The organism is Streptomyces sp. NPDC016640, assembly GCF_043076215.1.
Lineage (GTDB): Bacteria > Actinomycetota > Actinomycetes > Streptomycetales > Streptomycetaceae > Streptomyces.
This window is the reverse complement of sequence record NZ_JBIBRG010000020.1, coordinates 1-56907: the sequence shown is the minus strand read 5'-3', so window position 1 is coordinate 56907 and position 56907 is coordinate 1. Positions and strand designations below refer to the sequence as shown.

The following is a 56907-nucleotide window of genomic DNA, read 5'->3' as shown; positions in this document are numbered from 1 at the left end:
GGTCGCCCTCGGGTCGACCTCCCGCACCTCCGTACGCCTCGCGCAGCTCCTCCTCGCCGAGCGGTACGGCGTACAGCCCGACTACTACACCTGTCCGCCCGACCTGAGCCTGATGATGCAGGAGGCCGAGGCGGCCGTCCTCATCGGGGACGCGGCGCTGCGGGCCAACATGCTCGACGGGCCCCGCTACGGCCTGGACGTGCACGACCTGGGCGCGCTGTGGAAGGAGTGGACGGGCCTGCCGTTCGTCTTCGCGGTGTGGGCGGCGCGACGGGACTACCTGGAGCGCGAGCCGGTCATCACCCGCAAGGTGCACGAGGCCTTCCTCGCCTCCCGCAACCTCTCCCTGGAGGAGGTCGGCAAGGTCGCCGAGCAGGCGGCCCGCTGGGAGGCCTTCGACGAGCGGACGCTGGCCCAGTACTTCACCACCCTCGACTTCAGCTTCGGCGCCCCGCAGCTGGCGGCGGTCGCGGAGTTCGCCCGCCGGGTGGGGCCGACGACGGGGTTCGCGGCGGACGTGAAGGTCGATCTGCTGCGTCCATGAGGCGGCGGGCGGCCCGCGCACCACCCTGCTGGAAGGTCCGCCGAAGGCCCGGCTGTCGAAGACCGGGTAAGTGCCTTCGGTTCCTCCCGGCCGCTGTCCGTCTCCCGCTCCTCACTGATGTGCCCGCGTCGGCGAACGACACCGGGCGCAGCACATGCCGCACGGGCATCACGACGGGGAAGGCCACCCGGGGACTCCGCAGCCGGACGGCCCTCGCGAGCTGGGCAGTCACCGCCTGCTGCGAAGACCGGGCGCCGGCGGCATGGGACGTGTGCACCCGGCGCGTTCGCCCGGTGGCCCTGCTGGTCACCCGTGGACCCGGGGTCCGCGCGTTGCCGGCCGTCCGACCCCGGGCGCATGCCCCACGGTTGCGTCCGCCTCGAGACATCCCCCGGACCTGCACACCGTTCACCCGGAGACCGTACGGAACGCGAGGGAACCGGGAGAACCGGGAGCCGAGGGTGAGGAGCCACGCGGAAATCCGGTTCACGTCGGCCCGGTCGGCGGGTGAACCGGCGGATGATGTGAAGGCGTCGGTTCATTCCGTGACGTCACTGCCACACTGGTGAATTCGGTGACGCAGGGAGGCCGTCCGCCAACAGCGTGACGGTGGTCGGCCGTTCGCCGGCGTGCTTTGATCGGTGCGCACGGCTCGCCGGTGATCGGCCCCGATTCCGGGCCTCCGGTGAATTCCCCGCCGTTGCGCTTCCTGATACGAACGGAAAGGCCAGCCATGACTTTCGTCCCGCAGGTAGAAACGGCCGAGATCTCCGACGCGGAACTGGACGACCTCTCCGGTGGTCAGGCCGTCTCCGCCGGCATCGACGCCGGTGTGGCCGTCGTCCTGGACCACGGTGCCGTCGGTGTGGGTGTGTGCGCCGAGGCGGGCTCCCTCAGCGTCTCCGCCGGTCTCGGCGGCTCGGTGAGCCCCACGGGTGAGGTGCGCGCCACGATGCTCTGAGCACGTGTACGGAGCCCCGGCCTGTTCGCGGGCCGGGGCCCGGCTCGTTTGTCGCAGGCCCCGTCCTCGTACGACCTGGAGAACCTCCCTTCACCCCTGCCGGTGCACCGCCTGACTCGAGGGCTTCGGTGAATGTGCTGAAAGCGGGGGCCGGGAAGGAGCGGGGGCCGCGGGCGGGGTGCCTTAAGGCGCGCAGGGCTGTGCGGGTGGAAGAACGCGCTGTTCCCACGCAGTTGTTGCCGTCGCCGCTTTCCGAGCAGAAGGCAGGGAAGAGGACCGGGCCGAGGATCGTGCCGCGATGACGCTGCGCATTCCGGAGCGGCGGGGAATTCCGGTGCCCGACGTCGTACGGGAGCGGGTCCAGGCCTGCACCGACCTCGATCAGCTCGAACGCCGGCCCAGCGGGCCGTTCACGCCACCCGGGCCGAGGACCCGTCCGGCGGTCGACCGGCCGGTCCGCCGTTGCCGTCGGGGAAGCCGCGGCGGGAGGGGGCCTTCGACCGTGGCCGTTCGAGTCCATAGGATCTCCGGAGGCTCAGCAGGCCCTCCTCCCCCACCCCCAGGAGACCCGTCATGCCGCGACGCCGCAGTCCCAGCCCGTCCGGCCCGACGGCTCCGGGGAACAGGACGCCGCCGCAGACGCGGCGCCACGCGGTCGCGGCGGCGGGATGAGCGACCACCTGAACGCCGTGCTGATCGTCTCCGCCGCGCTGTGGGGCGCGGCGGCCGGCGCGGTGCTGCCCCGCGCGGCCTACCGGTTCTCCGCCCCGTCGGGGGAGGAGTGGCGGACGGCGTGCCCGGCGGGGCACCCGGTCGGCGGCTGGCTCGGGCGGGCCCGGTGCGGGCCGTGCGCGGGACCGCCGTACGGGCCCGGCGCCGCTCCCGCCGCCGTCACCGCCCTCGTCTGCGCCGCCCTCGCCGCCGCCACCGGGGCCCGGCCCGAGCTGTTCGTCTGGCTGCTGCTCGCGCCCGCCGGCGTGCTGCTGGCGGTGGTCGACTTCCGGGTGCAGCGGCTGCCCGACCCGCTCACCCTGCCCTTCGCCGGGGCCGCCCTGCTGCTGCTCGGCCTGGCCGCCCTGGTCCCCGGGCACGCGGGCGAGTGGACCACCGCCCTGCTGGGCGCGCTCGCGCTGGGGGCCGGCTACTTCGTGCTGTTCCTCATCCACCCGAACGGCATGGGCTTCGGCGATGTGAAGCTCGCCCTGGGCGCGGGCGCCGTCCTCGGCTGGTACGGCTGGCCGACGGTGATGCTCGGCACCTTCGCCGGGTTCCTGTCCGGGGCGCTGTACGGGGGCGCGCTGGTCGTCGCGCGGCGGGCGGGGCGCAGGACGGCCATCCCGTTCGGACCGTTCCTGATCAGCGGCGCCCTCGCCGGGCTGCTGATCGGCGCCTTCGCGGCCTGACGTGAACCGCGCAATCCGGCTGACGTACGCTGGATCGGTCCGCCCACAACCCTTCCGAAAGGGACGCCGGTGACCGAGAAGGCCGACCTTCAGACCGTCCTCGACCGTGCCGCCGCCGGTGGACGGATCACCCCCGAAGAGGCTCTCGACCTCTACCGCGACGCCCCGCTGCACGCGCTGGGCGCCGCCGCCGACGCCGTACGCAGACGGAAGTACGCCGGTACGGAGCACATCGCGACGTACATCATCGAGCGGAACATCAACTACACCAACGTGTGCGTCACGGCGTGCAAGTTCTGCGCGTTCTACGCTGCGCCCAAGGACACCGCCAAGGGCTGGACCCGCGACCTCGACGACATCCTGCGGCGCTGCGCCGAGACCGTCGAGCTCGGCGGCACGCAGATCATGTTCCAGGGCGGCCACCACCCGGACTACGGCGTCGAGTACTACGAGAAGCACTTCGCCGCCATCAAGAAGGAGTTCCCGCAGCTCGTCATCCACAGCCTGGGGGCGAGCGAGGTCGAGCACATGGCCCGGATCTCCGAGGTGCCGGTCGAGGAGGCCATCACCCGGATCCACGCGGCGGGCCTCGACTCCTTCGCCGGCGCGGGCGCGGAACTGCTCCCCGCGCGTCCCCGCAAGGCCATCGCGCCGCTGAAGGAGTCCGGCGAGCGCTGGCTGGAGATCATGGAGATCGCCCACGGCCTGGGGGTCGAGTCCACGTCGACCATGCTGATGGGCACCGGCGAGACCAACGCCGAGCGGATCGAGCACCTGCGGATGATCCGCGACGTGCAGGACCGCACGGGCGGCTTCCGGGCCTTCATCCCGTACACCTACCAGCCCGAGAACAACCACCTGAAGGGCCGCACCCAGGCCACGGTCTTCGAGTACCTGCGGATGATCGCCGTCGCCCGCCTCTTCCTCGACAACGTGGCCCACATCCAGGGCTCCTGGCTGACCACCGGCAAGGAGGTCGGCCAGCTCTCCCTGCACTACGGGGCGGACGACCTCGGCTCGATCATGCTGGAGGAGAACGTGGTCTCCTCCGCCGGTGCCAGGCACCGCTCCAACCGGCTGGAGATCATCGACCTGATCAGGCGGGCGGGACGGGTTCCGGCCCAGCGGTCGACGACGTACGAGCACCTCGTCGTGCACGACGACCCGGCGAACGACCCCGTCGACGACCGCGTGGTCTCCCACCTCTCCTCCACGGCCATCGAGGGCGGCACGGCCCACCCGGAGCTGACGCTCCTCGCCTCCAACTGATCCGGCGGCGGACCGGGTTGGAGACCATCCACACGGCGGGCGAGCTCCGGGTCAGCTGGAGCTCGGAGCCGATCAGGGACGGTGCCGTCGTGGTGGGGCGGGACCGGATCGGGGACGTCGGGACGTTCGAGGAACTGCGCGAGCGGTTCCCGGGGGCGCGCGTGCGCCGATGGCCGGGCGTCCTGGGCCCCGCACGCGTCCACGAGGGCCCGCTGCCGGCCGCGCCGACGCCTCGCGAGCGCATCCACGCGGTGCTGAAGCTGGGTGCCGTGGTGGTGGTGGAGGAGCACGCCGGCACACCCGGACTGCGCGCGGCCGCCGAGCGGAACGGCGTCGTGGTGTGGCCCGAGAGGCCCTCACCGTCCTGGGAGCCCCGCATCCGCCGCACCGGCCGCGCGGACCTGGCGGTCTTCGACGACACGGGTGCGTGCGTGGCGACGGTGTGCGCGGGCCGCCTGGTGCACCGCCGGCGCTGAACGCGCCCCGGAGGGAGCGCGGGCCGTGGAGGCCTCGCGGGGCCGGTCCCGGAACGCCGGCCCCATCGGCACCCACGCGATGCCCGCGCTCCTGCTGCAGCGGGGCGATCGCCTCCGAACGCGGGTCCACGGACGCGGAGTCGTGGGTCCGCCGCCCTCGGCGTCGAAGTCGGCGCGGGTGCGCGGGCCGCGTCCAGCGCCGTGCCGTACGCCTCGCCCGCGCGCGGGAAGCCGGCGCTCCTGCCGTGGGAGCGGGCTGCAAGAATGGGCCCGTGACCCGCGCATCCCTGGACAAGCAGCCGCACGAAGTCGCCTCGATGTTCGACGACGTCGCGGAACGGTACGACCTGACCAACGACGTGCTGTCCCTCGGCCAGGACCGGCGATGGCGCAAGGAGGTCGCGAAGGCGGTCGACGCGCGGCCCGCGCAGAAGGTGCTGGACCTGGCCGCCGGCACGGGCACGTCGTCGCTGCCCTTCGCCCGCACCGGCGCCTACGTCGTCCCCTGCGACTTCTCCCTCGGCATGCTCCGGGTCGGCAAGCGGAACCGCGCCTGGCTGCCGTACACCGCCGGCGACGCGACCCGGCTGCCGTTCCGGGACGACGTGTTCGACGCCGTCACCATCTCCTTCGGGCTGCGCAACGTGCAGGACACGGACGCCGCGCTGCGCGAGATGCACCGGGTGACCCGGCCCGGCGGGCGCATCGTGATCTGCGAGTTCTCGCACCCGACGTGGGCGCCGTTCCGCACCGTCTACACCGAGTACCTGATGCGCGCGCTGCCGCCGGTCGCCCGGGCGGTGTCGTCCAGCCCGGACGCGTACGTCTACCTCGCCGAGTCGATCCGCGCCTGGCCCGACCAGCCCGCGCTGGCCCAACGGCTGCGGGGCGCCGGCTGGTCGAAGGTGGCCTGGCGCGATCTGACGGGCGGCGTGGTGGCGCTGCACCGGGGCTTCAAGGAGAGCTGAGCAGCAGGACGGCGGAGGGGGCGGTGCCCGGTTCCGCCCGTTGCCGCGCGGACCCGCCCGCCGGCGGCGCGGGTCCACGCGGCTCACGCACCCCGCCGCCGCCCTCGCCCTCGCCGAAGTCGAACCACACGTGGACCACGGAGTCCCGCGGCACCTCGGTACCGGGCTGCGGGTACTGGCGTACGACGTAGTCGACGACGGCGAGAGCGAAGTCCGGCCGGTCCGGAGCGTCCACGGACAGGCCCCGCGCCCGGGCCGACTCGCGCGCGTCCACGGCCATCAGGCCGACCAGGCGCGGCACGCGCACCTCGGGTGTCCTGGGTGTCATGCGCACGGACGTCACCCCCCAGCGGTACCGGCAGAGTAGACCCGGGGCGGGGCCGCCGGAAGCATCCCGTGGCGTTCCGTGACAATCTATTACCGTGAGTGACTCAAATGGAAGTCAGAGTTCCAGTCGGTAGCAGTGGCTCTCGCGGCCCGAGACCGGCGTCGTGTACGTCTCGGCGAGGCGCATCCCCAGCCGCCGGGCGACCGCCGCCGAGCGGGAGTTGCGGGCGTCCACCATCGCCACCACGCTCTTCGGGCCCGCCGCGCGCAGCCGTTCCAGCGTCTCCAGGGCCGCCGCGGTGACGAACCCGTTGCCCCAGCGCGCGCGGGCCAGCCGCCAGCCGATCTCGATCTCGCCGGCCGGACCCCAGTCGCGCTCCCACGGCTGGGCTCCGGTGAAGCCGAAGACCTCGCCGGACTCGTCCAGCATGCTCCACAGGCAGAAGCCGAGCTCGGCGTCGTGCCGCCGCTGGCGCGCGGTGAGCTCCTCGTAGACCGACAGCTCCGCCGACGCGCCTCCGTGGAACTCCATGACGTCGGGGTCGTCGAAGATCCGGTGCCAGGCGACGGCGTCCTCGTGGGTGGGTACACGCAGCCGTACAGCGGGGAGAGCGCGGTTCACGGGGGCAGCCCTTCAGCCGGGTGATCAATTCTGCTGAATAGACTGCCCGTGTCCAGTGCCGGTCGGCACGCACATTCCGAACCTTGGGGAGATCCCGCCGTGACCGAGCCCCTCTCCGACAACACCGCCGATGTGATCGTCGTGGGCGCGGGGCCAGCCGGCTCCACCACCGCTTACCACCTGGCCCGGTCAGGACTCGATGTGCTCCTGCTGGAGAAGACCGAGTTCCCGCGGGAGAAGGTCTGCGGCGACGGCCTCACCCCGCGCGCCGTGAAGCAGCTGGTGTCGATGGGCATCGACATCTCCGAGGAGGCCGGCTGGCTGCGCAACAAGGGCCTGCGCATCATCGGCGGCGGCGTCCGCCTCCAGCTGGACTGGCCGGATCTCGCCTCCTTCCCCGACTACGGCCTGGTGCGCAAGCGGGACGACTTCGACGAGCAGCTCGCCCGGCAGGCGCAGAAGGCCGGCGCCCGGCTGTACGAGCGCTGCAACGTCGGCGCGCCGATCGTCGACGACCGCACCGGGCGCATCACGGGCGTGCAGGCCAAGCTCGGCGAGGAGAAGCGGGAGGTCACCTTCCACGCCCCGCTGGTGGTGGCCGCCGACGGCAACTCCACCCGGCTGTCCCTGGCGATGGGCCTGCACCGCCGCGAGGACCGCCCGATGGGCGTCGCGGTGCGCACGTACTTCACCTCGCCGCGGCACGAGGACGACTACCTGGAGTCCTGGCTGGAACTGTGGGACCGCCGAGGCCCCCAGGACCGGCTGCTGCCCGGTTACGGCTGGATCTTCGGCATGGGCGACGGGACGAGCAACGTCGGCCTCGGCGTGCTCAACACCTCCGACTCCTTCAAGGAGCTGGACTGGCGCGAGGTCCTCAAGGCGTGGTGCGCCTCGATGCCGGAGGACTGGGGCTACACCCCGGACAACATGACCGGCCCGATCCGCGGCGCCGCGCTCCCCATGGCCTTCAACCGCCAGCCGCACTACACGCGCGGGCTGCTGCTGGTCGGTGACGCGGGCGGCCTGGTGAACCCGTTCAACGGCGAGGGCATCGCCTACGCCATGGAGTCCGGGCAGATGGCCGCCGACGTGATCGTCCAGGCCCACGCGCGGGCGACGCCGGCCCAGCGGGAGATCGCCCTGCGGCGCTACCCGCGGATCCTGAAGGACGCCTACGGCGGTTACTACACGCTCGGCCGCGCCTTCGTGAAGCTCATCGGCAACCCGAAGATCATGCAGATCGCCGCCCAGCGCGGGCTGACGCACCCGATGCTGATGAAGTTCACCCTGAAGCTGCTCGCCAACCTGACGGACCCGACGGGCGGCGACGCGATGGACCGCATCATCAACGGCCTGAGCAAGGTGGCGCCGAAGGCGTGACGTCACCGGCGTCCACCGGGCACGGCGGGACGCCGCCGACCGGCGGGGCGGTGCTGCCGGGTCCCGGCGCGGGCCCGGTCGTGGTTCCGGGGCCCGCGAGGGGCGGTCCGGCGGTGCCGGCGCCCGGCGCCCGCCACCTCGCGGTGACCGGCGCTGCGGACGGCGCTGTGGACGGCCGGGGCCCTGAGGGCGGGCACCCGGGCGTCGGGCGTCCGCGGCGGGAGCCGTGAGCGGCCGTCAGGGGGCCGTACGGGGCTCCGCCGGCGCATGCCGGCACCGCCAACCCGCCCCGGGAGGGGGATGATCCGGGCAATCGGGCGATCTCACCCCGGACCGAGGCGGTGAAAGAGGGAGGGCCGCTGCCCGAGCGGCAGCGGCCCTTCGGCCCGTGAGGGAGCGCGGCTCAGAGCACGCGCACGGCACCCGACGCCGGGTAGCCGGAGAGGTCCTGGATGACGACGCCCTTGGCCGAGTTGGCGGCGTCCAGGTACTGGCCGCCGCCGATGTAGACACCCACGTGGTACGCGGAGCCCTTGCCGCCCCAGTAGAGGATGTCGCCGACCTGGATCTGGGACAGCGGGATGTCGGTGCCCACCATCGACTGGTCCTGCGAGACGCGCGGCAGGTCGACGCCGACCTGGCGGAACGCGGCCTGGACCAGGCTGGAGCAGTCCCAGGCGTTGGGACCCGTGGCGCCCATGACGTAGGCGTCGCCCACCTGTGCCCTGAGGAAGGCGACGACCGACGCGACGCTGCCGCCGGCCGGAGCGGAGGCGGTCGTGGTGGTGGTGGCCGCGGCCGTGGCCGTCGTCGCGGCGGAGAGGGTGGTGCGCTCGGCGTCGCGGGCGGCGCGCTCGGCGGCGGCCTTGCGGGCCTCCTCGGCGGCCTTCTTCTTCGCCTCGGCCTTCTTCTTGGCCTCGGCGAGGTCCGCCTTGGCCTCCTTGGCGGCCTGGGTGGCGGCCGCGTCACGCTCGGCCTGCAGCTGGTAGTTCGCGGCGGCCTGCTGGGTGGCGTCCGCGGACTGGGCGACCTGAGCGGCCAGGTCTGCCGTCAGGGTGGGCAGTTCGAGGGTCTGCGTCACCGGCTCGGCGGCGTTCGCCGAACCGGACGCCCCGGCCACTGCCAGGGTGCTGAGGACGCCACCGGCAACTCCGGCCCGCATCGCGATCGTGGACGGCGCGGTGCGGCGGGGCTTCCGGTGGCTGCGTATGGGAGCGGTGTGGGACATGGGAACAACCGGTACCAGGGGGTGCTTCATATCTTCAAGAAACGTGGGCTGCGCCACAGTTGTTCAATCGAGGCTCAGAATCCCGGGCGTGTCGTTCTTTACCGACGCCGTAAGGGACATTGCGGGCGCCCGTGATCGGCCCTTGATCACGCACTTTCATCGTTACGCCCTAATTGCCCCGCGCTTACCACCGGTTGAGGTGCTTGGCCAACCCCCCTTCTCCCGCGCCCCTCATGGATGTGGCGGAGGTCACGGAACGATCACCCCCGGAGCCGCGTCGGGCCGGCCGTCCGCGCTCCGGTCGACGGGGGTGCCGGTGGCCGGAACGCGACGCCGGGACTTCGTGAACGCGCGCACACGTCCACATTCCGCCTCGCGACCCCCCTGACGTGTGAACGCTCCTCTATCAAGAGATCCGGTCCAGCACCAATTTGCATGCGGAGGAACCTTCTTGATATTGAGGCAACCTCTCTGAGCTGCACCGACGAGATAAAATGTCACCATTGGTGATCGCACGAACGCTTCGCGTGCGAAGATCGCCGCTCATCCGACTTCATGATCGTTCGTCAGGTGGTGGAGATCACAAAGGTTGTGCGATACCCCGTGTCGCAGATCACAGACCCACGGGCATAAGATGCGGAGCGGTTGGGCTTGTGACCTGCTTCACATGTTCTCGATCTTCGCCGGGGCGGGCGTGGTTCGTGGGGCAGCAGGGGCGGTCGTGGGCCCGAGCCATCCGCCAGCAGTCAGTGCCGACTGAGAGGAGCGAGGAGCGGTGAACGCCTATGCGCCCATCCTCGTACTGGGAGCCCTCGGGGCAGGCTTTGCGATCTTCTCCGTGGTCATGGCCACGCTGATCGGTCCGAAGCGGTACAACCGCGCCAAGCTCGAAGCCTACGAGTGCGGTATCGAGCCGACCCCCACGCCGGCCGGCGGCGGGCGCTTCCCCATCAAGTACTACCTGACGGCGATGCTCTTCATCGTCTTCGACATCGAGATCGTCTTCCTCTACCCCTGGGCCGTCACCTTCGACGCCCTGGGGCTTTTCGGGCTCGTGGAGATGCTGCTCTTCGTGCTCACCGTCTTCGTCGCGTACGCGTACGTATGGCGGCGCGGCGGCCTGGAATGGGACTGAGGGGCCTTTAGCCATGGGACTCGAAGAAAAGCTGCCGAGCGGATTCCTGCTGACCACCGTCGAGCAGGCCGCGGGCTGGGTGCGCAAGTCGTCCGTCTTCCCCGCCACGTTCGGCCTCGCCTGCTGTGCCATCGAGATGATGACCACCGGCGCCGGCCGCTACGACCTGGCGCGCTTCGGCATGGAGGTCTTCCGCGGCTCACCGCGGCAGGCGGACCTCATGATCGTGGCCGGGCGGGTCAGCCAGAAGATGGCGCCGGTGCTGCGACAGGTCTACGACCAGATGCCGAACCCCAAGTGGGTGATCTCGATGGGAGTTTGTGCCTCCTCGGGCGGCATGTTCAACAACTACGCGATCGTCCAGGGCGTCGACCACGTCGTCCCGGTCGACATCTACCTCCCCGGCTGTCCGCCCCGGCCCGAGATGCTGATGGACGCCATCCTCAAGCTCCACCAGAAGATCCAGGGCTCCAAGCTCGGCGTGAACGCCGAGGAGGCGGCCCGCGAGGCCGAGGAGGCGGCGCTCAAGGCCCTGCCCACGATCGAGATGAAGGGGCTGCTGCGATGAGCGACGCGAACGGCAACGGGGTCAATCCGGAGAAGGACCTCTCCGCCGAGAACCTCCCGGGCCAGCGCGGCAGGGGCGGCGAGGAGATCCGCGTCCAGCGCGGCATGTTCGGCGCCGACAACGGCGGCGACACCTCCGGATACGGCGGACTGGTCCGCTCGGTCCGCCTCCCGGGACCGGCGGCCCGCCCCTACGGCGGGTGGTTCGACGAGGTCGCCGACGAGCTGGAGGGCGCGCTGGAGGAGCAGGGCCTGCTCCCCGCCCACGCCATCGAGAAGACGGTCGTCGACCGCGGCGAGCTCACCTTCCACATCGAACGCGAGCACCTGGTCCGGGTCGCCCGCACCCTGCGCGACGACCCCGCCCTGCGCTTCGAGCTGTGCACCGGCGTCAGCGGTGTGCACTACCCGAACGACAGGGGCCGCGAGCTGCACGCCGTCTACCACCTGCGCTCGATCACCCACAACCGGGTGATCCGGCTCGAGGTCGGCGCCCCCGACAGCGACCCGCACATCCCGTCGCTGTTCTCCGTCTATCCGACGAACGACTGGCACGAGCGCGAGACCTACGACTTCTTCGGCATCGTCTTCGACGGCCACCCGGCCCTGACGCGGATCATGATGCCGGACGACTGGCAGGGCTTCCCGCAGCGCAAGGACTATCCCCTCGGCGGCATCCCCGTCGAATACAAGGGCGCCCAGATCCCGGCTCCGGACCAGCGGAGGTCGTACTCATGAGCACTCCCCACCCGTCGCCCGGCGACCACCCCTCGTCGAGTCCCTCCGGGACCGCCTCCTCGACGGCCTTCCCCCGGGAGACCACCGAGGGCACCGTGTACACGGTCACCGGTGGCGACTGGGACGAGGTCGTCGAGACCGCGGCCCGGGCCGACGACGAGCGCATCGTCGTCAACATGGGCCCCCAGCACCCCTCCACCCACGGCGTGCTCCGCCTGATCCTGGAGATCGACGGCGAGACGGTCACCGAGGCCCGCTGCGGCATCGGCTACCTCCACACCGGCATCGAGAAGAACCTCGAGTACCGGACGTGGACCCAGGGCACCACGTTCGTGACGCGCATGGACTACCTGACGCCGTTCTTCAACGAGACGGCGTACTGCCTGGGGGTCGAGAAGCTCCTCGGCATCGAGGACCGGATCCCCGACCGCGCCTCGGTCATCCGGGTGCTCCTGATGGAGCTGAACCGGCTCTCCTCGCACCTGGTGTGCATCGCCACCGGCGGCATGGAGCTCGGCGCCACCACGATCATGATCTACGGATTCCGTGACCGTGAACTCATTCTCGACATCTACGAGCTCATCACGGGCCTCAGGATGAACCACGCGTACATCCGCCCCGGCGGACTCGCGCAGGACCTGCCGCCCGGCGCGGTGGACCGGATCCGCGAGTTCGTGAAGAAGATGAAGAAGAACCTCCCGGAGTACGACAAGCTCGCCACCGGGAACCCCATCTTCAAGGCCCGGATGCAGGACGTCGGCTACCTCGACCTGGCCGGCTGCATGGCCCTCGGCGCCACCGGCCCGATCCTGCGCTCCACCGGCCTGCCGCACGACCTGCGCAAGGCGCAGCCGTACTGCGGATACGAGACCTACGACTTCGACGTCCCGACCGCCGACACCTGCGACTCCTACGGCCGCTTCCTGATCCGGCTGGAGGAGATGCGCCAGTCGCTGCGCATCGTCGAGCAGTGCCTGGACCGGCTCCGGCCCGGGCCGGTCATGGTCGCCGACAAGAAGATCGCCTGGCCCGCCCAGCTCGCCCTGGGACCGGACGGACTGGGCAACTCCCTCGACCACATCAAGAAGATCATGGGCACCTCCATGGAGGCGCTGATCCACCACTTCAAGCTGGTCACCGAGGGTTTCCGCGTCCCGCCGGGACAGGCGTACGCGGCGGTCGAGTCGCCCAAGGGCGAACTCGGGGCGCACGTCGTCTCCGACGGCGGCACCCGCCCCTACCGGGTCCACTTCCGTGACCCGTCGTTCACCAACCTGCAGGCCATGGCGGCGATGTGCGAGGGCGGCCAGATCGCCGACGTCATCGTCGCCGTCGCGTCCATCGACCCCGTGATGGGAGGCGTCGACCGGTGACCACCTCTTCTTCGGAGCGGGGCGTCAGCCTGGGCATGCCCGAACTGCCCGCACCCGCCTACCCGGACGACGTCCGGGCCCGGCTGGAGACCGACGCGCGCGAGGTCATCGCCCGCTACCCGGACTCCCGGTCCGCCCTCCTGCCGCTGCTGCACCTGGTGCAGTCGGAGGAGGGCCACGTCACGCGCACCGGCATGCGGTTCTGCGCGGACATGCTCGGCCTCACCTCGGCCGAGGTGACCGCGGTCGCCACCTTCTACTCCATGTACCGGCGCCGGCCGAGCGGTGACTACCAGGTCGGGGTGTGCACCAACACCCTGTGCGCCGTCATGGGCGGCGACGCGATCTTCGAGGAGCTCCAGGAGCACCTGGGCGTCGGCAACGGCGGGACCACCGACGACGGCAAGGTCACCCTGGAGCACATCGAGTGCAACGCGGCCTGCGACTTCGCGCCCGTGGTGATGGTCAACTGGGAGTTCTTCGACAACCAGACCCCCCAGAGCGCCAAGCGCCTCGTCGACGACCTGCGCGCCGGCCGCCCGGTCGCGCCCACGCGCGGCGCGCCCCTGTGCACCTTCAGGGAGACCGCGCGGATCCTGGCCGGTTTCCCCGACGAGCGGGAGGGCGCCGTCGACGCCACGGGGAGCGCGGGCCCCGCGTCGCTGGCCGGCCTGAAACTGGCCAAGGGAGAGGCGCCCGCCCGTGTGGTGCACCCGCGCGGCGCGGCACCGCGGGACACCCCGCCGCACGAGCCGTCGCCCACGGAGCACCTCAGCTCACACGACGCGCCGCAGGACACATCGGCCTCCGATCCCTCCCACCCGGCGGGACCTGTCGCCGAGGAGGGGGAGTGATGACCTTGGCACCCGAACTCAAGGACACCGGCCCGGAGAAGCTGCTCGCACCCGTGCTGTCGGCCTTCTGGGACGAGGAGGAGTCCTGGACGCTGGACGTCTACCGCAGGCACGACGGATACCAGGGGCTGCGCAAGGCGCTCGCCATGTCGCCGGACGACGTCATCGCGTACGTCAAGGACTCCGGTCTGCGCGGGCGCGGCGGCGCCGGCTTCCCGACGGGGATGAAGTGGCAGTTCATTCCCCAGGGGGACGGCAAGCCCCACTACCTCGTCGTCAACGCCGACGAGTCGGAGCCGGGGACCTGCAAGGACATCCCGCTCCTCTTCGCCAACCCGCACAGCCTCATCGAGGGCATCGTCATCGCCTGTTACGCGATCAGGTCGTCGCACGCCTTCATCTACCTGCGGGGTGAAGTCGTCCCCGTCCTGCGGCGGTTGCACGAGGCCGTGCGCGAGGCCCGTGAAGCCGGCTTCCTCGGCGAGAACATCCTGGGCAGCGGACTCGACCTCGAACTCACCGTGCACGCGGGCGCGGGCGCGTACATCTGCGGTGAGGAGACCGCACTGCTCGACTCGCTCGAAGGCCGCCGGGGCCAACCGCGGCTCCGTCCCCCCTTCCCCGCCGTCGCGGGCCTCTACGCGTGCCCCACCGTGGTGAACAACGTCGAGTCCATCGCCTCGGTTCCCGCCATCATGAGCCGGGGCAAGGAATGGTTCCGCTCCATGGGCAGCGAGAAGTCCCCCGGCTTCACGCTCTACTCCCTCAGCGGCCATGTCGCGAGCCCCGGCCAGTACGAGGCGCCCCTCGGCATCACGCTGCGCCAGCTGCTGCAGATGAGCGGCGGGATGCGCCCGGGCCACCGGCTGAAGTTCTGGACGCCGGGCGGCTCCTCGACGCCGATGTTCACCGACGAGCACCTCGACGTCCCCCTGGACTACGAGGGAGTGGGCGCCGCGGGTTCCATGCTCGGCACCAAGGCCCTGCAGTGCTTCGACGAGACGACCTGCGTCGTGCGCGCCGTCACCCGCTGGACCGAGTTCTACGCCCACGAGTCCTGCGGCAAGTGCACGCCCTGCCGCGAGGGGACGTACTGGCTGGTGCAGCTGCTGCGCGACATCGAGGCCGGCAAGGGCCGGATGTCCGACCTCGACAAGCTGAACGACATCGCCGACAACATCAACGGCAAGTCCTTCTGCGCCCTCGGCGACGGCGCCGCCTCGCCGATCTTCTCCTCGCTCAAGTACTTCCGCGAGGAGTACGAGGAGCACATCACGGGCCGCGGCTGCCCCTTCGACCCGGCCAGGTCGACGGCCTGGGCCGACCACCGTACGGAGGTGAACGCATGACCGTCACCACGAGCGCCTCCTCCGGCGGAGGAGAGGCGGCGGTGCCGCCCGAGGACCTCGTCACGCTGACGATCGACGGCGCGGAGATCAGCGTGCCCAAGGGCACCCTGGTCATCCGGGCCGCCGAGCAGCTCGGCATCGAGATCCCCCGGTTCTGCGACCACCCGCTGCTCGCCCCGGCCGGGGCCTGCCGCCAGTGCATCGTCGAGGTCGAGGGACAGCGCAAGCCCATGGCCTCCTGCACCATCACCTGCACCGACGGGATGGTGGTGAAGACCCATCTGTCCTCGCCGGCCGCGGAGAAGGCCCAGCAGGGTGTGATGGAGCTGCTGCTCATCAACCACCCGCTGGACTGCCCGGTCTGCGACAAGGGCGGCGAGTGCCCGCTGCAGAACCAGGCGATGTCGCACGGCCACGCCGAGTCCCGCTTCGAGGGCAAGAAGCGCACCTACGAAAAGCCCGTCCCGATCTCCCCCCAGGTGCTGCTGGATCGCGAGCGGTGCGTGCTGTGCGCCCGCTGCACCCGGTTCTCCCAGCAGATCGCGGGCGACCCGATGATCGAGCTGATCGAGCGGGGCGCGCTCCAGCAGGTCGGCACCGGCGAGGGCGACCCCTTCGAGTCGTACTTCTCCGGCAACACCATCCAGATCTGCCCGGTCGGCGCGCTCACCTCGGCCGCCTACCGGTTCCGCTCCCGCCCCTTCGACCTCATCTCCTCGCCGTCGGTGTGCGAGCACTGCTCCGGCGGCTGCGCCACCCGCACCGACCACCGGCGCGGCAAGGTCATGCGGCGCCTCGCCGCCCACGACCCCGAGGTCAACGAGGAGTGGATCTGCGACAAGGGACGCTTCGCCTTCCGGTACGCCCAGCAGCGCAACCGGCTCGAGACGCCGCTGGTGCGCAACGCCGAGGGCGACCTGCGGCCGGCGTCCTGGCCCGACGCGCTGCAGATCGCGGCCCAGGGGCTGCTGGCCTCGCGGGGCCGCACCGGTGTCCTGACCGGCGGCCGGCTCACCGTCGAGGACGCCTACGCCTACAGCAAGTTCGCGCGCGTCGCGCTCGACACCAACGACGTCGACTTCCGCGCGCGCGTGCACAGCGGTGAGGAGGCCGACTTCCTCGCCGCACGGGTCGCGGGCCGCGGCCGCGACCTCGACGGCACGGGCGTCACGTACACCTCCCTGGAGCAGGCGCCCGCCGTCCTGCTGGTCGGGTTCGAGTCCGAGGAGGAGGCGCCCGGCGTCTTCCTGCGGCTGCGCAAGGCCTGGCGGGGGCACGGGCAGCGGACCTTCGCCCTCGCCACGCACGCCACGCCCGGTCTGCTCAAGGCCGGCGGCACGCTGCTGCCGGCCGCCCCCGGCACCGAGACCGAATGGCTGGACGCGCTGTCGAGCGGCGTCGGCCTGGAGGGCGACGGGGCCAGGGCCGCCGAGGCGCTGCGGACCGAGGACGCGGTCATCGTCGTCGGCGAGCGGCTGGCGGCCGTACGGGGCGGCCTGACCGCGGCCGTGCGGACGGCCGCCGCGACCGGCGCCCGGCTGGTGTGGATCCCGCGCCGGGCCGGGGAGCGGGGCGCCGTCGAGGCGGGCGCGCTGCCGTCGCTGCTGCCGGGCGGCCGCCCGGCGACCGACCCCCGTGCGCGCGAGGAGGTCGCCGCCGTCTGGGGCGTCGCCGAACTGCCGCACCGCTACGGCCGGGACACCGGCCGGATCGTCGAGGCGGCGGCACGCGGTGAACTCCAGGCGCTGCTGGTCGCGGGTGTGGAGGTGACCGACCTGCCCGACCCGGCCCGCGCGCGTGCGGCACTCGCCGAGGCCGGGTTCGTGGTCTCCCTGGAGCTGCGGCCCGGTGAGGTCACCGAGCTCGCCGATGTGGTGCTGCCCGTCGCCGCGGTCGCCGAGAAGGCCGGCACCTTCCTCAACTGGGAGGGCAGGGTCCGCATGTTCGAGGCGGCGCTCAAGCCCGACCAGATGACCCGGCGGCTCGCGCCCACCGACGCGCGCGTGCTGCAGATGCTGGCCGACGCCATGGACGTCCACCTGGGGCTGCCGGATCTGCGCACGATCCGCGCGGAGCTCGACCGGCTCGGCGCCTGGGCCGGCCCCCGCGCGAGCGACCCGCTGGAGACCGCGGGCGCGCTGCCCCGGCCGGCCGCCGGGGAGGCGGTGCTCGCCGGGCACCGGCTGCTGCTCGACCAGGGCCTGCTGCAGCTGGGCGACGAGGCGCTCGCCGGCACCCGGCACGCCGCCCGCGCGCGCGTGTCGGCCGCCACGGCCGCCGAGGTCGGTGTCAGGGCCGGTGACGTGCTGGCCGTGACCGGCACCGCCGGAACGGTCGAACTGCCCCTGGAGGTGACCGAGATGCCCGACCGCGTGGTGTGGCTCCCGTTGAACTCCGCCGGCCGCGGCGTCGCCTCCGACACCGGGGAACGGCCCGGTTCCCTCGTCCGCATCGGACCGGCGACGCCCGCCGGCGAGGCCCCCAAGGAGGTGGAGGCATGAGCCCGTACCTCGCCGCTGAAGACCTCTCGATGTTCGGCCGCGACCCCTGGTGGCTGGTCGTCGTCAAGGCGGTGTTCTGCTTCGCCTTCCTGATGGTGACCGTGCTGATCTCCATCGTCATGGAGCGCAAGGTCGTCGCCTGGATGCAGCTGCGCATCGGCCCCAACCGGCACGGGCCCTGGGGCATGCTCCAGTCGCTCGCCGACGGCGTGAAGCTGATGCTCAAGGAAGACGTCATCGTCACGCGCGCGGACAAGGCGGTGTACGTCCTCGCGCCGGTCGTCGCCGCCGTCCCGGCCTTCATGGCGATCGCGGTGATCCCCTTCGGGCCGGCCGGCAACGAGATCTCGGTCTTCGGCCACCGCACCACGATGCAGCTCACCGACCTGCCGATCGCCGTGCTCTACATCCTCGCGGTCGCCTCGGTCGGCATCTACGGCATCGTCCTGGCGGGCTGGAGCTCCGGCTCCACCTATCCGCTGCTGGGCGGCCTGCGCTCCTGCGCGCAGATGATCTCCTACGAGATCGCCATGGGCGCCGCGTTCGCCTCGGTGTTCCTCTACTCCGGGTCGATGTCGACGTCGACGATCGTCGAACAGCAGGCCGACCGCTGGTACATCCTGCTGCTGCCGGTCTCCTTCATCATCTACGTCGTCACCATGGTCGGCGAGACCAACCGCGCCCCGTTCGACATGCCCGAGTCCGAGGGCGACCTGGTCGGCGGCTTCAACACCGAGTACTCGTCGATCAAGTTCGCGATGTTCATGCTCGCCGAGTACATCAACATGGTGACCGTCTCGGCCGTCGCGGTGACCCTCTTCCTGGGCGGCTGGCGGGCCCCGTACCCGGTCAGCACCTTCTGGGAGGGCGCCAACCACGGCTGGTGGCCGCTGCTGTGGTTCACGGCCAAGGTGGTGCTGCTGCTGTTCCTCTTCGTCTGGCTGCGCGGCACGCTCCCACGGGTCCGCTACGACCAGCTGATGAAGCTCGGGTGGAAGGTCCTCATCCCGGTCTCGCTGGTGTGGCTGATGGCCGTCGCCACCGTCCGCGCCCTGCGCAACGAGAACTACGACTTCGCCGACATCGCGCTCTACGTCGCCGCCGGCGTCCTCACCCTGCTCCTGCTGTCCTTCGTCGCCGACATGTTCCGGGCGAAGGAGGCCGAGGAGCCCGGCGAGGCGCCCGCCTTCGACCCCATGGCGGGCGGATTCCCCGTGCCGCCGCTGCCCGGACAGGAACTGCCGCCGGTGCCGCGGCGCCCCTCGCACCGCGAGCGGGAGCTGATCGTCAGCGGTGGGCCCGATACCCGGGGTGACGAATCCCCGGGTGGATCTACGGATGGAAAGGAGGCGTCCGATGGCTGAGGAGCCCAAGGAGACCAAGCCCGGTTTCCAGAATCCCGTGGCCGGCTTCGGCGTGACCTTCAAGGCCATGTTCAAGAAGCGGCTGACCGAGCAGTACCCGGAGCAGCAGAAGACCACCGCTCCCCGTTTCCACGGACGGCACCAGCTCAACCGCCATCCGGACGGCCTGGAGAAGTGCGTCGGCTGCGAGCTGTGCGCCTGGGCCTGCCCCGCCGACGCGATCTACGTCGAGGGCGCGGACAACACCGACGAGGAGCGCTACTCGCCCGGCGAGCGGTACGGCCGCGTCTACCAGATCAACTACGCCCGCTGCATCCTGTGCGGGCTGTGCATCGAGGCGTGCCCGACGCGCGCGTTGACGATGACCAACGAGTTCGAGCTGGCGGACTCCAGCCGCGCCAACCTCATCTACACCAAGGAGCAGCTGCTCGCCGGTCTGGAGGAGGGCATGGTCGACTCCCCGCACGCCATGTACCCGGGCACCGACGAGCAGGACTACTACCGGGGCCTGGTGACCGAGGCCGCACCCGGTACGGAACAGCAGGCCGCCCACTCCAAGGGCGAGGTGGTGCAGGAGGCCGACTCGACCTTCGGCGCGGAGGAACCGGCGTCCGGGAAGGTGATCGGACGGTGACCGGGCAGCTCGCGGCCTACTCCACCTCCACCGGAGAGGCCTTCCAGTTCTGGATCCTCGGCACGATCGCGGTGATCGGCGCCCTGTGCACCGTCTTCATGAAGCGGGCCGTGCACAGCGCGCTCTGCCTGGCCGGCACCATGATCATCCTGGCGGTGTTCTACCTGGCCAACGGCGCCTACTTCCTCGGCGTCGTACAGATCGTCGTCTACACCGGCGCGATCATGATGCTGTTCCTGTTCGTGGTGATGCTGGTCGGCGTCACCGCGGCGGACTCCCTGAAGGAGACCATCAGGGGCCAGCGCTGGCTGGCCCTGCTGTGCGGGCTCGGCTTCGGCGTCCTGCTGATCGGCGGGATCGGCAACGCCTCGCTCGGTGAGTTCAGCGGCATCGGCCAGGCGAACGCGGGCGGCAACGTGGAGGGCCTCGCGGCCCTGCTGTTCACCAAGTACGTCTTCGCCTTCGAGATCACCGGCGCCCTGCTCATCACGGCCGCCGTGGGTGCCATGGTGCTCACCCACCGGGAGCGCACCGAGCGCGCCAGGACCCAGCGGGAGATGTCCGAGCAGCGCGTCCGCGACGGCAAGTACCTGCCGCCGCTCCCGGCACCGGGTGTGTACGCCCGGCACAACGCCGTGGACATCGCGGGCCTGCTGCCCGACGGCACCCCCTCGGACCTCACCGTCAGCAAGACGCTGCGGGACCGCGGCCAGGTCCGTGACGTGTCGCAGGAGGCGATCAACGACCTGCGGGCGATGGAGCAGCGCGCGGAGGAGCGTCTGGACCGTCGCGCCATCGACGCGCCGACGTTCAAGCGGGCCGAGGAGGCGTCGAAGTGAACCCCGTCAACTACCTGTACCTGGCCGCGCTGCTGTTCACGATCGGCGCGACCGGGGTGCTGATCCGGCGCAACGCGATCGTCGTGTTCATGTGCGTCGAGCTCATGCTCAACGCCTGCAACCTGGCGTTCGTCGCCTTCTCCCGGATGCACGGCAACCTCGACGGCCAGATCATCGCCTTCTTCACGATGGTCGTCGCCGCCGCGGAGGTCGTGGTGGGGCTGGCGATCATCGTGTCCCTGTTCCGTTCCCGCCACTCGGCCTCGGTCGACGACGCCAGCCTGATGAAGCTGTGAGGGGCGCTGCATCGTGGAGAACCTGATTGCGCTGCTGGTGGCGGCGCCCCTGCTCGGAGCGGCGGTGCTGCTGTGCGGCGGACGCCGGCTGGACGCCGTCGGCCACTGGATCGGCACGCTGCTCGCGGCCGTCTCCTTCGCGCTCGGCCTGGTGCTGTTCACCGGCCTGCTGGGCAAGGACGCCGGGGAACGCACCGTCACCCAGCACCTGTTCAGCTGGATCCCGGTGGAGGGCTTCCAGGCCGACGTCGCCTTCCGGCTCGACCAGCTGTCGATGACCTTCGTCCTGCTGATCACCGGCGTCGGCTCGCTGATCCACCTGTACTCCGTCGGGTACATGGAGCACGACGAGCGGCGCCGCCGCTTCTTCGGCTACCTGAACCTGTTCCTCGCGGCGATGCTGATCCTCGTCCTCGCCGACAACTACCTGCTGCTGTACGTCGGCTGGGAGGGCGTCGGTCTCGCCTCCTACCTGCTGATCGGCTTCTGGCAGCACAAGCCGAGTGCCGCGACGGCCGCGAAGAAGGCCTTCCTGGTCAACCGCGTCGGCGACATGGGCCTGTCGATCGCGATCATGCTGATGTTCCTGTGGTTCGGCACCTTCGCCTTCGAGCCGGTGCTCGGCAGCCACGGGGAGGCCGGACTCGCCGGAGCCGCCGGTGAGGACAAGCTCACCGCGATCGCGCTGATGCTGCTGCTCGCCGCCTGCGGCAAGTCCGCCCAGGTACCGCTGCAGTCCTGGCTCGGGGACGCGATGGAGGGCCCGACCCCGGTCTCCGCCCTGATCCACGCGGCGACCATGGTGACGGCGGGCGTGTACCTGATCGTCCGCTCCGGAGCGGTCTTCAACGGCGCCCCGGACGCACAGCTGGCCGTCACCGTCGTCGGCGCGGTCACGCTGCTCTTCGGTGCGATCGTCGGTTGCGCGAAGGACGACATCAAGAAGGCGCTGGCCGGCTCGACCATGTCGCAGATCGGCTACATGGTGCTGGCCGCGGGGCTCGGCCCCATCGGCTACGTCTTCGCGATCATGCACCTGGTGACCCACGGCTTCTTCAAGGCCGGGCTGTTCCTCGGCGCCGGCTCGGTGATGCACGGCATGAACGACGAGGTCGACATGCGCCGCTACGGCGGACTGCGCAGGTACATGCCGGTCACGTTCGTCACCTTCGGGCTCGGCTACCTCGCGATCATCGGCTTCCCGGGCCTGTCCGGCTTCTTCTCCAAGGACAAGATCATCGAGGCGGCGTTCGCCAAGGGCGGCACCGAGGGCTGGATCCTCGGGGCCTGCGCCCTGCTGGGCGCGGCCGTCACCGCGTACTACATGACGCGCGTGATGCTGATGACGTTCTTCGGCGAGGAGCGCTGGCGCAACGCCCCGGCGCCGTCCCCGGCCGAGCCGGACGTGGAGCCCGCCGCCGGGACGCACGGCGCGTACACGCCCCCGCACCCGCACGAGTCGCCGAAGGCCATGACGGTCCCGATGATCGTGCTGGCCGTCGGATCGGTCGCGGGCGGCGCGTTCTTCAGCATCGGCGACCGCTTCCTGCACTGGCTGGAGCCCGTCACCGGGCACGACCACGGTCACGCGCCGATCAGCGCCCTGACGGTGACCGCCGCCACGGTGGCCGTGATGGTCATCGGCGTGGCGATCGCCTGGGCCCAGTACGGGCGCCGTCCGGTGCCGGCCGTCGCCCCGCGCGGGTCGCTGCTCACCCGGGCCGCCCGGCGCGACCTGCTCCAGGACGACTTCAACCACGTGGTCCTGGTGCGCGGCGGTGAGCACCTCACCCGCTCGCTGGTCTACGTCGACCACACCCTGGTCGACGGGGTCGTCAACGGCACGGCGGCCTCGATGGGCGGCCTGTCCGGGCGGATGCGCCGGCTGCAGAACGGCTTCGTCCGGTCCTACGCGGTCTCGATGTTCGGCGGCGCCGCGGTCCTCGTCGCCGCGACCCTGCTGATGAGGGCGGTCTGATACCGATGTCCTTTCCTCTGCTGACGGCGACGGCGGCGCTCCCGGCCATCGGGGCGATCGCCACGGCCGCCGTACCGGCCGCGCGGCGCACGGCCGCCAAATGGCTGGCCCTGCTGTTCTCGCTCGCCACGCTCGCCTCGGCGATCGCCGTCCTGGTGCGGTTCGACCCGGACGGCGACCGCTACCAGCTCACCGAGTCCCACGCCTGGATCGCGGACTTCGGGGTCCGCTACGAACTGGGCGTGGACGGCATCGCGGTGGCGCTGATCGCGCTGACCGCCCTGCTGATCCCGTTCATCATCCTCGCGGGCTGGCACGACGCCGACCCCCTGGAGACCGGGAGCACGAGGTGGCGGCCGACGCAGGGCTTCTTCGCCCTGATCCTGGCCGTCGAGGCGATGGTGATCCTCTCCTTCGAGGCCACCGACGTCTTCCTCTTCTACATCTTCTTCGAAGCCATGCTGATCCCGATGTACTTCCTCATCGGCGGCTTCGGGGACCGGGCCCACGAGCACGGGGAGCAGGCGGCGGCCACGCAGCGGTCGTACGCGGCCGTGAAGTTCCTGCTCTACAACCTGGCCGGCGGTCTGATCATGCTGGCCGCGGTGATCGGGCTGTACGTGGTCGCCGGGAACTTCTCGCTCACCGAGATCGCCGCGGCGCGGGCCGACGGCTCGCTGGACATGGCGACCGGCACCGAGCGCTGGCTCTTCCTCGGCTTCTTCCTCGCCTTCGCGGTGAAGGCGCCGCTGTGGCCGCTGCACACCTGGCTGCCCAACGCCATGCAGGAGTCCACCGCGCCGGTGGCCGTGCTCATCACGGCGGTCGTCGACAAGGTGGGCACCTTCGCGATGCTCCGCTTCTGCCTCCAGCTGTTCCCGGAGGCGAGCAAGTGGGCGACACCGGTGATCCTCGTCCTGGCGCTCGTCAGCATCATCTACGGAGCGCTGCTCGCGGTCGGCCAGCGCGACATCAAGCGGCTGATCGCGTACGCGTCGATCTCGCACTTCGGCTTCATCATCATGGGCATCTTCGCGATGACCAGCCAGGGCCAGTCCGGTGCGACGCTGTACATGGTCAACCACGGCATCTCGACCGCCGTGCTGATGCTGATCGCCGGCTTCCTGATCTCGCGGCGCGGCTCCCGGCTCATCGCCGACTACGGCGGTGTGCAGAAGGTCGCCCCGGTGCTGGCCGGCACGTTCCTGATCGGCGGTCTGGCCACCCTCTCGCTGCCGGGGCTCGCCCCCTTCGTCAGTGAGTTCCTGGTCCTGGTCGGCACGTTCACCCGCTATCCGGTGATCGGCGTCATCGCCACCTTCGGCATCGTCCTCGCCGCGCTCTACACCCTCGTCCTCTACCAGCGGACGATGACGGGCCCGGTGAAGCCCGAGGTCGCCGGGATGCCCGACCTGCGGGTGCGGGAGATCGCGGTGGTGGCTCCGCTGGTGCTGCTGCTGATCTTCCTGGGCGTCTACCCGAAGCCCGTCACGGACGTCGTGAACCCGGCGGTGGAGCAGACCATGTCCGACGTACAGAAGAAGGACCCCCAGCCCGAGGCGGAGGCGGCCAAGTGAGTGCGACAGCAGCCGTCCACAGCCTGTGGACAACGGCGGCCACCGCGGCCGACCCGATCTCGAAGATCGACGCGCCGAAGATCGAGTACGGGCAGCTCGCGCCCACTCTGATCGTCGTCGGCGCGGCGATCGCCGGGGTGCTGGTCGAGGCACTGGTGCCGCGCAAATCCCGCTACTACGCGCAGATGTTCGTGGCCGTGGTCGCGCTCGTCGCGGCCTTCGCCGCGGTCGTGGCGCTCGCCGCCGACGGGTACGCCACCACCAAGGCGGGCATCGTGGCGATGGGCGCCATCGCCGTCGACGGACCGGCCCTGTTCCTGCAGGGCACCATCCTGCTGACCGCCCTGGTCGGCCTGTTCACCTTCGCCGAGCGCCGGCTCGACCCGGCGGCGCACGGCAACCGGGTCGATTCCTTCGCCGCGCAGGCCGCGTCCGTACCGGGCAGCGACAGCGAGAAGCAGGCGGTCAGGGCCGGGTTCGCCACCACCGAGGTGTTCCCGCTGCTGCTCTTCGCCGTCGCGGGCATGCTGATCTTCCCGGCGGCCAACGACCTGCTGACGCTGTTCGTGGCGCTCGAGGTCTTCTCGCTCCCGCTGTACCTGCTGTGCGCGCTGGCCCGCCGCAAGCGGCTGATGTCGCAGGAGGCGGCGGTCAAGTACTTCCTGCTCGGCGCGTTCGCCTCCGCGTTCACGCTGTTCGGCATCGCGCTGCTGTACGGCTACTCGGGCTCGATGTCGTACGCGACGATCGCGCAGGTCGTCGACGGCACGGTCCAGGACGTCACCCCGGCGCTCGCCGAGACCATGGGCAACGACGCGCTGCTGCTGGTCGGCGCCGCGCTGCTGGTCATGGGCCTGCTGTTCAAGGTCGGCGCCGTCCCCTTCCACATGTGGACGCCCGACGTGTACCAGGGCGCCCCGACCCCGGTGACCGGGTTCATGGCGGCGGCGACCAAGGTGGCGGCCTTCGGTGCGCTGCTGCGGGTGCTGTACGTGGTGCTGCCGGGCCTGCGCTGGGACTGGCGGCCGGTCATGTGGGCCGTGGCGATCGTCACCATGCTGGGCGGTGCGATCGTGGCGATCACGCAGACCGACATCAAGCGGCTGCTGGCCTACTCGTCGATCGCGCACGCGGGCTTCATCCTCGCGGGCGTCATCGCGGCCACGCCGTCCGGCGTCTCGTCGGTCCTCTTCTACCTGGCGGCGTACTCCTTCGTGACGATCGGCGCGTTCGCGGTGGTCACGCTGGTCCGGGACGCCGGCGGCGAGGCGACGCACCTGTCCAAGTGGGCGGGGCTCGGCCGCCGCTCCCCGCTGGTGGCGGCGGTGTTCGCGGTGTTCCTGCTGGCCTTCGCCGGCATTCCGCTGACCTCCGGCTTCGCCGGCAAGTTCGCCGTGTTCAAGGCGGCGGCGGAGGGCGGAGCGGCCCCGCTGGTCGTGGTCGGTGTGATCTCGTCGGCCATCGCGGCGTTCTTCTACATCCGCGTCATCGTCCTGATGTTCTTCAGCGAGCCGCGCCCCGAGGGCCCGACCGTCGCGGTGCCGTCACCGCTGACGACGACGGCGATCGGGGTCGGCGTGGCGGTCACGGTGGTGCTCGGCGTGGCACCGCAGTACTTCCTGGAGCTGGCGGGGGACGCGGGGGTGTTCGTGCGCTGACCCCGTCACCGCCGGACGAGGGAGCGGCCCGGTACCCCCGCCACGGGGGTGCCGGGCCGCTGCCGTCCCGGGCGGACCTGTGGACGACCGCGGGACTGTCGGTGCGGGCGCCTATCGTGGACGCAGTGGTCGAGGGACGACGCACGGGGGACGGGACGATGCAGGGGACGGGCGGTACCGCCGAGATGACAGTGACGGACCGGGAGGCGCTGGCCACCCTGCACCGGGTGTTCGGATACGACGCCTTCCGCGGTGAGCAGGAGGCGGTGGTCGAACATGTGGTGGCGGGCGGTGACGCGGTCGTGCTCATGCCGACCGGCGGCGGAAAATCGCTCTGCTACCAGATCCCGGCCCTGGTCAGACCGGGTACGGGAGTCGTCGTCTCCCCGCTCATCGCGCTGATGCAGGACCAGGTGACCGCGCTGCGGGCCCTGGGCGTGCGCGCCGGGTTCATGAACTCCACGCAGGACTTCGACGAGCGGCGGACCGTCGAGGCCGAGTTCCTCGCCGGCGAGCTGGACCTGCTGTACCTGGCGCCGGAGCGGCTCCGGCTGGACAGCAGCCTGGACCTGCTCTCGCGCGGGAAGATCTCCGTCTTCGCGATCGACGAGGCGCACTGCGTGTCCCAGTGGGGGCATGACTTCCGGCCGGACTACCTCAACCTGGCCGTGCTCGGACAGCGGTGGCCGGACGTGCCCCGGATCGCGCTCACGGCGACCGCCACGCACGCCACGCACCGGGAGATCACCGAACGGCTGGACATGCCGGACGCCCGCCACTTCGTGGCGAGCTTCGACCGGCCGAACATTCAGTACCGGATCGTGCCCAAGGCCGACCCCAGGAAGCAGCTGCTGAACTTCCTGCGCGAGGAGCACGCCGGGGACGCGGGCATCGTCTACTGCCTCTCGCGCAACTCCGTGGACAAGACCGCCGAGTTCCTCTCGCGCAACGGCGTCGAGGCGGTGCCGTACCACGCGGGACTCGACGGGGGGACGCGCGCCGCGCACCAGGCCCGTTTCCTGCGGGAGGACGGCCTGGTCGTGGTGGCGACCATCGCCTTCGGCATGGGCATCGACAAGCCGGACGTCCGGTTCGTCGCCCACCTCGACCTGCCCAAGTCGGTCGAGGGCTACTACCAGGAGACGGGCCGCGCCGGGCGCGACGGACTGCCGTCCACGGCCTGGATGGCGTACGGGCTGAACGACGTCGTGCAGCAGCGGAAACTCATCCAGTCCGGCGAGGGCGACGAGGCGTTCCGGCGGCGGGCCAACCAGCACCTGGACGCGATGCTCGCGCTGTGCGAGACGGTCCGGTGCCGACGCGGCCGGCTCCTCGCCTACTTCGGCCAGGACGCCGACTCGGCGGCCTGCGGCAACTGCGACACGTGCCTCGCCCCGCCGGAGACCTGGGACGGGACCGTCGCGGCGCAGAAGGTGCTGTCGACGGTGGTGCGGCTGCAGCGCGAGCGCGGGCAGAAGTTCGGCGCGGTGCAGATCGTGGACATCCTGCTGGGGCGGCGCACGGCCAAGGTCATCCAGTTCGACCACGACCAGCTCTCCGTGTTCGGCATCGGTGAGGAGCTGACCGAGGCCGAATGGCGGGGCGTCGTCCGCCAGTTGCTCGCCCAGGGGCTGCTCGCCGTCGAGGGGGAGTACGGCACGCTGGTGCTGACCGAGGCCAGCGGTGCGGTGCTGCGGCGGGAGCGGGAGGTGCCGCTGCGCAAGGAGCCCAAGAAGCCGGCGGCGGCCCGGGGCACGAGTGCCCGGGGGGACCGCAAGGCCAAGACCGCCGCCGCCGAGCTGCCCGCGGACCTCCTGCCCGTGTTCGAGGCGCTGCGCGCCTGGCGTGCCGAGCAGGCCCGCGAGCAGGGCGTTCCGGCGTACGTCATCTTCCACGACGCCACGCTCAGGGAGATCGCCGCGGTCCGGCCCGCGTCGGTGGCCGAGCTCGGCGGGATCAGCGGGGTGGGCGAGAAGAAGCTGGCCACCTACGGGGAGGGCGTGGTGGCCGTGCTGGCCGGACTGGAGGGACCCGGCGGCGCCGACCCGGGCGACTCCGGTCCGGACGGCCCCGTCCGGAACGCCCCTGGCCCGGACGGCCCCGGTCCGGACGACTGGCCCGAGGAGGAGCCGGAGCCCGACTGGACCTAGGTGTGCCGTCCCGGCCGCGGCCGGGACGCGGGCAGTGGCCACGCAGCGGGACGAAGGGTCCGCCGAAGGACGCGTGCACGGCGGCCGGGCGGCCCGCCGGCGCCAGGACGCCTGCCGGGTCGCGCCGGCCGTGGGCCCGCGTCCGCCGCCCGCTCCTGCGCCGGCGCCGGAACCGGGTGGCGGACTTCGCAGGCCCCCGCCCCGGGATCCCGCAGCCTCACTATCTTGTTCGCACCCGGCGCCCGAACCCCTGCACCGCCGACGAGCAGAAGGGTGAGCGATGCAGATCCTGGTCCCCGACGACCCGGTGTTCATGAGCAGGTTCACCGCGATCGAGCAGCCCCTGCTGCACCACCTGTACTACTTCTACCTGTCCGACCTCGACAACACCGACGCCAAGCTCATCCGCGCCGCCTACGACAGCTGGGACCGGATCCAGCGATGCCTGCCCGTCCCCCTGCGGTGGCCGGAGACCACCGCAGGGGCCGGCCCCGGGCAGCACACGACCGCGGGCCACGTCCTTCACGCCCCCGACGGCAGTGAGCTGCCCAGCCTGTACGCCGTGCAGCTGCCCCTCGGCCACCTGTGCGCCCTGCGGGCCTGCTGCGACATGCTGCGAGAGGCACGGACGAGGACCGACGGCCCCCTGGCGGAGGCCCTCGAGGACCTGGCCGTCCAGGGGCCGGACCTCGTCGACGGCTTCCGGCGCGCGGTGGAGGTGATGGAACTCAGCGCCCCCCGGCGTCTGCTGGAGGTCCTCCGGCGGGCCTCGCCCGCCGGGCCGGTCACCGCCCTCGCCCTCGACGAGGCCCAGCGGGCCGACTACCGCGACTTCTGCGGCCGCGTCGTGTACGTCCTCAGCGCCGGCGACGAATTCGGCTACACCTGCCACCGTGCCCTGTACGGCTGACCGGCCCGGACGGGCCTCCGCGCTTCTACGCCGGCACCGGATCCGCCCCACGCGCGGCGTGCAGCACGGGGTGGCCGCTCAGCAGTTCCTCCGGCACGTCGAACCCTTCGACCAGCGTCAGCGCGTGGGGCTCCAGAGCCATGACTACGTTGTCAACAGCGTCGGGCAGCTGCTGGACCTGTTCCGCGGTGATCCGCCCCTGGGCCAGCAGGTCACCGCTGTGCGCGGCGATCCGGCGGAGGGCGAACAGCCGGTGCAGGTCGGTCAGCAGGTGCCGGGTCCGTGCGCCGACCGCCCGGCCCGCCGCGTCGGACAGCGACTGGCCGGCCAGTCGGTGGGCGTGTGCGTCGACGAGCTCGAGCGCGGGGGTGACGGTCGCGTTCCACCGCGCCAGGGGTGAGGGGGCCCGGCCGGTGCGGAGCCGGGCGCGGGCCCGCTCGTGCCAGATCCGCTCGATGTCCGCCAGGAGGTCCTGCAGGTGCTGCGGGTCCGTCAGCGGGCGCAGCTCGGGCGGGATCTCACTGACCGGCTTGAGCACGAGGCCACCGAGCAGCATCTCGCCCGCGGCCTTGACCCAGATCACCTTGTTGTCGCCTTCGGCGGTGATGGTGCCCTCGTTCGCGGCGAGCTGGCCGGCGATGCCGTTGGCCAGGATCAGGCCCTGGGCGCCGCAGCGCTCGCGGCACTCGGTCATGACGGCGCGGGCCTGCCAGGTGATCCATCCCTTGGCGACGGCGATGAGCCGCTCGCGGTCCTCCACGTCGCCGTCCGTGTCGTCGGCCCACTGCCGGGTCACGTCGCGCTGCAGGAGCGTGGCGGCGTAGGCGGTGGCGGTGGCCTCCAGCAGGGGCCCGTGGTGGCTGCGGTGCGCGAACAGCGGCACCTTGTGCCCGCCGGTCATGCCGGAGGTGTGGCGGTTGTGGGCGTGGCGGACGGCGACGGTCAGGGCGTGGCGGGTGGTGCCGAGGCTGTAGGCGCTCATGCAGAGCTTGCCCATGGTGACGCGGCTGATGGAGCGCAGGAACCGTTTGCGGGGGCTGCCGAGGCTGCTGGTGAAGCGTCCGTCACGGGTGAGGCGTCCGTGCTCGCCCTGAAGCAGCGCGGTGTAGGGCAGGGGGACGTGGTGGAAGCTGGTGGCGCAGTGGTCGACGGGGCTGCTGGCGGTCTGGGGCAGCCGGCGTATCTCCACGCCGGGCAGCGGTGTGCCGTGGGCATCGTGCAACGGGGTGAGGAACAGGAACACGCCAAGGTCGCGGTCGTCGACGAGGAGGCGGGCGGCGACCACGGCGTCCTTGGGCCCGCCCACGGCGCTGGTGTTGGGCATCCACTTGCAGGCCTCGGGACGGGGGGTGTCGAGGACGAAGCCGCCGGTGGCCCGGTCGAAGGTGCAGGTGGTCTCCATCTGGGCGGCGTCGTTGCCGTGGGCGAGTTCGGTGCACAGGAACGTTCCGACGCGGGACATCCGGGCGTATGCGGTCAGATCCCGGTCGTCGTGGTCGTGATCGAGGAGGCTGCCGAGGAATAAGTTGTAGTGGATGCTGGCGCAGGTCGCCATGCCGGCGTCGACGACGCCGGCCCACTCGTGCATCGCGCTCAGCGCGGTGGGATCGCAGGCGAAGGCCAGCGGGTCGTCGAGATGGTGATCGACCAGGCGCAGACGCTCGTAGGACAGCCGGATGCGCTCCTCGTGGGAAAGGCCTTCCTGATAGGCGAACGGGGCGGAGCCGAACAGCCGTTTCCAGGAGTGGTGGGCAGCGGCGGAGCGGCTACCGAACAGAGCGGTGGCGAGTTCGGCCGGCACGTCGTGGTGGGGGGAGAGCTGAGTGTCCGTCACAGACGCACAAGCTACCTCCGATGATCATTCGGCGACATGGTGATCAACGCCACGCTTGAAAGGGCTCGAGCGGTGGCATCTACCCTCCCGTTCGCTCCGCGACACCTGAGAACGGAACGGATGTGCGAGGGCGTCGGAGGTCCGGCGTGCGGTGGCCGCGGCGGGGCCGGCCACCGGGGCGCCGGCCCGCGACCGCGCGGCGGCTACGGCAGGGCCGTCAGTCCCGGTGCGAAGGTGATCAGGAGGGGGATGAGGGGAACCAGGGCCGCCGCCGTGGTGGTCAGGGCGCGGTGGTGGCGCTCGAGGCGGGGCGGCGGCTCCAGCAGGCGGTCGACGCGTTCGCCGAGCAGACGGTGGCTGGAGGCGCAGGAGAGCACGCCGCGGTGCTGGTTGAGCTCGATCAGGGCCAGGGCCGTGGTCAGGTGGCCGCAGCGGCGGGAGGCCGTGTCGTCGGCGGACAGCTCGACCAGGCGGTGCGTCTGGTCGCAGAAGTGCGCGAACAGCGGGATCCGGGGGAACCCGGTGGCCAGGGCGGTGGACAGGTGCAGCAGCCAGTCGTGGCGGGCGCGGGCGTGACCGCGTTCGTGGGTGAGGACGGCGTCCACCTGGTGGCCGGTCAGGCGCCGCAGGGCGCCGGTGGTGACGATCAGCTGGGGCGGGCTGCCCGGCATCCACCAGGCGTCGGGGTACTCGTCCTCCAGCACCAGCAGGGGGCCGCGGGCCTCGGGAAGTCCCGCGGGCAGCTCGGGGGCTCGTTCGCGCAGGTGCGCCCGGGCCCGGGCGCGCCGGCGGCGGGCCTCGACCAGCTCGCGCCCGAGCATGGCCGCCGTCCAGGCCGCCCCGCAGGCCAGCAGCACGGTGAGGGCGGTCGCCCAGACCGGCGCGGCGGACAGGTCGTACGCCGCGGTCACGGCGGGCGGGGCCGGGGCGAAGAGCTGGGCGCGGACGGTGCCGAAGACGGCGGCGGCGCCGAGGGCGAGGGCCGTCAGACAGCACAGCAGGACGGTGGCGACCAGGCACTGCCACACCCACAGGCCCACCACGGGTTCCCGTTCCGGCCACTTCGCCCGGGTCAGGGCCCGGGGGACGGGCACGGCGGCCGTCACGGCGACAACACTCAGCAGGAGCAGGCAGACGGTCATGCCACGGGCTCCGGATCTCTTCGGCAGAGGGCGGCTTCGGGTCGTGCTGGAGGGGGCGTGCGTGAGGTACTGAGGGCGCGCGGTACGAAGGCGCACACCGCCCGACGCCAAGTATGACGGCGAAGGGCGGTGCGAGTGCAGGGATCGTGCGGGATCGGGAGGCCCCGACGAGGTCAGACCGTGGGGACCACCCGTCCCGTGACCTCGCCGAGGCCCACGCGGACGCCGCCGGGGCCCGGCGCCCAGGCCGACAGCGTCACCACGTCCCCGTCCTCCAGGAACGTCCGCTTGCCGTCGGGCAGTTCGAGGGGCTCCCGGCCGTTCCAGGTCAGTTCGAGCAGCGACCCGCGTTCCCGCTCGGCGGGACCGCTCACCGTGCCGGAGCCGTACAGGTCGCCGGTGCGCAGGCAGGCGCCGTTGACGGTCATGTGGGCGAGCTGCTGGGCGGCCGTCCAGTACATGGTGGAGAAGGGGGGTTCGGAGACGACGTGGCCGTTGACGGCGACGGTGATCCGCAGGTCGTACCCGCCGGGCTCCTCGCCCGCGTCGTCCAGGTAGGGCAGCAGCCCGTGGGTGCGCTCCGGCGGTGCCACCCGGGCCTCCTCCAGGGCGTCCAGCGGGGTGATCCAGGCCGACACCGAGGTGGTGAAGGACTTGCCGAGGAACGGACCGAGGGGCACGTACTCCCAGGCCTGGACGTCGCGCGCGGACCAGTCGTTGAGGAGGCAGAGGCCGAAGACGTGGTCGCGGAAGTCGCCGAGCGGCACCGGCCGGCCCCGCTCGGACGGCACGCCGACCACGAAACCGACCTCCGCCTCGATGTCCAGCCGCACGGACGGCCCGAAGACCGGAGCGGGGTCCGTGGGCGCCTTGCGCTGACCCGAGGGGCGTACGACGTCGGTGCCCGACACCACGACCGTGCCGGAGCGGCCGTGGTAACCGATCGGCAGGTGCTTCCAGTTGGGGGTCAGGGAGTCCTCCGCGTCGGGGCGGAAGATGCGGCCGACGTTGCGGGCGTGGTTCTCGGAGGCGTAGAAGTCGACGTAGTCCGCGACCTCGAAGGGGAGGTGCGGGGTCACCTCGGACAGCGGGTGGAACAGCGGCTCGACGGTCTCCCGGTGCGCGGGGACCGTCACCCACGCCGTGAGCGCCCGCCGCACGTCCGACCAGGCCGTACGGCCCGCGGCCAGCAGCGGGTTCAGGGTGGGGCGGGCGAGCAGGGAGGCGTAGGGCGAGCCGAGGGCGTGGGCCGCCGCGCCGGCGTCGAGGACGTGGTCGCCGAGCCGGACGCCCACGGTCCGCTCCGACGAGCCAGGGGGTGAGAACACGCCGTACGGCAGGTTGTGCGGGCCGAAGGGGTCGCCCTCGGGGACGTCGAAGGGGGGCATCGGGTGCTGCCTCGCTTTCGTGTGCGCGGGTGCTCCACGTGTCCGTGGCCGTGCCACACGTTACGGGTGAGACGGCGGTCCTGTGCAGGGCCGCAGCGGTGGTCCGGAGGCGGAAGGGGCCGGCGGGCAGGGCGTACGACGGCGCAACGGCTCACGTACCGCTTCCACTTGTGCACCGGAAGTCGTCCACGGGACGCGATGCAATCTTGACGCAGTGGTGCGAACGGGGCGACTCTGGGCGGGTGCCGGAAGGCCTCGGGGAGGGGGCGTTCCGACGGCACTCTGGGGGGTTGATGGCCATCGGGGAGGCCGGCCCGGGACCGGTGCGCCACGGCTCGCGGCCACAGCGGCTGGGGGAGACCGTGCGCGGCCGGCTCGGCCGGGACTGTGCGTACGCGCCGTCCCGCAGGTTCGGGCTGCATGCGGCGCTGCGTCACTGGTGCCCGCCGGGCGGCCGGGTGCTGAGGCCGCCGGTCGACGACGACGTGATCCGGATCGTGACCGGCTACCTCTGCGGCCCGCCCCTGGACGACTACGCGGGGCAGGCGTTCACGGACCCCGCGCCCGGGGCCGCCCGCTGGTTCGCCCGGCACGCGCTGCCGGCCGACCCGCTGCGGGCGCGGGAGGCCGCCGACGCGCTGGAGCGGTCCGGCGCGCGGCCGGCCGGCCTTCCGCGGGACCCGGCCCGGCCGGGCACGACGGCGAGGGGGCTGGGGCCGTCCCGTGACTGACATCCAGGTGCAGGAGCCCGCCGCGGTGCGCTCCGGCGGCGGGCCGCGGCCCGCCGGCAGCGGCCCGGCCTCCGGCTCCCTGTTCAGGAACGCCTACTTCCTGATGCTCAGCACGGGCGTCTCCGCCGTGCTCGGCCTGGGGTTCTGGCTGGTGGCCGCCCGCCACTACTCCGAGGACGCCGTCGGCCGGGGCTCCGCCGCGATCGCCGCGATGCGGCTGCTCGCCGGCATCACCGCGACCACGATGATCGGCGCCGTGGTCCGCTTCGTACCGCGGGCCGGCCGCGGGACCGCGCGCCTGGTGTGGGGGGTGTACGGGGCGAGTTCGCTGGTCGTCGCCCTGGCCGCGGGTGTCTTCCTGCTCACGCTGGACCAGTGGGGCGCCTCCTACGCCCCCCTCGGTGCCCCGGCGGCCGGGGCGCTGTTCGTCGCGGCGTGCGTGGGCTGGGCGCTGCTCACGCTGCAGGACGGGGTGCTCACCGGGCTGCGCAGGGCCGCGTGGGTGCCGGCCGGCAACGCGGTGTTCTCGCTGGGGAAGCTGGCCCTGCTGGCCGTCTTCGCGAGCGCGCTGCCCGTGCTGGGCGTCTTCGTGTCCTGGGCCGTGGCCATCGCGTTCTCCACGCTCCCGCTCGGCTGGCTGGTCTTCCGCCGGCTCATCCCGCGCCAGGCCGCCGCCGACCGGGACGCGGAACCGCCCGCGTTGCGGGCCATGGGCCGCTTCCTGGCCGGCGACTCGCTCGGGGCGCTGTTCAGCCTGGCGATGATCAATCTGCTGCCGGTGATGGTCGCCGTCCGCTTCAGCGCCGCGGAGAACGGCTACTTCTACGTGGCGTACACCGTCGGCGGCACGATGGAGTTCATGGCCATCAACATGGCCTCGTCGCTCACCGCCCACGCCTCGCACGACCCGCGTCAGCTCGCCGACGGGGTGCGGGGGGCGCTGCGCCGGATGACGCTGCTGCTGGTTCCGGTGGTCGCGGTGCTGGTGGTCTTCGCACCGCAGATCCTCACGCCGTTCAGCGCGGACTACGCCGAGCACGGCTCGACCGTGCTGCGGCTGCTCGCCCTCGGGGCGCTGCCCCGGGTGGTGGTGGAGCTGTACATCGGGGTGCTGCGGGTACAGGGGCGCACCGGTGTGCTCGCGGCGCTCCAGGGGGCGATGTGCGCGCTGGTGCTGGGCAGCGCGGCCGTGCTGTTCACGCCGGCGGGGATCGCGGGGGCCGGGTGGGCGGTGCTGACCGGCATGACGCTGATCGCGGTCGTCTCGGTGCTCGGGCTGCGTGCGGCGCTGCGCGGCAGGACCGGCCGGCCCGTGGACCGGCTGCCCGCCGACGCCCCGGCCTACGGCACCCGCTGGGCCCGGCTGAACGCCACCGCCGGGTACGGCACGGGCTGGGCCCGCCGCGCCGCGTACCGGGGCGAGGACGCCGAGGACGCCGAGGACACGGCTGCGCTGTCCATCGGCCGCCCCGGGTACGAACGGGAGGCGCCGCGGGCGGACACGCCGGCGCTCGTCGTGCGGCCGCACGACGCGGCGGCGGCGCCCGCTCCGGAGGACGGGGACGCCACGTCGCGGGCGGCCGGTCCGGCGGCCCGGAGCGGCACGGCCGGCGGGGGGCCGGAGCGCGAGGGGGCGGACCGGCGGGACGACGGACGGACGGCAGGGGACCGCCCCGAGCCGGAGGGGGCGCCGAACGACCTGCCCGAGGACTGATCACGCCGCAGAGCCGAACCGCCAGGGGGGAACCACCGTGCGTCCGCCAGCCACGCCTCGCGGGAGATCCGCGTCCGAGCCCGCGCCGGGGAGCAGGCCGGTGCCGGTCACCCATGACGAAGCGGTACCGGAGCACGTCACCGGGCCGCGGTCCCTCTCCTCGCCCGAGCCGTCGGGTTCCGCCCGTGAACCCGTGACGGATCCTTCCGGTCTCCCGCCCGTGCGGCCCGGCCGCCGTGGCCTCGCCGCCGCCCGGCCCGGCGTCCCGCTGCTCGCCGCGCTCGTCCTGTGGGGGTACGCGGTGCGGCACACCGATGTGTCGCGGCTCGACGACTTCGGTCTGGTCACCGCGCTCCACCCGGGCTTCTGGGCCGGCCTGGCGGTCCTGACCGCCGGTTTCTGGTTCACGGTCCGCGATCCGCGACGGCCGGACGGCTGGCCGGCGGCGTACGTGCTCGGGCTGCTGGTGATGGAGCGGGCCACCCAGGCCGTGCTCTACCCGACCCCGCTGTACGCCTGGGCGTGGAAGCACGACGCCGTCGTCGGCCACCTGCTGACGGACGGCGGGCTCCAGGGCGCCGACCGGGTCGGCGACATGGCCGTGTACGACCAGTGGCCGGGCTTCTTCGCCGCCCAGGCCGCGCTGGTGCGGCTGCTGGGCGTGGAGTCGGCGGCGATGTACATGGCCTGGTGGCCGCTGGTCTCCAGCCTGATGCTGCTGCTCCCGCTGCTGCTGGTCTACCGCACCTTCACCGAGGACCGGCGGCTGACCTGGACCGCGGTCTGGCTCTTCTGCGCCGCCAACTGGGTGGGCCAGGACTACTTCTCCCCCCAGTCGGTGGCCTTCGTGCTGCACCTCGGCGTCCTGGCCGTGGTCCTGCGCCGGTACGGCGGGTACGGCGGGGCGCGCGGCCGGCAGCGGCAGGCCCTCTGGACGGTCGTGACCAGCGCGCTGGTGACGGCGATCGTCATCTCGCACCAGCTCACCCCCGGCATGCTCGCCGTCTCGCTGCTCGCCCTGTGCCTGGTCCGCCGCTGCCGGGACTGGGTGCCGCTGGTCAGCACGGTCGTGATCTTCCTGGCCTGGTGTCTGACGGCCGCGCTGCCCTTCCTGTCCGCCGCGATGCCGGACATGATCCGCTCGGTGGGGGACGTCGGCGGCAATGTCGCCACCGGATACGGCGCCACCCCGACCGGTACCGGAGCGGTGGCGACCTCCTGGGCGGCCCGGCTGCTGTCGGGCACGGTGCTGCTGCTGGCGGTGGCCGGAGTGTGGCGGCAGCGCGTGCTGCGGCGCCGGGCGATGCCCCTGCTGGTGATCGCGGCGGCCCCGCTGCCGATGTTCGCGGCGAGCAGCTACGGCAGCGAGATGATCTTCAGGGTGCTGATGTTCATGCTGCCCGGCGTCGCCTTCTTCGCCGCCGCGGCGCTGCTGCCCAAGGTGCGCACCCTCGCCGCCGAAGCCGAGGCGGAGAACGCGGCCGGAGCCGCCTCCGGAGCCGCCGCCAGGGCCGGAGCCGCCGACGCCGGACCTGCCACCGACGCCGGAGCCGGTGCCCGCGCGCGGGGGGCACGGGCCCGCGCACCGGCCGCCGCGCGCCTGCGCATCGGCGTGTGGGGCCCGCTGCCGGTCCTCCTCGCCGGGACCCTGGCCTTCGTCCCGAGCTACTCGGGCAAGGACCGGATCAACTACTTCCCGCCGGCGGAAGTGGCCCTGGTCCAGCAGCTGTTCGACGGGGCCCCCGGGGGCTCGTTGATCGTCGCCGCCAACCGCAACTACCCGCTCGCCCACGAGTCGTACGGGACCATCGACCACTACTGGTTCCTCGACGACGCCCGGCGGCACGTGGACGAGATCCTCCGTGCCCCCGCCGCCACCCTCGCCCGCGACATGAGCGGGGTGGAGCGCCCGGGCCGCGCCTACTTCCTGCTGACACAGGGCCAGTCGGCCAACTCCGAGATGAACGGGCAGCTCACCGCCGACCAGTTGGACCGTGTCCGGAAGTCCGTCGCCGCCTCGCCGCGGTTCCGGCTGGTGGCGGAGAACGACGCGGGCGTGGTCTACGAACTGAGGCGCGAAGGGGGAGCGGAGCGATGACACCGCAGGACCTCGTGGTGCGGATGCTCCCGCCGTTCGGCGGCTGGCTGGCGCTCGCCGCGCTCGCCCTGCCCGGTGGTTCGCCGCTGCGCGGCGCGGCCGTCGCCGTGTTCCTGGCGGCGGGCCCCGGCGCCGCGCTGGTCGGCGTCTGCGGCCCGGCGCTGCGCGCACGGGCCGGGCGGGGGCCCGTCGAGTCCCGCCACCCCGGTTTCGCCCGCCGCTCCGACCAGCTGGAACGGCTGATGCTGAGCGTCCTCCTCAGCGTCTCGGCGGTGATGGTCGTCGCGACGGTGCTGATCGCCACCCACACCTTCAGCGCGCGGCGCGTGCTGCTGACGCTGACACTCCTGACCACGCTCGCCGCGTTCTGCCCGCGGCTGCGCGCCTCCCCGCGGGCGCCGGCGACACGGAAGGGTTCCGCTCTGTGAGGTTCATCCGTCCCCTGCGCCGCGACGGCGGCACGCGCACCGCCGACGGCCGGCACCGCAGGCCGTACGCACGGCAGGAGCCCGGGCCGGCACCCGGGCCGGTGTCGCGGCACCGTCGGCTGCTGCTCACCTCCGCGACGGTCGTCAGCGCGGTCCTCGTCGCCGTGCTCGCCCTCCGGAACGCCTCCGGACCGTCGGACCCGCGGCCCTCGGGGACGGACGGGGAATGCGCGCCCACCGCGCTGCTCGAACCGCCCTGCGGCGCCTGGTTCGGCGCGTTCGTGCCGCACGACCGGGCGGACCTGGAGGACAGGGTGGAGGCCTACGAGGAACGCGTGGGCCGCAGGCTCGACATCGTCTACACGTACCACGACATGTCCCTGCCCGAGGGCACCCGCCGGGAGGGGCAGTTGCTCACCCCCGAGGAGCAGCGCGTGGGCGACGAGCGCATGCTGCTGCTGTCCTGGGAGAGCAAGTGGTGGGGCGGTGCGAAACGGCAGCAGCCGACGTGGAAGGAGATCGCGGCCGGCGAGCTGGACGCCTCCGTCATCGACGTGCAGGCCCGGCGGATCAAGGAGTACGGCGAGCGCACCGGGAAGAAGGTGTTCCTCTCCTTCGACCTGGAGATGGACACCCGCACCCCGGACAACGGCACCCCGGCCGAGTACGTCGGGGCCCACCGGCACATCCACGACCGGTTCCGCGAGCTGGGCGCCGACAACGTGGTGTGGACGTGGATCATCACCGGATACCTGGACCACGCCGGCCTGTTCGAGCGGATGTACCCGGGGGACGACTACGTCGACTGGATCGGCTACAACCAGTACAACTACTACCGCTGCCACAGGACGGACTGGCTGACCTTCGAGCAGACCCAGACGACCACCCACGAGTGGATACGCCGGAACATCTCCGACGACAAACCGCTGATGCTCTCCGAGTTCGGCACGGCGGTCGACTCCGCCCGCCCCGAGCGGCAGGCCGAGTGGTACGCGCAGGTCCCGCGGGTGCTGAAGGACCTGGAGGGGGTCAAGGCGGCGCTCCAGTGGAACTACCGGGACCCGGGGCCCCACTGCGATCTGTCCCTGGCCGACGACGCGGCGTGGCGGAGCCTGCGCGAGGTGGTGGCCGATCCGTACCTGAACCAGCCGCTGAGGTGACGTCCCCGGCCGCCGCTCAGCCCGCGAACTCCGGCCCGCGCAGGGCGGCCCGGCCGTGCCGGTACCAGCGCCAGGCGATCGTCCTCGGGCCGTCCCGGTAGGGGGCGATCCGCACGCCGTCGCCCGCCAGCCAGGTCTCGACGTCGGCGACGGTGTGGCCGCGGCGCACGATCAGACGGGCGATGCGGTAGCGCTCGTCCCGGTCCGAGCTGAGCGCGTGCCGGACGGCGGTCGCCGTCCGGTAGCCGGCGCGGGCGGCCATGGCGCGCACCCGGGGGCTGTTGTAGCCGTGCGGATAGGCGAGATGGGGGACGGGATGGCCGAGGATGTCCTCCAGCACCGCCTTGGAGTCCACCAGTTCGGTGCGCAACCGCCGGGCGGTCAGCGTGTCGAGCTGGGCGTGGGTGACCGTGTGACTGCCGATCTCCACGCCGGAACGTTCCAGCTCGGCCACTCGGCTCAGCGGCATCATCGGGGCGGGCGGCAGCAGGCTCCGGCCGCCCGGGGCGATGGCACCGGTGGTGAGGTAGGCGGTGGCGGGCAGCGCGCGCTCGGCGAGGGCGTCGGCGGTGGGGCCGGGCAGGTCGGCGAAGCCGTCGTCGAAGGTGAGCAGCACCGGCCGGGGCGGCAGGGGAGCCCGTCCGGTGAGGTGGTCCGCGAGGGCGCTGATGGTGACGGGCGTGCGGCCACTGTCCACGACGGCACCGAGATGGGCCGCGAACTGCCTGGGCGAGACGGTGAACTCGGCGATCCAGTCCGGTGGTTCGTCCATCACGGCGTGATAGAGGAAGACGGGTATGGCCGGTTTCATCCCGTCCCCCCCTCCGCGGTGTTCGCCGACGCCCGCCGTGCGCGCAGATAGCCGACCGGCCCGTACACCATCCCCCTGCGCTGCAGCCGTGACAGCCGGCGTGGCCAGGGATGCGTGCGGGTGCCGTGCGTCCCCGGCGCCCCGCCGCCACCGCCGGTGTCGCGTACGGCGGTCAGCGCGCGGGCGTGGGCGAGGCCGCGCGGCAGCCGGGCGAGGAACGCCGGCAGCAGCGCCGGGCGGTTGACCAGGATCGCGGTGAGGTAGGCGGTGAGGCCGGCGCCGTAGCCGTAGGCCTGGGTCTCCAGGTCGGCCCAGGTCTCCCGGTGGTGGTGCCACACCAGCGCGTACGGCGTGTAGTGCAGCCGGTGCCCGTCGGCGAGGACGCGCACGAACCCGTAGAGGTCGTCACCGCCCCGGGCGGCCGTTCCCGCGCCGGTGGCCGGGTCGAAGCCGCCGACGGCACGCAGCACCCCGGTACGGAAGGCCATGTTCGCGCCGGATCCGAAGCGGCCCGCGGTGAAGGGGAACAGCGGCTCGTCGCGGGGCGGGTCCAAGGGGTCGTACGTCGTCGGCGTGAAGCCCTTGGCGAAGCCGCCGTGACCCTCCAGCAGGACCTGCGCCGGGGTGCGCAGCCGGGCCGGCAGGATCAGGCCGGTGACGCAGCCGGTCCGGCGGTCGGCGGCGAAGGGCGCGGTCAGCTCGGCCAGCCAGCGGGGATCGGCGACCACGTCGTCGTCCGTGAACGCGATCACCTCGCCCCCGGCCTCCGCCAGCCCCCTGTTGTGCGCGACGGCGAGTCCGGGCACCGGTTCGCACACGTACCGCACCCGCTCGCCGTACTTCCGCTCCACCAGCTCCCGGGTCGCGCCGGTCGACGGCGCGTTGTCGACGACGACCACCTCGAAGCGGGGGTGCTCCTGCGCGAGGAGCGAGTCCAGCGCCCGGGCGAGCTGCCCGGCCCGCTCCCGCGTGGCCACGACCACCGAGACGAACGGCAGCCCCCCCTCGCCCCGCACGTCTCCGGGACCTCCCTCCGGCACGGGCCCCACACCTTCCCGGGACAGGGATCCCGCCATGGCCTCGCGTGCCGCCGTCATGAGGACGGCCCGCGGGTCCGCGCCCTGCGGTACCCGCGTCAGCAGCGTCCCCACCGGTCGGCCCGACCGCCTGACCAGCAGGAACACCTCGCCGTGCGTCACCGGCGGGCTGCCCGGGCCGGGTCTCGGACCGGCCTCGTCGCCGTCCAGGTCGACCTCGGCGACCTGCACCGCGCCGATCGCCAGGAACCGCCGTATCTCCTCCCGCGTACGCGCCCGCGCGCCCCCTCGTCCGCCCGCCCCCGCGTCCGCCCCCGCGCCCGCTCGTGTTCCGCCGGACATGCGTCCTCCCCTCCTCACGACCGGCGCAGCCGTGCCGCGCCCTTCAACGTCCGTGACGCCAGCGCCGCCAGGCGCGGGCGGGCGCGCACGAAGCCGTGCGCGCGGCGCGCGGGCTCGCGGCCCAGCCAGTGCAGGACGGCGCCCGCGCCCGGACGGGTCACCGCCCCTTCGTAGACGGCGAGTTCGCCGGTCTTCAGCGCGTCCTTGTAGGCGGCCGGCCCGCGCCCCATGTCGAGCATGCCGATGCCCTCGGCCGCCGCCGCCTCGGCCATCCGCAGATGCAGCACGAGACCGGGCGAGTACTTCGCGAACTCCGTGTCGTACGCCGGGAACCAGCAGGCCAGGACCGACGCCGAACGCAGGCCGAAGTGCGCGGCGACGGGACGGCCGCCGGCGTACAGGACCGACAGCGTGCCCGTGCACTGGGGCGCCCGGGTCCCGGCGAGCCGGCCCACGAGCCGGGCGATCCACTCCTGCGCGAACCGGTCGCGGCGCCCGGTCCTGCGGTACTGCGCCGACTTCCACTCCATGAGCACGCGCAGCGCGGCCGGGTCCCGTTCGTCGAAGACGAACCGCACGGGTCCGGTCCGGCGGCCCAGTCTGCGCTCCTTGGCCAGGGTGCTCTTCAGGAACTTCGGCGACCGGGTGCGCAGCACGGACTCGTAGGTCCCGTACCCCTTCTCCACGTCGATGACGTACGTGGTGTGCTCCTCGGCCGCGTACGGCACGAACAGCCCCTGGCCCGCCTCCAGGTTGTCGAAGGCGAAGCTCGACACCGAGCAGGCCCGCAGCAGTTCACCGGTCTCCGGTGCGGCGCCGGGGGCCAGGACCGCGCCCTGGCAGTCCGACACCCCGAGCCCGATCGCCCGGCCCTGCCCCAGCACGCCCCGCTCGTACGGCAGGAAGCCCGCCGGTTCCGCTCCCTCGTACAGCACCGCGACCCGGGCCTGTGACCGCACCCGGCCCACGGCGGTGGCGAACTCCGGTTCCATGAAGGGGCTGCGCGGTGCGTCCGTCGCGGCGCGCAGTTCCCGCCAGCGCTTCCGTTCCCCCTCGCCGAGCTCCCCGGGTCTCAGCACGCGCACGCGTCCACCGCTCACCTGACCCCCCGATCAAGTCCCCCCTGGACACTGGGAAGGTACCGCCCGGGACCGGGCGGACGGTAGACAGCGGAGCATGTTCTCGCCGAACGGGGAAAGAGGTCCGCAACCCGCCCGTACCAGGCGATGGCGGAAAGGTCCCTTAGCGTGACGGACGCGGTCGCGCAAGCGGTTCCGGGCAGCGTGAGGCGGATCGTGGGGTTGTCCGTATTCTCTGATCATGGCCGTACCCACCGCATATTCACTCATCGCCACCGACCTGGACGGGACGCTGCTGCGCGGCGACGACACCCTCTCCGACCGGTCCCGCGCAGCGCTCGCGCGGGTGGCTCGGGCCGGTGCCCAGCACCTCGTCGTGACAGGGCGCCCGGCCCCCAGAGTGCGGCCGCTCCTGGACGACCTCGGCAGCACGGGGCTCGCGGTGTGCGGGCAGGGAGCGCAGGTGTACGACGCCGGCGCGGACCGGATGCTGTGGTCCGTCACGCTGGACCGGGAACTGGCGGAGACCGCGCTCGGCAAGATCGAGGCCGAGGTGGGGGAGGTGTACGCCGCGGTCGACCAGGACGGGGTCGACGGGCTGACGCTGATCGAGCCCGGTTATCTGATGCCGCACCCGACCCTCCCCGCCGTACGGGTCGAGCGGCGCGGCGATCTGTGGGACCGGCCGATCAGCAAGGTGCTGCTGCGCCATCCGCGGCTGACCGACGACGCGTTGGCGGCGGCGGCGCGGTCGGTGGTCGGTTCGCTGGCCACGGTCACCATGTCGGGGCCGGGCACGGTGGAGCTCCAGCCGTGCGGGGTCACCAAGGCCACCGGGCTGGCGCTGGCCGCCGAACACCTCGGGCTGAGCCCGGAGCGCGCCGTCGCCTTCGGTGACATGCCGAACGACATCCCCATGTTCGACTGGGCGGCCCGCGGCGTCGCCATGGCCAACGCCCACCTCGAGCTGAAGGCGGTGGCCGACGAGGTCACCGCGTCGAACGAGGACGACGGCGTGGCCGTCGTCCTCGAGCGGCTGTTCGGCGGGCCGGGCCGGCAGCGGGTGGCTCCGGATCAGTACGCGCCGAAGACGTTGTCGATCGAGCCGTAGCGGTCGGCGGCGTAGTTGCAGGCCGCCGTGATGTTCGCCACCGGGTCGAACGGGTCGAAGACGGTGCCGGGTACGTGGTAGGCCGCGAAGGTCGGGTCGATCACCTGGAGCAGCCCCTTGGAGGGGGTGCCGGCGGCGGCGTTGGAGTCCCACAGGTTGATGGCGGCGGGGTTGCCGGAGGACTCGCGCAGGATGTTGCGGTGGATGCTCTCGTAGCTGCCCGGGATGCCGTGCTGCGCCATGACGGACAGCGACTCGCGGATCCAGCCGTCGAGGTTGTCCGGGTACGCCGTCGTGGCCGTCGCGGTGGCCGTCGTGGTGTCCGCGGCGGCGCTGGTGGCGCCGAACAGCGGGAGGGCGACCATGGCGACGCCGGTGCCGGCGACGGCGAGGGAGCGGACGAGGCGGCGGCTGCCGGAGTGGCGGTGCTGACCCTGTGCGGGCATGTCTGGGTTCCTCTCCTACGCCTGCGGGGTGAGCTGTCGGGTTCGGGCGGGAGAGTGCCCGGCCGTGCCCTGCGGGCACGGCTTCACCCCGAGCCGTTCCGGTGCGTTGCCCGGTCCGGCGGCTTGCCTGGGTCCCCCGCTCCTGCCGTGCGTGAGTTCGTCGTCGGGTGTGGTGCGGGCGGCGGCAGGACTAGGCGTCCGCCCGGCAGGCCGGGAACGTATGCGAGGGCACGGGGCGGGAACAAGTGCGGATGTCACACCGCACGCCGTTCGATCGTGGAACGGGGTGTTTGGGATGCTTGATCCTTTTTGTTCACCAGGGGTCAACTGGGCTCCGGGTGAAGGGGAAAGGCGTGCGCCGGGGAGCGGCCGGGCCGCCGGGCCGCCGTGACCCACTTCACTGACCGGGAACCGTGGAGCCATTTCCGGCCAATGGGATATTCGCCGGCAATAGCCGCGCATCGGACGCCGGGGCGGGAGGGGTGGCGTGTGTGCCGGGAGAGGGCTCGAAGCGCCGGGGGCGAGGAGAGGGTGCCGCGTCCGGAAAGTCAGGGAATGTCCCGCATGGCCGGTCGATCGGCATCACCCCCGCTTCCGGTCCCGTGCCGCTCTCCCGGTATCCCCGGGCGCTGACGGTGATCGAAACGTGACCGGATACGCTGACTCGAGTGAGGGCAGCGACCTATCGACGAACCGTGTGATCGCCAGCAGACACCAGCAGACAGGAGACCCCTCGTGACCGTCGTCGGGCCGTTCGGGCTGAGCGTGCGGGACCAGGCTCTGGAAGCCGATGTCCAGGCCGGATTGACGGCTGTCGAGGAGGGCCTGCTCGAGGCCACCAAGAGCGAGGTGCCCTTCATCACGGAGGCCGCCCAGCACCTGGTGCGGGCCGGCGGCAAGAGGTTCCGCCCGCTGCTCGTGATGCTGGCCGCCCAGTTCGGCGATCCCTACGCACCCGGTGTCGTACCGTCCGCCGTGGTCGTGGAGCTGACCCATCTGGCCACGCTGTACCACGACGACGTGATGGACGAGGCCGACGTACGGCGCGGAGTCGCCAGCGCGAACGTCCGCTGGGGCAACTCCGTCGCGGTCCTCACCGGCGACTTCCTCTTCGCCCGGGCCTCGCACATCCTGGCCGACCTCGGCCCGGAGGCGGTGCGGGTACAGGCCGGGGCGTTCGAGCGGCTGGTCACCGGGCAGATCCTGGAGACCGCGGGACCGCAGGGCGGCCGGGACCCGGTCGACCACTACCTGGACGTGCTCGCCGGCAAGACCGGTTCGCTGGTCGCGGTCTCCTGCCGCTTCGGCGCGATGATGTCCGGCGCCGACGACACGGTGGTGGACGTGCTCACCCAGTACGGCGAGCGGCTCGGCGTCGCCTTCCAGCTCGCCGACGACGTCCTGGACATCGCCTCCGACTCCCACGAGTCCGGCAAGACCCCCGGCACTGACCTGCGCGAGGGCATCGCCACGCTGCCCGTGCTGCGGCTGCGGGAGCGCACGGCCCGCCTCGGGCTGGCCGGCGACATCGCCCTGTGCGAGCTGCTGAACTCCGACCTCACCGACGACGCCCGGCACGCCGAGGCGCTGCGGCTGCTGCGGGTCCACCCCGCGCTGGAGCAGGCCCGCCGGGACACCGTGCGGTACGCCGAGGAGGCCCGCGCGGCGCTGGCCCCGCTGCGGGAGTGCGACGCGAAGGCGGCGCTCGTGCAGCTGTGCGACGCGGTCGTGCACCGGGCCGGCTGACCCGGCCGTCTCCCGAACTCCCCCTCGACCCCTACTGGTCGGGGGAGAAAACCACCCCCCGTGTCATACCGCAGCAGTACACGGAGTTGCGCCCCGGGTCTGACGATTCCGCGTGCCGGATTTGGTCAGATGGACCACGACGGACAACACCACTTCTCACCGGTTCGGGTGAGAATGGCGGCTCAGGGTGAGACTGGCGCGAGGTCACGAGACGGAAGCCGCCGCCGACCACGAAGGCAGGGCACACATGGCACCGTACGAAACCGACGACACGACGACCGCGGGGGAGGCCGACGAGCCGCGCGCGGGACGGCGCAGGGCCGCGCGGTACGTCGTCCCGGTCACGGTGATGGGAGTGGCGGCCGCGACCATCGGGCTGGTCCCCGCCATCGCCGACTCCGGCGACCCCGATCTGCCGGAGATCACCGCCGTGCAGCTCATCGAGAGGATCGCCACGTCGGACGTCCAGCAGCTGTCCGGCACGGTGAAGATCACCACGGACCTGGGGCTGCCGGACCTCGGCGGCCTGGAGAGCGGCCTGGTCTCCGGCGCGACGGAGCAGGGCGAGGGCGGCTCCTCGGCCGACCCGTCCGCCAAGCTCACCGAGCTGGCCTCCGGCACGCACACGCTGCGCGTCGCGGCCGACGGCCCGGACCGGCAGAAGCTCTCGCTCCTGGAGAACGCCGCCGAGTACAGCCTGATCCACAACGGCAAGGACGTCTGGGGCTACGACAGCGCGTCCAACGCGGTCCACCACAGCACCGTCGACCGGTCCGGCGAGGACCGGGCGCAGAAGCCCCCGGCCACCCCGAAGGACTTCGCCGAGGAGGCGCTGAAGGCGGTCGACGACACCACGTCCGTGGCCGTCGACGGCACCGCGCAGGTGGCCGGCCGGGACGCGTACAAGCTGGTCGTCAAGCCCAGGCAGTCCGGCTCCACGGTCGGCGCGATCAGCATCGCGGTCGATCACAGGACCGGTATGCCGCTGAAGTTCACGCTGACCCCGGCGAGCGGCGGTGCCGCCGTCGTGGACGTCGGCTTCACCAAGGTGAGCTTCGACCGGCCGGCCGCGTCGACCTTCGCGTTCACCCCGCCCAAGGGCGCCGAGGTGACCGAGGACGGCGAACTCGACCACGGCCGGGAGCGCTCCGGGAAGCCGGAGAACGCCCCGAAGCCGGAGGAGGACCTGGCCAAGGGCCTCGACGGGCTGAAGATGCTCGGCGAGGGCTGGAACTCCGTCGCCGTCTTCGACACCGGCGGCGAGGGCGGCCTGCCCACCGGTGAGGCGGGCGGTGACCTCGGCGGCTTCCTCGGCTCGCTCGGCGACCAGGTCAAGGGCGACTTCGGCACCGGCACGGTGTTCAGCACCCGCCTGGTCAACGCCCTGATGACCGAGGACGGCAAGGTCTACGTGGGCGCCGTCACCAAGGACGCGCTGGTGAAGGCGGCCGACGCGGGGAAGTAGGTCCCCGGACCCACCGACGCAGTGAGGGAACGGGGGAGCCGATGGGCGAGGCGTCCGCCACGGAGCCGGACGGCGGCGCGGACACGGGACGGGGCGCGGACGCCGGTGACGGCGTCATCGTCACCCGCGCGCTCACCAAGCGCTACCGCGGCGGACAGCTCGCCGTCGACGGTCTGCGCCTGACCGTGCCGGCGGGCAGCGTCTTCGGCTTCCTCGGCCCCAACGGGTCCGGCAAGACCACCACCATCCGCATGCTGATGGGCCTGATCGAGCCGACCTCGGGCACGGCGCACGTCCTGGGGCGCCCCATGCCGCGCTCCGCGCGCGCCGTGCTGCCCCACGTCGGCGCCCTCATCGAGGGTCCGGCCCTGTACGGCTTCCTCTCCGGCCGCGACAACCTGCTGCGCTTCGACGCGGCCGACCCGACCGCCGATCCGCGCACCCGGCGCACGCGCGTCGCCGCCGCACTGGACCGGGTGGGCCTCACGGCCGCCGCCGGCAAGAAGGCGAAGGCGTACTCCCTCGGCATGAAGCAGCGCCTCGGCCTCGCGGCCGCCCTGCTCCGGCCGCGCCGGCTGCTCGTCCTGGACGAGCCGACCAACGGCCTCGACCCGCAGGGCATGCGGGAGATCCGCACCCTCGTCCGTGAACTGGCCTCCGACGGCACCACCGTCTTCCTCTCCTCACACCTGCTCGACGAGATCGAGCAGGTGTGCACGCACGCCGCCGTGATGGCCCGGGGCCGGCTGATCACCCAGGGATCCGTCGCCGGCCTGTCCGCGGGCACCCGGGGCCGGCTGGTGGTGAGCACGCCGGACCCGGCGGACGCGGCCCGGGTGCTGAAGGAGCAGGGGGTGGCCGACGTCGTCGTGGCCGAGGACCGGGTGACCGGCGAGACGCCCGGGCGTGACCTCGCCGAGGTGAACGCGGCACTGGTGACGGCCGGGGTCCGGGTCCGCGGCTTCGGGGTCGAACGGGCCTCGCTGGAGGACGCGTTCGTGGCGCTGACCGGGGAGGGCTTCGATGTCGCGGGCTGAAGCGGTGCGGAAGGCGAGCCCGCTGTGGACCCTCGGCCTGTTCCGCAGCGAACTGGTCGTCACCTTCCGGCGCCGGCGCACCCTCGCCCTGCTCGGGGTGCTGGCCGCCGTACCGGTGCTGGTCGGTGTCGCGGTGCGGATCGAGACCGGTGACGACGGCTCGGCGGGCGGAGGCGGCGGGGGAGGACCGGCGTTCATCTCGCAGGTCACCAACAACGGCCTGTTCCTGGTCTTCACCGCGCTCGCCGCCACCCTGCCGTTCTTCCTGCCCATGGCGATCGGGGTCGTCGCGGGCGACGCCCTCGCCGGCGAGGCGAACGCCGGCACCCTGCGCTATCTCCTGGTCGCCCCCGCCGGACGGAGCCGGCTGCTGCTCGTCAAGTACGCGACCGTCATGGCCTTCTGCCTGGTCGCCACGCTCGTGGTGGCGTTCTCGGCGCTGATCACCGGCGCGCTGCTGTTCCCGCTGGGCGATCTCACGACCATCTCGGGCACCCGGATCGGCTTCGCCGAGGGCCTGGCCAGAGCACTGCTGATCGCCCTGGTCGTCGCCGTGTCACTGATCGGGGTGGCGGCGCTCGGCCTGTTCGTCTCGACGCTGACCGACAGCGGCATCGCGGCGATGGCGACCACGGTCGGGCTGCTGATCACGGTCCAGATCATCGACCAGATCCCGCAGCTGCACGCCCTCCACCCCTACCTCTTCCCCCACTACTGGCTGTCCTTCGCCGACCTGATGCGCGAACCGGTCTACTGGGAGGACCTGACGAGGAACCTCGGCCTCCAGGCCCTGTACGCGACCGTGTTCGGCTCGGCGGCCTGGGCGCGGTTCACGGCGAAGGACATCACCGCGTGACCGGGGCCCGCCCGGCGGATCAGCCGGCCTCGTAGGGGAACCGGGCGAGGGGCGCGTCCTGGGCGAAGAACGTCTTCGCCCGCGCCAGCGCCTCCGTGTCCTTCAGCACGTCACCCGGCTTGCTGCCGTTGCCGAGCAGTACGCCGCCGAAGCGCATGCCCAGGTAGGCGGCCGAGTTGTTCAGCGTGCCGATCAGCGGGCCGGCGACCTCCGGTTCCTCGTGGGCGAGGGCGGTGACGCCCCACAGGGTGCGCCCCTCCATGGCCGCCTTGAAGTCCAGGCCGGGGGTGCGCAGCCAGCCCGCCCAGTGGTCCAGGTAGCGCTTGGTCTGCGCGGACACCGAGTACCAGTACAGCGGCGAGGCGATCACCACGTCCGTCGCCGCCAGGGTCGCGTCCAGGAGTCGGGCCACGGGTCCCTCGGTGGGACGCACGTGGTCGCTGTCGTGGCGCAGGTCCTCGAAGTCGGGCACGGGGTGGGCGGTGAGGTCGAGCCACTGCCGCTCCACGTCCGGGGGCAGCTGTTCGGCGGCCCGGCGGGCCAGCAGTTCGGTGTTGCCGTCGGGACGGGCACTGCCCAGGACGAAGAGGAAACGGCGAGTCATGGTCATCCCCAGAGAAGTCGGCGCACGCCAATAACAAGCATCTGCATTATATGCGCATGCAATCAAATGGCCAAGGGGATTCGGCGGGGCTCCGGGCGCCCCCGGGGTTCAGGGGCAGGCCCCGCGCCGCTCCGCCTCCCGCGCCACGGCCAGCACCAGCGCCTCCCGCCCGCGCGGTGCCACCAACTGCAGCCCCGCCGGGCAGCCGTCCGCGCCGAACCCGGCCGGCAGACTCAGCGCGGGATGCCCGCTGACGTTGAACGCCCAGGTGAGCGCGGTCGAATAGGTGTCACCGGGGCCGTCGTGGCCGTGCGGGGCGGTGGGCGTCGTCGGGGTGAGCAGCAGTTCGGCGGCCGAGAAGAGGCGCTCCAGGCGCCGGTCGTTCTCCGCCCGGACGCGGTGGGCGCCGGCGAGATCCGCGCCCGGGGTGCGCAGGGCGAGCCAGGCCGGGGCGGGATCCAGCAGCGACGGTGCCGCCGACGGCCGTACGAGCCGTACGACTCCGGCGTCGACGAGCCGGCCGACCGCGGCGCGGGCCAGCGCGACGGGTTCCGGGTCGGGGTCCGCGAAACCGAGGTCGGGGGACCAGAGGGCGGCGACGGGGAGGGGCCCCGGGGCCTCGCCGGGCGTCTGCCGCCGCGACACCACCCGCCACCAGGCCGCCGCGTCCGCGGCCGTGCGGGCGAGGACTCCCCGCGTGGCGAGACCCGTGGGGTCGGCCGAGGGGAGGCGGCCGGCCGTGGTCTTCAGGCCGACGACCCCGCACCACGCCGCCGGGATCCGCACCGAGCCCGCCCCGTCACCGCCCGTCGCCAGGGGGACCAGCCCGGCGGCCACCGCCACCGCCGACCCGGCCGAGGACCCGCCCGGCGTGCGGTCCGCCCGCCACGGGTTGACGGTACGGCCGTGCGTCCCGAGCCCCCAGGTCTGCCAGGGCGTTCCCGGACCGGGCACCGAGGTGGCGCCCACGGCGACGGCACCGGCCGCGAGCAGCTCTCCCGCCGCGCGCAGCCCGCCCCGGCCCTTGACGGCGATCGGTACCCCGGCCAGCGGCAGCCGCTCACCCGCCTCCCGGGAGCCGCCGACCCGCGCGTCCACCTCGGCCGCCCGCCGCAGTGCCTCCTCGTCCCACACCTCGGTGAACGCGCACAGCCCGGGATCGGCCCGCGCGATCCGCTCCAGCGCCGCCGCGACGACGTCGACGGCCCGCGGTCCCCGCCCGCGTACGGCGGAGACGATCTCCTCGACCGACGCGGACGCCCCGCCGCCGTGCCGGCCGTGCTCGCCGAGTGCGCCGTACCCCTGGCCGTCCGGTGCGCCGGTTTCCGCCCCGGGCGGCTCCGCGGCGTTCAGCGCGTCGCGCCCGTCAGGCGGGCCAGCGGCTCCGTCTCGCGGGGCGGCCGACCGCTCAGGTCGCCCAGGCGCCACTCGGACACCCACGGCACGCGGTACGCGTCGATCACCGACCCGATCAGCCGGACCCGCTGCGCGAGGGGGCGCGGCAGGCGTCCCGGCGCGTCCGCCACCAGTACGACGGCCTCCAGGCCGAGCCCGTGCGGCGCCTCGCCGCGCCGGAACACCTCCACCGCCGGAACCACGGCGTCCAGGCCGGCCGCGTGGGTCCGGGCGACGAGCAGCACCGACCGCGGATCGGCGGGGCCGGGCCAGGCACGGCCGCCGTCATGGCCGCCGTAGACCGCGGCGAGGGTGGAGACACCGGCGCCGCCGTGCAGTCCCACCCAGGAGAAGCGCCGGGCCGCCGCCCGTGGGTGGGCGGGTCCCGGCGGGGCCGCCTCCGGTACCGCCACCGGTCCTCGGATCCAGATCTCCGGTCCCTGCCGCATGCCTGTCCGCATGCCCCCTCTCCTGCTCGTCGTCCCGGTCTTCATGCCGCCGGGCGGGCGGCGGAACCGCGCCGGGCGGCCGTTGGGACGAGGCTGTGACACCGCGGTGACGTGAGAAGCGCGGGCGAACGGACAGACTCGACACCAGGTGTACGACCCGATCGAGGGAACGATGTCCCGACTCAGCCGCGAGAACAAGCGGGAACAGCAGCAGGCCGCACATGCGGCGAACCGCGCGGCAGCGCCGATCGACGTCCGTGTCCCCGTCGGGGGGGAGGGCGCGGGCGGGGCGTCGGTCGGCGGGGTACCGGTGATCCCGGGGCCGGGGGAGGAGATCCAGCAGGTGGTGCTCGACCGCCTCCACCGCCTCGCCATCGCCTCCGGGCACGCCGTCCTCGCCACCGTGCACGACGAACGCATCGGCTATGTCGTCCCGCTCCGGGTCGAGCCGGACGGCTCCAGCCACTTCACGGCGCAGCCGGTCCTGACGGGACCGGCGCAGGACCGGCAACAGCCTTCTCCGGACCAGGCCCTCGAGCCGGGCCGGGACCGGGCCCTCGATCGGGACCGGGACCAGGCCCGGGAGGCGGGCGGGCAGCAGCTCCGGGAGCCGGCCCGGGACGAGGCCCGGGAGCCCGCCCGGGACGGAGGGCCCGTGCGGGCACCCGGCCCGGACCGGCCGACGCACCTGCTGCGCTCCGTGCCGGAACCGCAGACGCCGCCGGCGCCGGTGACGGAGCCCGCGCCCGTACGGGACTCCACCCCCACCTTCACGCTGCGCCCCCTGCCCGGAGCGCAGGCTCCCCGGGACTCCGTACCCACCGCCCGGCTGCGGGCCGTACCCGGGTCGGCGGAGGCCGCGCCGCCCGGCACCGTCGCGCCGCCGACGGGCGCGTTCGGTCCGCCCCCGCCGATGGACGCGAGGCCGCACCCCGCCCCGGAGCTGTCCCGTCCGTCCCCGCGGGCAGCCGAACCGCCCCGTGAGCCCGATCCCGATCCCGATCCCGAGCCCGAGCTCGCGTTCGGCCCCGATCCCAGGCCGACCCCGCCCCGGGGCTTCGACGCCGTGGCGGAGGCCGTGCTCGGTGACGCCCCCCCCGGTGCTTCCGGTGACCACCTCGCCGAGCCCATGGCGCGCGTCAACGACGCCGTCCGGGCCGGCCGGATCGACACGGCGGCCCGGCTGGCCGGGGAGACCATGGCGGAGGCGTCCGTGACCCTCGGGCCCGAGCACCCGGAGGTGCTCCGGCTGCGCGAGCTCACCGCGTACATCGCCTACCTGGCGGGCGAGCCGCTGCGCGCCTTCCGGATCTCCCTCGACCTGGCGGTGATCTGCCGGCGCGCCGAGGACGCGGAGGCCGCCTACGGCAACGTCCGCAGCGCGGCCACCGCGTGGCGCGCGGTACGCGACCCGCAGCTCGGACTGCGGCTCGGGCACGAGCTGATCGCGCTGTGGACCGAACTCACCGCCGAGGACGGCCCGGCCGCCGACGAGATCGAGGAACTGGAGTGCGCCCGCGTCCGCATGGGGCGCCTGACCGAGCGGGCGGGCAGCCCGGGCGCCTGAGCGGCTCGTGTCCCACGGCGCCACTCCGCCGCGGCCCGCGCACACGCCCCCGGTGCGGGCGGGACTCGTTCAGTGCAGGCAGAACTCGTTGCCTTCCGGGTCCGTCATCACCAGCCACCCCCCGGACGGCTCCTCCACCCGCCGCAGCACCCGCGCGCCGAGCCCCTCCAGCCGCGCGACCTCCTCCTCGCGCCGCCCCTCACCGGGGTGCAGATCGAGATGGAGCCGGTTTTTGACCGTCTTCGCCTCCGGCACCCGCTGGAACAGCAGCCGTCGCCCGCGACCGGTGCCGCTGTCCTCGTCGTGGGGATCGTCGGGGTGCCGTACCGCCGCGAGGTCGCGCCAGGCGCGGCGGCCGTGGGACTCGACGGTGAGGTCGGCCGGCACCGCGCCGGCGCCGAGCAGCTGTCCGATGAGCACGCTGTTGTCCTCGACCACGTAGTGCAGGGCGGCTGCCCAGAAGTCGGCCTGGGCGTGCGGGTCGGCCGCGTCGACGACGACCTTCCAGTGCACCGGCGTGGACGGCGTGGGTGTCTGTGTCATGGGACCAGTTATAGGGCCCGGCTCCGGTACCGCGCGGCCGGGCGCTCCGGCCCCCGGTGGCGGCCGCGGTCTACGGCCTGGTCTCCAGCGGGTCCGTCCCGTACGCGGCGGGCGTGCGCCCGGTGGGCGGCGCCGCGCCCGCCGTCCCGGCGGGCACGGGGGTTCCGGTGGCCGCCGGCGTCCCCGGCGCCCCGGCCCGGCCGGCGAGCGCGCGGGCCGTCCGGCGGGCGGTGCGCAGCGCGTCCCAGGTGAGGAGGGTGAGCGCCAGCCACACCAGCGCGAAACCGGCCCAGCGCTCGGGCGGCATGGCCTCCTTGAAGTAGAGGATGCCGAGGAGGAACTGGAAGACCGGCGCCAGGTACTGCAGCAGCCCCAGCGTGGACAGGGGCACCCGGATCGCGGCGGCGCCGAAGCAGACCAGGGGGAACGCGGTGACGATCCCGGTCGCCGCCAGCAGCAGCGCGTGCCCCGACCCCTCGGTGGCGAAGGTGGAGTCGCCCCGGGCGCTCAGCCACAGCAGATAGGCCAGCGCGGGCAGGAACTGGATCGCGGTCTCGGCGGCCAGCGACTCGACGCCGCCGAGGTTGACCTTCTTCTTCACCAGTCCGTAGACGGCGAAGGAGAAGGCGAGGCAGAGCGAGATCCACGGTGGGCGGCCGTAGCCGACGGTCAGGACGAGCACCGCCGAGGCGCCGACCGCGACCGCCGCCCACTGCACGGGCCGGAGGCGTTCCTTCAGCAGCAGCACGCCCATCGCGATGGTGACCAGCGGGTTGATGAAGTAGCCGAGGGAGGCCTCGACGACGTGCCCGGAGTTCACGGACCAGATGTAGACGCCCCAGTTGACGGTGATGACCGCCGCGGCGACCGTGATCAGCGCCAGTTTGCGGGGCTGCCGCAGCAGCTCGCCGGCCCAGGCCCAGCGGCGGATGACCAGCAGGGCCGCGGCCACGAAGACCAGCGACCAGACCATCCGGTGGGCCAGTATCTCCACTGCCCCGGCGGGCTTGAGCAGGGGCCAGAACAGGGGGACGAGCCCCCACATGCCGTACGCCGCGAAGCCGTTCAGCAGTCCTGTTCGCCGCTCTGCGGCCGACTTCCCGGTCACGGGCCCCTCCTTCGTGCCTGACGCGTGCCCTGTCCTCGGGCGACGCACGCCGGACGCGCGCGCAACGCTCGCGGTCGACGGTAACGCCGGGCACCCCCGCCTGTCATGTCCGTACCGGCATACGGTCATGACGAGCGGGGGTGGGGCGTGCGAGGCCCTCCGGATCAGGCCTCGAGCGCGGTGGCGACGGCCTCGGCGAGCGGGGTGGTCGGACGGCCGGCCAGCCGGGACAGGTCGCCGCTGTCGACGACCAGCTCGCCCTTCTCGATGGAGGCGTCCACGCCCGCGAGGACGGCGGCCATCGGCCCGGGCAGTCCGGCACCGGCCAGGATGCCGGTCAGCTCCTCGGGCGTGACCGTGTGGTAGGAGATCTGCCGGCCGGTCTGCCGGCTCAGCTCGGCCGCGTACTCGGCGAAGCTCCACGCCTGGTCGCCGCCCAGCTCGTACGTCGTGTTCTCGTGCCCCTCGCCGGTCAGTACGGCGACGGCGGCGGCCGCGTAGTCGGCCCGCGCGGCGGAGGAGACCCGGCCCTCCCCGGCGGCGGCGACGACCGCGTCGTGCGCCAGGACCGGGGCGAGGTTCTCGGTGTAGTTCTCGTGGTACCAGCCGTTGCGCAGCAGCACGTACGGCACGCCCGAGCCCAGCAGCGCCTCCTCGGTGCCGCGGTGGTCGTCGGCGAGCGCGGCGGTCAGGGTGCCGGGGGCGCTGGTGTAGGCGAGCAGGGCGACACCGGCGGCCTTCGCCGCGTCGATGACGACCTGGTGCTGCCCCACCCTGCCCTTGTCGAACTCGTTGCCGGAGATCAGCAGCACCTTGTCGCCGGCCGCGAACAGGCCCTCGAAGGTCTCGGGGGCGTTGTAGTCGGCGACCGCGATCCGTACTCCGCGCCCGGCGAGGTCCGCCCCCTTCTCCGCGCTGCGGACGACGGCGGTGACCTGCTCGGCCGGCACCTTCTCCAGCAGCTGTTCCACGACGTGACGGCCGAGCTTTCCGGTGGCTCCGGTGACGACGATGCTCATGATGCGACAACTCCTTGTGGGGTGGGTGCCACTAACCCTAGGAGAAGCGCTAACTATTGGAAAGTACCCACTTTGGAGTAAGGTACTGCCATGACGGTAAGTGAGGTGAACGCGGACGGCTGGTGGCGCGACGGCCAGGCGATGTGCCCGCAGCGGCTGATCCTGGAACACGTGACGAGCCGCTGGGGCGTGCTCGTGCTGATCCAGCTCCTGGAGCGCCCGTACCGCTTCAGCGAACTGCGCCGGGCGATCGGCAGGGTCAGCGAGAAGATGCTCACCCAGACCCTGCAGACCCTGGAGCGCGACGGCCTGGTCCACCGCGACGCCAAGCCGGTCATCCCGCCCCGCGTCGACTACTCCCTCACCGGCCTGGGCCGCGAGGCCGCCGAGCAGGTGCGCGACCTGGCGCTGTGGACCGACCGGCGCACGGCCGACGTCCTCGCCGCCCGGCAGGCGTACGACGAGGCCCGGGCGGAGTAGCCCGCCCGGGCCCCCTGCGGCCTCCGGAAGGCGTCAGCCGACGACGGTCCAGGTGTCGTTGCCGGTGAGGAGGGTGGTGAGGTCGCCTGTGCCGTGTTGTCGGGTGGCGGTGTGGAGTTGGTCGGCCATGAGGGTGTCGTAGACGGGCCGGTGGGTGGAGCGGAAGACGCCGATGGGGGTGTGGTGCAGGGTGTGGGGGTCGGCGAGGCGGGA

General features: G+C 72.7%; 50 protein-coding genes, 2 pseudogenes and 1 riboswitch (1 of these 53 only partly in view). Of the genes and pseudogenes, 35 read left to right on the top strand and 17 right to left on the bottom strand.

The window, feature by feature from the left end:
- The 6 genes from ACF07S_RS30960 to ACF07S_RS30935 all read left to right on the top strand — a co-directional run.
- Positions 1–544, top strand: the 3' portion of a protein-coding gene (locus ACF07S_RS30960; RefSeq protein ID WP_391966101.1) for a menaquinone biosynthetic enzyme MqnA/MqnD family protein. Its footprint begins 305 nt before the window's first position; 544 of the gene's 849 nt are visible here — the last part of the coding sequence; its start codon lies off the left edge, out of view; it ends in the stop codon at positions 542–544.
- 733 nt (positions 545–1277) lie between these two features.
- A complete protein-coding gene (locus ACF07S_RS30955; protein ID WP_391966102.1) occupies positions 1278–1505 on the top strand; it encodes a hypothetical protein in 228 nt (75 codons plus the stop codon).
- 668 nt (positions 1506–2173) lie between these two features.
- A complete protein-coding gene (locus tag ACF07S_RS30950; RefSeq protein ID WP_391975688.1) occupies positions 2174–2908 on the top strand; it encodes a prepilin peptidase in 735 nt (244 codons plus the stop codon).
- Between the two features lie 69 nt (positions 2909–2977).
- A complete protein-coding gene (gene mqnC / locus ACF07S_RS30945; protein WP_391966104.1) occupies positions 2978–4177 on the top strand; it encodes a cyclic dehypoxanthinyl futalosine synthase in 1200 nt (399 codons plus the stop codon).
- 17 nt (positions 4178–4194) lie between these two features.
- Positions 4195–4653 (top strand): hypothetical protein, encoded by a 459-nt coding sequence (locus ACF07S_RS30940; RefSeq protein ID WP_391975687.1) that lies wholly within the window; start codon positions 4195–4197, stop codon positions 4651–4653.
- Between the two features lie 272 nt (positions 4654–4925).
- Positions 4926–5621 carry a demethylmenaquinone methyltransferase gene (locus ACF07S_RS30935; protein ID WP_391966106.1) on the top strand — a complete coding sequence of 232 codons (696 nt, stop codon included), beginning with the start codon at positions 4926–4928 and terminating at the stop codon, positions 5619–5621.
- On the opposite strand, the gene ACF07S_RS30930 is transcribed toward ACF07S_RS30935, so the two are convergent.
- Complete coding sequence (locus tag ACF07S_RS30930; RefSeq protein WP_391966149.1) at positions 5608–5949, bottom strand: PASTA domain-containing protein; 342 nt, start codon at positions 5947–5949, stop codon at positions 5608–5610. The genes ACF07S_RS30935 and ACF07S_RS30930 overlap by 14 nt on opposite strands.
- 114 nt (positions 5950–6063) lie before the next feature.
- A complete protein-coding gene (locus tag ACF07S_RS30925) occupies positions 6064–6570 on the bottom strand; it encodes a GNAT family N-acetyltransferase (RefSeq protein ID WP_391966107.1) in 507 nt (168 codons plus the stop codon).
- A 99-nt stretch (positions 6571–6669) separates the two neighbouring features.
- Between ACF07S_RS30925 and ACF07S_RS30920 the strand changes: the two genes are divergently transcribed.
- A complete protein-coding gene (locus ACF07S_RS30920; RefSeq protein WP_391966108.1) occupies positions 6670–7953 on the top strand; it encodes a geranylgeranyl reductase family protein in 1284 nt (427 codons plus the stop codon).
- Positions 7954–8356: 403 nt separating this feature from the next.
- On the opposite strand, the gene ACF07S_RS30915 is transcribed toward ACF07S_RS30920, so the two are convergent.
- On the bottom strand, positions 8357–9211 hold the full coding sequence (locus tag ACF07S_RS30915; RefSeq protein ID WP_391975686.1) for a C40 family peptidase: 855 nt from the start codon (positions 9209–9211) through the stop codon (positions 8357–8359).
- A 745-nt stretch (positions 9212–9956) separates the two neighbouring features.
- Here ACF07S_RS30915 and ACF07S_RS30910 point away from each other — a divergent pair.
- From ACF07S_RS30910 to ACF07S_RS30835, 16 genes are all read left to right on the top strand, one after another.
- Positions 9957–10316, top strand: coding sequence for an NADH-quinone oxidoreductase subunit A (locus ACF07S_RS30910; protein WP_030494815.1), 360 nt, complete (start codon positions 9957–9959; stop codon positions 10314–10316).
- A gap of 13 nt (positions 10317–10329) precedes the next feature.
- The gene (locus ACF07S_RS30905; protein ID WP_031035164.1) at positions 10330–10884 is read left to right on the top strand and encodes an NADH-quinone oxidoreductase subunit B family protein; all 555 of its coding nucleotides are present in this window, start codon (positions 10330–10332) and stop codon (positions 10882–10884) included.
- The gene (locus tag ACF07S_RS30900) at positions 10881–11621 is read left to right on the top strand and encodes an NADH-quinone oxidoreductase subunit C (protein WP_391966110.1); all 741 of its coding nucleotides are present in this window, start codon (positions 10881–10883) and stop codon (positions 11619–11621) included. Before ACF07S_RS30905 ends, ACF07S_RS30900 begins: the two co-directional genes overlap by 4 nt.
- The gene (locus tag ACF07S_RS30895; RefSeq protein ID WP_391966111.1) at positions 11618–12994 is read left to right on the top strand and encodes an NADH-quinone oxidoreductase subunit D; all 1377 of its coding nucleotides are present in this window, start codon (positions 11618–11620) and stop codon (positions 12992–12994) included. The genes ACF07S_RS30900 and ACF07S_RS30895 overlap by 4 nt, the downstream gene beginning before the upstream one ends.
- The gene (nuoE, locus tag ACF07S_RS30890) at positions 12991–13848 is read left to right on the top strand and encodes an NADH-quinone oxidoreductase subunit NuoE (protein ID WP_391966112.1); all 858 of its coding nucleotides are present in this window, start codon (positions 12991–12993) and stop codon (positions 13846–13848) included. The genes ACF07S_RS30895 and nuoE overlap by 4 nt, the downstream gene beginning before the upstream one ends.
- On the top strand, positions 13848–15197 hold the full coding sequence (gene nuoF / locus ACF07S_RS30885; protein ID WP_391966113.1) for an NADH-quinone oxidoreductase subunit NuoF: 1350 nt from the start codon (positions 13848–13850) through the stop codon (positions 15195–15197). Before nuoE ends, nuoF begins: the two co-directional genes overlap by 1 nt.
- Positions 15194–17698, top strand: a complete 2505-nt coding sequence (locus tag ACF07S_RS30880; protein WP_391975685.1) for an NADH-quinone oxidoreductase subunit G — start codon at positions 15194–15196, stop codon at positions 17696–17698. Before nuoF ends, ACF07S_RS30880 begins: the two co-directional genes overlap by 4 nt.
- Positions 17695–19062, top strand: coding sequence for an NADH-quinone oxidoreductase subunit NuoH (gene nuoH, locus ACF07S_RS30875; protein ID WP_391966115.1), 1368 nt, complete (start codon positions 17695–17697; stop codon positions 19060–19062). Before ACF07S_RS30880 ends, nuoH begins: the two co-directional genes overlap by 4 nt.
- Complete coding sequence (gene nuoI, locus ACF07S_RS30870; protein ID WP_391966116.1) at positions 19055–19696, top strand: NADH-quinone oxidoreductase subunit NuoI; 642 nt, start codon at positions 19055–19057, stop codon at positions 19694–19696. Before nuoH ends, nuoI begins: the two co-directional genes overlap by 8 nt.
- Positions 19693–20535 carry an NADH-quinone oxidoreductase subunit J gene (locus ACF07S_RS30865; protein ID WP_391966117.1) on the top strand — a complete coding sequence of 281 codons (843 nt, stop codon included), beginning with the start codon at positions 19693–19695 and terminating at the stop codon, positions 20533–20535. The genes nuoI and ACF07S_RS30865 overlap by 4 nt, the downstream gene beginning before the upstream one ends.
- Positions 20532–20831, top strand: coding sequence for an NADH-quinone oxidoreductase subunit NuoK (gene nuoK, locus ACF07S_RS30860; RefSeq protein WP_004927567.1), 300 nt, complete (start codon positions 20532–20534; stop codon positions 20829–20831). The genes ACF07S_RS30865 and nuoK overlap by 4 nt, the downstream gene beginning before the upstream one ends.
- Before the next feature lie 13 nt (positions 20832–20844).
- Positions 20845–22809 (top strand): NADH-quinone oxidoreductase subunit L, encoded by a 1965-nt coding sequence (gene nuoL, locus ACF07S_RS30855; RefSeq protein ID WP_391966118.1) that lies wholly within the window; start codon positions 20845–20847, stop codon positions 22807–22809.
- Positions 22810–22814: 5 nt separating this feature from the next.
- Positions 22815–24386, top strand: a complete 1572-nt coding sequence (locus ACF07S_RS30850; RefSeq protein WP_391975684.1) for an NADH-quinone oxidoreductase subunit M — start codon at positions 22815–22817, stop codon at positions 24384–24386.
- Positions 24383–26044, top strand: a complete 1662-nt coding sequence (nuoN, locus tag ACF07S_RS30845) for an NADH-quinone oxidoreductase subunit NuoN (RefSeq protein ID WP_391966120.1) — start codon at positions 24383–24385, stop codon at positions 26042–26044. The genes ACF07S_RS30850 and nuoN overlap by 4 nt, the downstream gene beginning before the upstream one ends.
- Before the next feature lie 158 nt (positions 26045–26202).
- Positions 26203–28194, top strand: a complete 1992-nt coding sequence (gene recQ, locus ACF07S_RS30840) for a DNA helicase RecQ (protein ID WP_391975723.1) — start codon at positions 26203–26205, stop codon at positions 28192–28194.
- A 280-nt stretch (positions 28195–28474) separates the two neighbouring features.
- A complete protein-coding gene (locus tag ACF07S_RS30835; RefSeq protein WP_391966121.1) occupies positions 28475–29104 on the top strand; it encodes a hypothetical protein in 630 nt (209 codons plus the stop codon).
- Between the two features lie 25 nt (positions 29105–29129).
- Here ACF07S_RS30835 and ACF07S_RS30830 read toward each other — a convergent pair whose 3' ends face one another.
- The 3 genes from ACF07S_RS30830 to fahA all read right to left on the bottom strand — a co-directional run bounded on the left by ACF07S_RS30830 (position 29130) and on the right by fahA (position 33468).
- Positions 29130–30938 carry an acyl-CoA dehydrogenase gene (locus tag ACF07S_RS30830; protein ID WP_391966122.1) on the bottom strand — a complete coding sequence of 603 codons (1809 nt, stop codon included), beginning with the start codon at positions 30936–30938 and terminating at the stop codon, positions 29130–29132.
- A gap of 203 nt (positions 30939–31141) precedes the next feature.
- Positions 31142–32080 (bottom strand): M56 family metallopeptidase, encoded by a 939-nt coding sequence (locus ACF07S_RS30825; protein ID WP_391966123.1) that lies wholly within the window; start codon positions 32078–32080, stop codon positions 31142–31144.
- A 173-nt stretch (positions 32081–32253) separates the two neighbouring features.
- Positions 32254–33468 (bottom strand): fumarylacetoacetase, encoded by a 1215-nt coding sequence (gene fahA, locus ACF07S_RS30820; protein WP_391966124.1) that lies wholly within the window; start codon positions 33466–33468, stop codon positions 32254–32256.
- A 293-nt stretch (positions 33469–33761) separates the two neighbouring features.
- Between fahA and ACF07S_RS30815 the strand changes: the two genes are divergently transcribed.
- From ACF07S_RS30815 to ACF07S_RS30795, 5 genes and pseudogenes are all read left to right on the top strand, one after another.
- Positions 33762–34199: a hypothetical protein gene (locus ACF07S_RS30815; protein WP_391975683.1), complete on the top strand. Its 438-nt coding sequence runs from the start codon at positions 33762–33764 to the stop codon at positions 34197–34199.
- A pseudogene (locus tag ACF07S_RS30810) lies at positions 34192–35745 on the top strand (lipopolysaccharide biosynthesis protein); the annotation flags it as partial. The gene ACF07S_RS30815 and the pseudogene ACF07S_RS30810, both read left to right, overlap by 8 nt.
- A gap of 361 nt (positions 35746–36106) precedes the next feature.
- A complete protein-coding gene (locus tag ACF07S_RS30805; protein ID WP_391975682.1) occupies positions 36107–38011 on the top strand; it encodes a glycosyltransferase in 1905 nt (634 codons plus the stop codon).
- Positions 38008–38439: a hypothetical protein gene (locus ACF07S_RS30800; RefSeq protein WP_391966128.1), complete on the top strand. Its 432-nt coding sequence runs from the start codon at positions 38008–38010 to the stop codon at positions 38437–38439. Before ACF07S_RS30805 ends, ACF07S_RS30800 begins: the two co-directional genes overlap by 4 nt.
- Positions 38436–39599, top strand: coding sequence for a glycosyl hydrolase (locus ACF07S_RS30795; RefSeq protein ID WP_391966129.1), 1164 nt, complete (start codon positions 38436–38438; stop codon positions 39597–39599). Before ACF07S_RS30800 ends, ACF07S_RS30795 begins: the two co-directional genes overlap by 4 nt.
- A 16-nt stretch (positions 39600–39615) precedes the next feature.
- Here ACF07S_RS30795 and ACF07S_RS30790 read toward each other — a convergent pair whose 3' ends face one another.
- The 3 genes from ACF07S_RS30790 to ACF07S_RS30780 form a co-directional block, all read right to left on the bottom strand.
- Complete coding sequence (locus tag ACF07S_RS30790; protein WP_391975681.1) at positions 39616–40371, bottom strand: polysaccharide deacetylase family protein; 756 nt, start codon at positions 40369–40371, stop codon at positions 39616–39618.
- A gap of 35 nt (positions 40372–40406) precedes the next feature.
- A complete protein-coding gene (locus ACF07S_RS30785) occupies positions 40407–41678 on the bottom strand; it encodes a glycosyltransferase (protein WP_391975722.1) in 1272 nt (423 codons plus the stop codon).
- 125 nt (positions 41679–41803) lie between these two features.
- On the bottom strand, positions 41804–42874 hold the full coding sequence (locus ACF07S_RS30780; RefSeq protein WP_391975680.1) for a GNAT family N-acetyltransferase: 1071 nt from the start codon (positions 42872–42874) through the stop codon (positions 41804–41806).
- A 235-nt stretch (positions 42875–43109) separates the two neighbouring features.
- Here ACF07S_RS30780 and ACF07S_RS30775 point away from each other — a divergent pair, with 235 nt between their 5' ends.
- Positions 43110–43979: an HAD family hydrolase gene (locus tag ACF07S_RS30775; protein WP_391966131.1), complete on the top strand. Its 870-nt coding sequence runs from the start codon at positions 43110–43112 to the stop codon at positions 43977–43979.
- On the opposite strand, the gene ACF07S_RS30770 is transcribed toward ACF07S_RS30775, so the two are convergent.
- A complete protein-coding gene (locus ACF07S_RS30770) occupies positions 43943–44425 on the bottom strand; it encodes a transglycosylase SLT domain-containing protein (RefSeq protein WP_391966132.1) in 483 nt (160 codons plus the stop codon). The two genes, ACF07S_RS30775 and ACF07S_RS30770, sit on opposite strands and share 37 nt — an antisense overlap.
- Before the next feature lie 5 nt (positions 44426–44430).
- Positions 44431–44598: riboswitch (cyclic di-AMP (ydaO/yuaA leader) on the bottom strand.
- Between the two features lie 562 nt (positions 44599–45160).
- Here ACF07S_RS30770 and ACF07S_RS30765 point away from each other — a divergent pair.
- The 4 genes from ACF07S_RS30765 (at position 45161) to ACF07S_RS30750 (ending at position 49529) form a co-directional block, all read left to right on the top strand.
- Positions 45161–46171: a polyprenyl synthetase family protein gene (locus ACF07S_RS30765; protein WP_391966133.1), complete on the top strand. Its 1011-nt coding sequence runs from the start codon at positions 45161–45163 to the stop codon at positions 46169–46171.
- A gap of 247 nt (positions 46172–46418) precedes the next feature.
- Positions 46419–47636, top strand: a complete 1218-nt coding sequence (locus ACF07S_RS30760) for an outer membrane lipoprotein carrier protein LolA (protein ID WP_391975679.1) — start codon at positions 46419–46421, stop codon at positions 47634–47636.
- Positions 47637–47677: 41 nt separating this feature from the next.
- Positions 47678–48673: an ABC transporter ATP-binding protein gene (locus tag ACF07S_RS30755; RefSeq protein WP_391966135.1), complete on the top strand. Its 996-nt coding sequence runs from the start codon at positions 47678–47680 to the stop codon at positions 48671–48673.
- The gene (locus tag ACF07S_RS30750; RefSeq protein ID WP_391966136.1) at positions 48660–49529 is read left to right on the top strand and encodes an ABC transporter permease; all 870 of its coding nucleotides are present in this window, start codon (positions 48660–48662) and stop codon (positions 49527–49529) included. Before ACF07S_RS30755 ends, ACF07S_RS30750 begins: the two co-directional genes overlap by 14 nt.
- A 19-nt stretch (positions 49530–49548) precedes the next feature.
- Here ACF07S_RS30750 and ACF07S_RS30745 read toward each other — a convergent pair whose 3' ends face one another.
- The 3 genes from ACF07S_RS30745 to ACF07S_RS30735 all read right to left on the bottom strand — a co-directional run bounded on the left by ACF07S_RS30745 (position 49549) and on the right by ACF07S_RS30735 (position 51989).
- Positions 49549–50133, bottom strand: a complete 585-nt coding sequence (locus ACF07S_RS30745) for a flavodoxin family protein (RefSeq protein WP_391975678.1) — start codon at positions 50131–50133, stop codon at positions 49549–49551.
- 108 nt (positions 50134–50241) lie between these two features.
- Positions 50242–51372 carry an amidase family protein gene (locus tag ACF07S_RS30740; RefSeq protein WP_391975721.1) on the bottom strand — a complete coding sequence of 377 codons (1131 nt, stop codon included), beginning with the start codon at positions 51370–51372 and terminating at the stop codon, positions 50242–50244.
- Between the two features lie 110 nt (positions 51373–51482).
- The gene (locus ACF07S_RS30735; protein WP_391975677.1) at positions 51483–51989 is read right to left on the bottom strand and encodes a DUF6668 family protein; all 507 of its coding nucleotides are present in this window, start codon (positions 51987–51989) and stop codon (positions 51483–51485) included.
- Positions 51990–52149: 160 nt separating this feature from the next.
- On the opposite strand from ACF07S_RS30735, the gene ACF07S_RS30730 reads away from it, so the two are divergent.
- Entirely contained in the window at positions 52150–53544 is a 1395-nt protein-coding gene (locus tag ACF07S_RS30730; RefSeq protein WP_391975676.1) for a tetratricopeptide repeat protein, read from the top strand.
- A gap of 69 nt (positions 53545–53613) precedes the next feature.
- Here ACF07S_RS30730 and ACF07S_RS30725 read toward each other — a convergent pair whose 3' ends face one another.
- The 3 genes from ACF07S_RS30725 to ACF07S_RS30715 all read right to left on the bottom strand — a co-directional run bounded on the left by ACF07S_RS30725 (position 53614) and on the right by ACF07S_RS30715 (position 56214).
- Positions 53614–54087, bottom strand: coding sequence for a VOC family protein (locus tag ACF07S_RS30725; protein ID WP_391966140.1), 474 nt, complete (start codon positions 54085–54087; stop codon positions 53614–53616).
- Between the two features lie 70 nt (positions 54088–54157).
- Positions 54158–55195 carry an EamA family transporter RarD gene (gene rarD, locus ACF07S_RS30720; RefSeq protein ID WP_391966141.1) on the bottom strand — a complete coding sequence of 346 codons (1038 nt, stop codon included), beginning with the start codon at positions 55193–55195 and terminating at the stop codon, positions 54158–54160.
- Positions 55196–55359: 164 nt separating this feature from the next.
- Entirely contained in the window at positions 55360–56214 is an 855-nt protein-coding gene (locus tag ACF07S_RS30715) for an SDR family oxidoreductase (protein WP_391975675.1), read from the bottom strand.
- 90 nt (positions 56215–56304) lie between these two features.
- Between ACF07S_RS30715 and ACF07S_RS30710 the strand changes: the two genes are divergently transcribed.
- Positions 56305–56694 carry a winged helix-turn-helix transcriptional regulator gene (locus ACF07S_RS30710; RefSeq protein ID WP_391966143.1) on the top strand — a complete coding sequence of 130 codons (390 nt, stop codon included), beginning with the start codon at positions 56305–56307 and terminating at the stop codon, positions 56692–56694.
- Positions 56695–56727: 33 nt separating this feature from the next.
- Here ACF07S_RS30710 and ACF07S_RS30705 read toward each other — a convergent pair.
- Positions 56728–56907: pseudogene (locus ACF07S_RS30705) on the bottom strand (2-oxoacid:ferredoxin oxidoreductase subunit beta); the annotation flags it as partial.

Excerpts from the sequence above, each read along its gene's own strand:
- ACF07S_RS30770 (WP_391966132.1), bottom strand. The coding sequence starts at position 44,425 with ATGCCCGCACAGGGTCAGCACCGCCACTCCGGCAGCCGCCGCCTCGTC.
- ACF07S_RS30730 (WP_391975676.1), top strand. The coding sequence starts at position 52,150 with ATGTCCCGACTCAGCCGCGAGAACAAGCGGGAACAGCAGCAGGCCGCA.
- ACF07S_RS30950 (WP_391975688.1), top strand. The coding sequence starts at position 2,174 with ATGAGCGACCACCTGAACGCCGTGCTGATCGTCTCCGCCGCGCTGTGG.
- ACF07S_RS30775 (WP_391966131.1), top strand. The coding sequence starts at position 43,110 with ATGGCCGTACCCACCGCATATTCACTCATCGCCACCGACCTGGACGGG.
- ACF07S_RS30790 (WP_391975681.1), bottom strand. The coding sequence starts at position 40,371 with ATGGACGAACCACCGGACTGGATCGCCGAGTTCACCGTCTCGCCCAGG.
- ACF07S_RS30735 (WP_391975677.1), bottom strand. The coding sequence starts at position 51,989 with ATGCGGACAGGCATGCGGCAGGGACCGGAGATCTGGATCCGAGGACCG.
- recQ (WP_391975723.1), top strand. The coding sequence starts at position 26,203 with ATGCAGGGGACGGGCGGTACCGCCGAGATGACAGTGACGGACCGGGAG.
- nuoI (WP_391966116.1), top strand. The coding sequence starts at position 19,055 with ATGGCTGAGGAGCCCAAGGAGACCAAGCCCGGTTTCCAGAATCCCGTG.
- ACF07S_RS30835 (WP_391966121.1), top strand. The coding sequence starts at position 28,475 with ATGCAGATCCTGGTCCCCGACGACCCGGTGTTCATGAGCAGGTTCACC.
- ACF07S_RS30760 (WP_391975679.1), top strand. The coding sequence starts at position 46,419 with ATGGCACCGTACGAAACCGACGACACGACGACCGCGGGGGAGGCCGAC.
- ACF07S_RS30930 (WP_391966149.1), bottom strand. The coding sequence starts at position 5,949 with ATGACACCCAGGACACCCGAGGTGCGCGTGCCGCGCCTGGTCGGCCTG.
- nuoH (WP_391966115.1), top strand. The coding sequence starts at position 17,695 with ATGAGCCCGTACCTCGCCGCTGAAGACCTCTCGATGTTCGGCCGCGAC.
- ACF07S_RS30825 (WP_391966123.1), bottom strand. The coding sequence starts at position 32,080 with ATGACCGTCTGCCTGCTCCTGCTGAGTGTTGTCGCCGTGACGGCCGCC.
- ACF07S_RS30755 (WP_391966135.1), top strand. The coding sequence starts at position 47,678 with ATGGGCGAGGCGTCCGCCACGGAGCCGGACGGCGGCGCGGACACGGGA.
- ACF07S_RS30900 (WP_391966110.1), top strand. The coding sequence starts at position 10,881 with ATGAGCGACGCGAACGGCAACGGGGTCAATCCGGAGAAGGACCTCTCC.
- ACF07S_RS30710 (WP_391966143.1), top strand. The coding sequence starts at position 56,305 with ATGACGGTAAGTGAGGTGAACGCGGACGGCTGGTGGCGCGACGGCCAG.
- ACF07S_RS30905 (WP_031035164.1), top strand. The coding sequence starts at position 10,330 with ATGGGACTCGAAGAAAAGCTGCCGAGCGGATTCCTGCTGACCACCGTC.
- ACF07S_RS30815 (WP_391975683.1), top strand. The coding sequence starts at position 33,762 with ATGGCCATCGGGGAGGCCGGCCCGGGACCGGTGCGCCACGGCTCGCGG.
- ACF07S_RS30895 (WP_391966111.1), top strand. The coding sequence starts at position 11,618 with ATGAGCACTCCCCACCCGTCGCCCGGCGACCACCCCTCGTCGAGTCCC.
- nuoF (WP_391966113.1), top strand. The coding sequence starts at position 13,848 with ATGACCTTGGCACCCGAACTCAAGGACACCGGCCCGGAGAAGCTGCTC.
- ACF07S_RS30915 (WP_391975686.1), bottom strand. The coding sequence starts at position 9,211 with ATGAAGCACCCCCTGGTACCGGTTGTTCCCATGTCCCACACCGCTCCC.
- ACF07S_RS30725 (WP_391966140.1), bottom strand. The coding sequence starts at position 54,087 with ATGACACAGACACCCACGCCGTCCACGCCGGTGCACTGGAAGGTCGTC.
- fahA (WP_391966124.1), bottom strand. The coding sequence starts at position 33,468 with ATGCCCCCCTTCGACGTCCCCGAGGGCGACCCCTTCGGCCCGCACAAC.
- ACF07S_RS30955 (WP_391966102.1), top strand. The coding sequence starts at position 1,278 with ATGACTTTCGTCCCGCAGGTAGAAACGGCCGAGATCTCCGACGCGGAA.
- ACF07S_RS30880 (WP_391975685.1), top strand. The coding sequence starts at position 15,194 with ATGACCGTCACCACGAGCGCCTCCTCCGGCGGAGGAGAGGCGGCGGTG.
- ACF07S_RS30750 (WP_391966136.1), top strand. The coding sequence starts at position 48,660 with ATGTCGCGGGCTGAAGCGGTGCGGAAGGCGAGCCCGCTGTGGACCCTC.
- ACF07S_RS30800 (WP_391966128.1), top strand. The coding sequence starts at position 38,008 with ATGACACCGCAGGACCTCGTGGTGCGGATGCTCCCGCCGTTCGGCGGC.
- ACF07S_RS30745 (WP_391975678.1), bottom strand. The coding sequence starts at position 50,133 with ATGACTCGCCGTTTCCTCTTCGTCCTGGGCAGTGCCCGTCCCGACGGC.
- ACF07S_RS30715 (WP_391975675.1), bottom strand. The coding sequence starts at position 56,214 with ATGAGCATCGTCGTCACCGGAGCCACCGGAAAGCTCGGCCGTCACGTC.
- ACF07S_RS30850 (WP_391975684.1), top strand. The coding sequence starts at position 22,815 with ATGTCCTTTCCTCTGCTGACGGCGACGGCGGCGCTCCCGGCCATCGGG.